The sequence below is a fragment of the Klebsiella sp. R390 genome, from assembly GCF_051131745.1.
Classification (GTDB): domain Bacteria; phylum Pseudomonadota; class Gammaproteobacteria; order Enterobacterales; family Enterobacteriaceae; genus Klebsiella.
The window spans coordinates 1375145-1432815 of sequence record NZ_CP180445.1 but is presented as its reverse complement, the minus strand read 5'-3'; the positions used below and the strand labels follow the sequence as shown (position 1 = coordinate 1432815).

Genomic DNA, 57671 nt, shown 5'->3' with positions numbered 1-57671 from the left:
GTAGCTTGCTCTGGCTTTCCATGTATAGCATGTACTTTTGACGTTATCTCTGTACAGATTTTCTCAGCATTTTCTCTACCCTCAACTGCACCTTCAATAGAGTCATAAACTACAACGATGTTTAGTTCGTATGGTTCTCCAATGTTTAATTCCTTGTGCCGGTCTTCGCCTAAGTCGAAAAATATACCGATGATGAATTTAGCGTTTCTTTCAACAACTTTCGCAATTGACTTAATTAGGTTGCCGTTCCCTGGTACGTTTTGTCTAAGTCGTTCTTCGAATTCATCAGGAAAAGCTGGTCGTCCATATCTTGCAGCAAGCCATAGCTTAAGTGCTTGTTTTTCAATGGCTGTTATTGAAAATTTTTCATCAGCTTCACTAGCTGTAAATTGTACTCTTTCAAACTTAATTTTTTCTTCGTGTTTAAGCTCTATAGCATTGCCAGAGTGGGTCCCTTCATTTAAAGCGAGGTGTAATGTCCTCGGATGTTTACCATTGGAAAAATTCCCATCAAGATCAACAAGTTTGCCTTTTATAAACTCAATTACGGAGTCTGCTTCATCATTTTGCAGGTCACAGTCATGAGTGATCATCAGTATTTTATGTGCAGTGTCCTCTACATCAAGTAGCCCTAGGGACACTGCATCTTCGTGTTTTAACACCTGGCCTTGACGCCAAGTAGATCCTGACTCAAGCATCCAACGTGTTCCTATTCCTTAGTAAATGAACCGGGAATTGATAATGATGATTGCCAGGTGTCTGTCGGAGCAGCCTTACTTTGAATTTCTGAAGCTGCTTGAGTCGCCTGATTCATAATCTTTGCCTCTCTTATCAAAAGGTCAACCGGACCCTGCCAGTCGGCACCTTCCTTGATAAGGCTCATTAGGGATTTTCCATCAAACGCTTTCATTTTAACTAAAATTTTTGAATTGGTGATATCGGCTTCTTTGAAGGCATCCGCAACTAAGCTGAGCGTTTTAACATAGTTCATCTTCATGTCGTCATCAGGTCTACTTTCACCAGCAAGCCATTTATAAACTGCTTGACGAGTCACCCCTAAGTCTTTTGCTAACTCTGACATCGATGGGTTGATTACTGACCGAATATTTTCCATATGGGATACTATCGATCTGATATCTATATCGTTTGATGCCGATGTATTTGTCATTACATCTAATATAAACGTCTCAAAACTCCTGCTTGGAGACGTTTTCGACTCAATAAATCGAATGCATTTAGCCATGTTCTCAACAAGATAACCTCTACCCGTACCTTGATAATGAGTAACAGAAGCCCCGTGAATTCCGATATTCATAAACGGGTGAAAATTCAATCGTTCAACATTGCTACCTGTAGCAGTTGCCAGCATGGATAACCTCCTTTACTTCTAAGCCCATTTTTTGAGTGCATAAGGGGAAACTATCTGATCGAAAGATTTCCTGACTACTTCGTACAAGGACAGTAGTTGCTTTTGCACATCTTCTAATGAAGGCTGGACCATGCCTTCGCTATAGTGGTCTGTATCTATAATACAATGCCACTGAAAAGGGGTGTTTTTAAATCGATCTTTTACTATTACCCAGCTAGGAACCATATCTGGCGGGAAAGAAAGATTCCCATGCATTTTATGAACACGAGTAACTATCACCCCGTTTGGTAACAAAGGACCAATTTCCGTTTGGAAAACTTGTTCATTTGATGATTGTAGCGGATTCAAATGGAGCTGGACACCATGCAACCCCTCACAGAGATAATTCTCTATATTTTCTCCTGGCTCAGGCAATACGGCATCCAAGTAACGCATTCCTAAGCGAGTTATCAGCGTTGGTTTAGCATGAGCCATGACTTGCTTCAGACCAAGCATAAAATCTCTAATGAATTCATTATGTGATTTGTAGTCGGTTGTCTGAAACGTTATTGAATCCGTAGACAAAATAAATCCCGAATTTGACTCTACATTAGTCATAAACCACTGCTTAACGCTTTCAATGTTAGGAGTCACGGGTTCATTCGGCGCGCCAGCTTCAAACCTGAATTGCTGCACTACGGTTTCTTGGTACATAGGATAACCTTGCAAACGCAAAGCATCCTGAATATCCTCAACATACCTGTTCATAGCGGTCACAGGAGTAAACTTAACCTGTATCAGTGCATAGTAAACGGGTGCATTGGTCATAATTCTTGCTTGTACCATGTCGCCCTCCTATTTTAAGTTCGTTATCATTAATCTAATACGTGTCAGTTTACACATTGGTTGACACTTTCTCTACACCATAGTTCACATCTCATGACTTAGATGCTTTAAAAAGGCACATAAAAACCAATTAAATCTCCCGATAGTGGTCTGTTGCCTCGTATCCCCGCCAAGCCTCCCCGCTTTCTGTAGCAGTTTTCATGCACCTGCATGGGTTATGCAAAAACTACCAGAAATGGATGCAAAGGCAGGTGATGAGGAGTGTTCAGCTCAATAGGGGGGGCTTTTTGTCTACCTGAATGCGAGCCTTGGGATGATAAAAGACTATCTGATTGTGGCCTACCTGACGACAGTTGCCGCCTGGGCAGTCACGCTGACGCTAATTGATCTCTCTGCAGGAGCGGCACTCTGTACGAAGTGCAGGATGCTGGGTGTTGCCCTTGTGGTTCTGTTCATGCTGGTGGTCATCGCATGGTAGTTTGAACATTACACCGAGAATCGAACCATCTTATAAATTGCCTATATCTTATTTATAGGCAAATGAGTTGTGTTTTGCCTATGTATGGCAGAAATGGTGTGCTCTGGCTATGTATAGGCATAAGTGACGTATTTTGCCCATGAGTGTTGATATCTCTTAGTGTTAACTTGCTGCGCTGGGAGGGATCGGGTATCTCAGGTCTATTTGTGGCGCATCACTTAGAAGCCGGCCAGATTTTGCCATCAGGTATCCGGCGATTTCTTCAGGCGTCAAATCTACATGAAGCATGTCTTCGTCCTGGAACCATTCATTAGGCCAGTAGATGAGATCGGACGGATTGGCGTTAAAGTTTTTCTCCAGCAACTATTGTCTGGAATAAAATCTTGTTGGGATAGGCTTTTAGTCCCATTAGTAACTTTTCTTAGAGAAGTTACTAATGGGACTAACGCATCATTAGTGACTTTTTTCAAAAAAAATACTAATGAGATCACTGCCCTCCCTATCCCTTCATTAGTAACTTTTTCATAAATAGTTACTTATGTATAAGGGTAACTAAAGCGCAGTTTGATGACAGATGCCAACGGGCTTCCTTTTTCGCTGGTCGTCGCAGCAGCGAACACGCATGACATCAAACTGGTTGGGATACACTCAAAACCCTCCAAACGGGTCGTACGGGACAAAAACCCAGGCTCTGCCCGGACAAAGACTACTAAGCAGGCAGGCTGAGCCGCCGCGACGAGCCGCATATCCAGTCCCGTAATGAGGGACACAAGGGTTTCAAAGCCCATCGTTAGGTCGTCGATAGGACTCATAGCTGGATGAATCGCTTTCGTCGGGTCCTGAACCAATGAGAAAAGAAGGTCGAAAATTACGAGGCCATGTTGCATTTTATCTGTGGTCTTATCGTCTGGGATAAAGTCCTATTGAGATAAGATCTAAGTTGAGGATCAGCAGCAAGTCATTACGCAATCTTCGTCAAACACTCGTCAAGATCCTATAAAACAATCAACTCCCCTTCTGGTAACGATCGAAATTATTCTTTCATTAATTGCAATATAAGCAATGATCATTTCAATATGTGAAATTATAATGACTGTATAAATATCAGGAGGTGGTCATGTCGAAACAGTCCGTCAAACCTGTCTTGCTCAGCGAGGCACAGATTCAGGCAATCAGAAAAATTCAGGAAAAGCAGCGCCAGCAATCAGGTATTGGCGTTGCGCCAACTATCCATGAAATCGCAAGGGGGCTGGTGGACAAAGCCTTGCAACAGCATTTGGGGTAAAGGCTCTAACTTGTTGATACAAAGAAAAATAACCAACTGCTTATTATTCATGCAGATGTTCAGTGTTTTGGGGCTAAAAAAGGTAACTATGAAATGAATATCACTGACGAAGAGTTGCTTCAGCAAGTTCAAACACAGGCTGATAAATTACCACCTGAAGAACGACAACTCATTTTAGAGTTACTTCACCGTTACAGCGCTGTCTACAGCGTTGCTCAATCATACATTCCGGATTATCCACGCGGTGTTTTGGATGCTTTATGTTTTATCCAAAGAAACAAACCATAAGGAGGTCTCGTTATGCCAACAGTGCCAACTGTACAAGGCCGCCAGGTTGAAAGTCGCGGCGTTTCATCTCCGGGATTCCAGACCTTCGAGCAGCCCAATATCAGCGATGCGCTGGTAAGTGTCGGCAGCCAGGCTCTGGATGTGTTCGGGCAGGCCAAACAGCAAGCGGACCTTGCACTGACCCAAGATGCGACTCAAAGGCTTTATGCTGTTGGGAGCGGATTGATGGATGATCCCAAGGAAGGTCTGATGACTCTCCAGGGGAAAAATGCAATTGGTCAGGCTCCTGGGTATATCCAGAAATTTGATAACGAGATGCAAACTATTGCTGGCACGTTGCCTGAGTCCGCACGAAATGTGTTCTTAAAGCATGCTCAACAGCAGCGAATGCAATTTGCCACCCAAGCAGAGCGGCATGAATTAGGGCAACGTAGGCAGTATGAGTCTGGTCAGCAGGACGGTTATTTATCCTTGCAAGCTCAGCAAGCTATATCTAATCCACAGTTGTTCAACCAATCAGCTTTGAATGCCAGAGCCTCAATTATGGCTTATGGCCAAGCGCATGGACAAAGCCCTGAAGAAATCGAGGCAAACTGGGGGCGGTGGCGCGAGCAGGCCGCGAACCGTGCTAGCGAGGCATGGTATAACCCGATCTACCAGCAGATGATGGGGCCGGAAGGGAAAATAGAGGTCACCAACACGCCGCAAGAGGCGCAGCTCTTTTCATCGATTATCTGGCAGGAGAGTGGTGGCAATCAGTTTGGTAAAGATGGTGCACCGCTGGTGTCACCGAAAGGTGCTGCTGGCGCCGCGCAGGTTATGGAAAGTACCGGCCCGGAGGCTGCTAGCCTCGCTGGTCTTCCGTGGGATCGCGACAGATGGCTGAACGACCCGCGATATAACGTGCAGCTTGGTAAAGCATATTTCGGAGCACAACTGAAAAAATACGACAACAATCCGGTTCTGGCGGTTGCGGCGTATAACGCCGGACCAGGAGCAGTTGATGGATGGATTAAGCAATTTGGTGATCCGCGAGACGGCACGGTTTCGAATGAGCAATTCGCCGCGGCGATCCCCTACGAGGAAACGCGCAACTACGTGGCGAAAGTTACCGGCAGCGCCGGCGCGATACCAGGCAATGCCACCATTGAGAACCTCGTAAACCAGCCATTCTGGAATGCGATGAGCCCGCAGAAAAAATCGGAGATGCTGAGCAAGCAGTCTGGCCTCTATGATATGCAGGCTGCAGCCGGACGCGTCTCTTTGCAGGCACGCATGCAGGATGATCTGGTTAAGCTGGAAGCGGGGCTGGAAGTCAACCCTATCACGGAACATGAATGGGCTGCGGTTATGCCACTGCAGGCCAGTCCTTCAGAGCGCATTCAGTTGCAGCAGTCCTTCGAGCAGTACCAGCAGGCGATGATGCTTCAGCCAGTCTACAAGACGATTGTTCAGGGTTCTGCTCAGCAGGGTATTGCTGCGGTACAGGCCATGATTCCGCAGGAATCAGACGCTGATTTCAAATTCAAGCAGGGGCTGTACGCGACAGCGCAGTCCAAGCTTAATGCCACGCTTAAGGCACGGGAGTCCGACCCGGGAACCTGGCTACAGACTCACTCACCGGTGGCAAAAAATGCCTTCGACCAGTACAGCAACGGTCAGGCATCTGGCGAATGGTTGGTGTCCCGTCTTCAGTCTGAGAAAGACCGCCTCGAGATCCGTAGCAAAAAGGTACTGCCTGATTCAATGGTCAACAGCCTGATCGCCCGCATTGACAACAACCAGGAATCGAGCGTCGCTGCCATTCAGCAGATGGCACAGTCCTTCGGGAAATACTCTGGTCAGGTTATGCAGCAGGTGCAGAAAAGCGCATACCCTGCGCTACAGGTCATTATGGCTGTCGACAACCCACGCGCAGCGAATGCCCTCTGGCAAAACAGAACGCTAAAAACTCCGGACTTGCGCAGCAGCTTCGAGAAGACCGCCGCCGACAGCGCAGATTCGACATGGAACGATCAGGCGAAAGACTTCGCCAGCACAATGGTCGTTCAGCCAGGAGGGTCTGCTGTGTGGAACAACTTCAACGAACAGGGAAAGCGTCTTACTTACATCAACATGCAGCGAGGCATGTCGCCCAACGTTGCCGCCAAGCAGGCCTATAAAGACATCCTAGGCGATCAGTATCAGACCAGCGGCACATGGCGTATGCCAGTCAACGCCGGGCAAGATATTCACGACGTCACCGATGGTGCAAATGAATACCTCAAATCTCTGTCACCCGAAAGCATCATGCCTCTTATCGGCGATCCGCGTCTGCCTGACAGCGTCAATCGTGAGCAGAGCCTCAGCCGTATCCGTGATAACGCGCAGTGGGTCACCAACAGTGATGAAAGCGGGCTGACACTGATGATGAACGGCCTACTGATAAACAACGCTCAGGGGCAGCCAATAACCGTGACGTTTGCTGATCTGGCGAAGATTGGCGCTGGTAACCGCACCACCTGGAACAGCCTGACCAAATTCGTACAGACGCCGGTTAAATATACGCCGGGCCAGTCGAAGAATTACACGGTGGAAAGTCAGCGTGAAAACTTGATCAACATTATCCAGAACGGACAGCAGGCGGGGCGATAACATGCCGATTTATACAGATGATCTAGGGCAGGGTATAAACCAGCCGCTGTCTAATGCCCCGTCAGGGCTTGGTGAATCCCTGCTTACTTCCCTCAAAGAGGGGTTCAAAGAGGGGCCGGTGATGTCGGGATATCGGTTCTCTCAGGCCGATCAGTTGGCAAATGACCCAAATTCGAGCATTGTCAGCAAATCAGATGCGGAAACACGTCTGAAAGAATACGGCGTGAAAAGCATTAACATACCGGACAGCGGCGTTACGCAAACATTCCTCGACCATGTGATCAGCGAACGCCGGGAAACGCTGGCGAAGCAGCAGATCGCCATGTCTGCGCCGTCAGGATGGGTTGCCACTCCTCTTAACTTTGCTGCAAACCTTGCTGGTTCAATGGCGGATCCCGGTAACGCGGCACTGGCGCTGGTCCCGTTTGGTGGAGAAGCGAAAGCGGCAACTATGCTCGGGCGCTTCGGTGAACGTCTGGCTATCGGCGCACGGCTTGGCGCCGGGCAGGCCATTGCCACCGTACCGCTGACGGCGCAGGCAGCCGCGGCAGAAGGCGGTGACTTCAACTACGGAAACGCGCTGGAGAGCACATTCTTTAACACGCTGGCTGGTGGGCTTATGCACGCTAGCGGAGGCCTGATAGCTGATGTAGTGCGATCCCGCAGAGCGGGGGCCAGTGAAAACTCTTTTACACCGCCGGATGTTCAGTCCGTTACTGACGCACAGCCTACGCCAGTGGCGACACCTGACAACATCCCGGCTGGAGTTAACATCCCAGATTCCGGCACTAATGCCGATCTGTCAGCGGCAATCGCGCGCGATGCAGAGGCATACGCCTACAGTCGCGCCTATGATGACGTCGTGCCTGAGTATCTTTCCCGCCAGCAGGAGTTACAGACGGGACGCATTGACAATGTTGCGGATCTGCGCATCGAGCTGGCGGCCAACAACCGGCAAAGTGATGTGCTTGACGCAACGTTAGCCCAGCGCACGGCCGAGTATCAAGCGCAACGCATGAACTTCAGAGCAGCCCGTGCTAGGGCACAGCGAGATATTCAGAGTGAGAAAGACGCCATCGCCGCGCACAACCAGGAGCTTACGCAACAGATTGAGCGCAACGCAGCCGCTGAACAGGCAAAAGGCAGAGAAACTCAACTATCGCGCAAAGAAATCCCAGACGACCTGGCGCCGGTAATCGCCATGCGCGCACAGCAGATCCGAGAAAGCATGCAGATGTCGCCGGTCGCTGGTGCTGTCCGTGCCGCATCGTCAGCAGTGCGGGAGGCCGACTGGAGCGTAAACCAGCAAGCGTACCGCAGCGCGTTAGCGCATATGATGGAAGGTCGGTCTCCGGACATTGAGCCATTCTATGATCTGCATAAGCCAGCCCTGCGTGAGCGGGCTATCCAGCGCATCCAGAATCCAATACACCAGGCTGATGAAGGTGGTCGTGCCGTCAGTGAAAGCGCTGATCTTGTGTGGCAGGATACACAGAAGACTGGCCATGAAATATCTGCGGCCACCGCCGACCTGGAAAACGAATTTAATATCAGCGACGCGCTGCTCAATGACATCGCCACGGACAACCCGGAACTCGCCACATCAATGCGTGAGAACATCGCCGCCATCCGGGCGGAGGCGAACGATGATTCACTCGGCAAAGCTTTCCGGGCTTTCGCCGCTTGTATGATTAACCGGGGGCTGTAATGGCTAACGAATTTCTTACTCAATGCGAAATGACCGTCAATACTGCTGCAGGGCGAAAGCTGTCTGAGGACGAAATGGAATCTCTGGTGCGCGACATGAACGATACTACCAACCGTATCCTAGCTGGTAACGAAGCCCTGTCACTGGAAGATGCGGCGATGCGAGCTGCGCAGGAGCTTGGCAATCGCGAGCAACTGGCGAAAGTTATTGAGGCCCGTAATAAGGCGATTAATACCCGCATTGCAGCGCAGCGCCTGGCCGAGCTTCGCCGGACGTGGGAAGACCGTCCTGACATCGGGCTGGAGGCCATGCTGGTGGGGCGCAACGACGCACGCACTGGCTCCCGTCGCTCGGTGTCTTCTGAGGTGGCGCAGTTGCGCGGGAAGTATCACGCTGGTATCAACTATGATTTTGACCAAGCAGGGCTGGTTAAGTTTATCGCCAGCGGCAGTAACGATCGGGAGATCGCCGACGCCATGTGGCGCATCGGGCGCGGTCAGAAAACGGACGATATGACACCTCAATCCGTCAGTGCTGCGAAGATCATCATGAAGTGGCAGGAAACTGCGCGCGTGGATGAAAATCGCGCTGGTGCATGGATCGGCAAGATGCCAGGCTACATCGTCCGGCAGTCACATGACATACTGGAAATACGCGCTGCCGGTTATGAGGCTTGGAGAAATTCCATTCTTCCACGTCTGGATGATGTCACCTTTGACGGGATAACAGACCGAGAAAGCTTTTTGAGTGACGTTTATGATGGACTGGCATCTGGAGTACACCTTACCTCTGAAAAACCTGACTGGATGAATGGTTTCAAGGGATCGGCAAACGCGGCGAAGCGGGTCAGTCAGGAGAGAGTTCTGCACTTCAAGGATGGTGTAGCGTGGCATGAATACAACGAGCAGTTCGGTACAGGAAGCCTGCGTGAGGCTGTATTCGGCGGCCTGAACAGCGCCGCGCGTACTACTGGAATGATGCGTGTACTCGGAACCAACCCGCAAAATATGTTCAATTATCTGGCTGACACCATTGAAAAAGATATCAAAAAGTCAGGAAATCCTGCTGCATTGGCTGACTTTAATACCAAAGTAAAACGTATTAACCGTACAGTAATGCCGCAGGTTGATGGTTCTCTAAACATACCCGGCAGTGTGGGATGGGCCAACGCTTCCGCTAACGTGCGCGGCTGGCTGCGTATGAGCCAGTTGGGTGGCGCGGTCATTTCGTCTTTCAACGATGTGCCGATCTCGGCTACCGAAATGCGGTACCAGGGTCAGAACTTTATGCAGGCGCTAACCGGCGCAATGAAAGGGCGTTTATCCCGTTACACAAGTGATGAACAAAAGGAGATCCTGTCGTCCATCGGTGTTTACTCTGACACGATGACACAGGAGATAATCCGGCGTATGTCCGGCGACGATAGCATGAGCGGAAAGATGGGGCGCGCGCAACAGCTTTTCTTCAAATACAATCTCATGAACTTCTGGACACAATCCGGGCGTAACAGCAACGCCATGATGATTACTAACTGGCTGGCGAAGAATGCAGACCATCAGTTTTCTGCACTTCAGGAAGATTTGCAGCGCGTGCTGGACCTGCATGGCATCGGGGACGCTGAGTGGAATATCTATCGCAACATGGATATGGCCGATAGCGAAGGAAGAAAGTTCATGACTAGCAGCGGTATCCGCGGCGTGCCAGAAGATGTGATCGCTTCCTATGTCGAAGGGAAAGGGATTAAACCAACCGAACGATCCATAGCTGATGCCAGAGATACACTGGAAGGTCAGTTGCGTGGATACGTTCTAGATCGGCTTAACATAGCGATGTCGGAGCCTGGCGACCGCACCCAATCACTTATGAAGATGGGTACAGTGCCAGGTACCGTCCCAGGGGAAGCAATTCGTTTCGCCGGGCAGTACAAATCTTTTACTGCCAGCTTCATGCAGAATGTTCTTGGCAGAGAGGTATTTGGTCGCGGATACACTCCCGCAGGCCTTGGTGAATCGAAAACCGGATCGCTGACCAATGCGCTTTTGCGTAATGGAAAAGGTGCCTTCATGGGGGCTGCAAACCTGTTTGTATGGTCCACGTTGTTCGGATACGTCTCACTGCAGACCAAGTTGATGCTGAAGGGGCAAACCCCGCGACCTGCAGATGCTAAAACATTCCTTGCGGCAGCGGCGCAGGGTGGTGGACTTGGTATCTTTGGTGATTTCATGTTTGGTGAAGTTAACCGGATGGGGGCAGGTCCGGTAACGTCGCTGATGGGGCCTGCAGCTTCTAATGCCGACAGCATCATCACGCTATTGCGACAGACAACGCGTGGTGAAGCAGACCTGGGTGACTGGTATCGCACCTCTCTGGACAATACACCGTTCCTGAACGTATTCTGGCTGCGAACAGCAATGAACGGTCTGATATTGAACCGTATACAGGATGCGCTTGACCCAGGCTCTTTGGAACGATATCAACGACGGGTTGAGCGTGAGCAGGGGAACGACTTCCTGATCCCACCCTCACAATTCATGTTAGGGAAATAATAATGAATGCCAAATATATTGCTTGCGCTCTTTTCTGCGCATTTTTAGCCCCTGCAGAAGCAAAGTTTTATGATGGCCAACAGCTATACCTATATGCTCAAGAGTATAAAAAAGCTGAACAAGGTGGACCCAGTACGCCTGATAATCAGCTTCAGGCTGGCGTATTCATGGGATATGTGGCATCAATGATTGATGCCTATGGTAATGAAGGGGCTCAGATTTTTTGTCAGCCTAATGGGCGGTTACAGACATATGCTGATGTTGTTTATAAATACTTAAACGATAACCCTGACAAGCGAGTTAACTCAGCTGAGAGCTTGGTCATAGCTGCTATGCAGGCATCGTTTCGTTGTAAAGAGCCACCAAAATGGATGAACAATAAATAGCGTGACATGTCACGAGGGGTGCTAATGCGCAATTTCATTATTTTGTTTTGCTTGGCCTTACCTTTATCAGCATCGGCAATCGTTATGGGAGGAAGCAATCTCGGATTCGGTGGATATCCTGAATTCACTGAGATAGCCCCCACACCGCCATACACTGATGACCAATATTCGTGGGAGAATTACCGGCGAGAAGTCGAGGATTACACAACGAAAGCAAAGCAATACCTGGAGGATGCTGATTCTGATATTCAGAGGATTCAGGAGGCTCAGCAGGATGCCATCCGCAAAGCTAATGAAGTAGTTCAAGAGTACAACCGGAATTCACACCAATAAAAAACCCGCATAGCGCTGATTTATGGGGAGCCCTCAGCGCTATACTGGCCTATCTGATTCGGATGGTAGAAAGTGGTTAACTCCGCTGCGGTGTCAGAGCTGTCAGGCTGTATTACTCACTGGCCGATATTTTCTCTTTGTGACGTCAGGCTTTGTGCCACCAAATTCTTTGGGGCTATTGGCCTTACGCTCGTCGAGCCACTGCTCGATCTCGTCACCATCCCAGGCGCAACGCTTATCAGTGATGTACCAGCGCTTCGGGAACTCGCCATTTTTTTCCAGTCTGTCGATAGTACTCATGCAAAGACAGACTTTTTCAACCAGTTGTTTTTTATTCAACGCATATCTCATCAATTTACACCAGTGAGTTAGAAGACGTGTTTTTTTACCAGCCATAACCCTTTGTATGCATTGGATTACTCCTGGTTGAGTGTCTGTGGATTCGATTGGACAAATATCATCCATTTGTTGTCCAAGGTTAACCCTTTGGCCTCTTCTGGAGATGGTCAACGCGGCACGTAAGCAGTGCTGGGAGCCTCCTGTACGCAATAACAAGTTCATTGAGAAAATCATTGATGAACTTGAGGGGGAGACCTACACAAAAAGTGTAGGTCTCAAAAATGGTGCTGAAATTGAAATCGCCGAAATGTCCATTAAGCAGAAACTGTGTTTAGGGGAGTTGTAACTGGGCTGAGCACGCCCTTTGTCATCAAGGTAATCTCCTAAAAATTTAGGAGATGATTCGCCAAGTATTTTCGCCACTTTTGGAAGAAATCTTTTATGTTGAAGCCGGCGATATTTCTTGCAGGAGAATTTAAGGCCCAGAGCCTCCGCAGATAGCCGTCATGACAGCGTTAAACGCACTATCGAAAGACTAGCCGCCGCTGGCGTAATATCCCAACCACCAATGGTGGATGGGAAAAATCGGCCAATGGTGTTGTGGCGAAGGTGTGTATTTTTGAAGGCGAAAAAGGAAAGCGCGACAGCATCATTGTTGTCACCCAGACCGGAATTTACGACGTTGATATCAATACTGATGAAGAAGGTCGCTTCAACCTGAATGCATTACACCGGGCAAGCGGTGGAGATAATAGCAAGCGCCCTTCATTATGGCTGGCTAACAAACAAGCACAGGAGCTGATTACAGAGCTAAGCAGGAATTCCGGCTTAGGTCAGGAAGTAATCAAAACCCAAAAAGGCGGCGCCTCTCCTGGAACTTTCGCCCACGAGTTGCTGGCTATCGAGTATGCCGGGTGGATCTCACCGAGATTCAGCACAAGCACATCCCCGGCTAAAACGCCGTTGGTATTAGGTGAAATGCACTCAGCAAAATTTTTCGCTCAGTACTCAGATAGCACGGGGAGAAAGCTGCCTTGTTACTTCTATCCAAAACGTGAAACCTTCCTGTACGCAACGTCATTTTCTCAGCTGATGTTGGTTCACTTCGTTAAATGTTGGTTCAAAATTAGGTGGTGTTGGTTCAATTTTTTGAAAAATATTCAAACAAAACAATGGTCTTTACGTTTTGAGGCAACTGAACCAACCGAACCAACACATTTTGCATGTATATAGAGAAATTTTCCGTGTGTAAATTATGATGCGGTTTTGGACGGGTGAATATTAGCGGTATAGCAGAAAGCACCTGGCACCCAATATTGCGCGATAAATAGTCAATGTTCGGCCATAGAAAAATATATGGGGGTATATTTGGGGGTATGTATGATTTTGATAACCTACATAGTTAAATAAAATCATGTTGTTATGCGTCTATATCGAATCCTGTAGGGTACCATTTAATCTCCATTGCTCATCATGTTTGTTCTGTCTTTATCGGGCATCTCCTTAAATAAAACCGCAAATATCGCCCCATTTTCCCTTACCTGCCCCCTTCAACGATCTGGTCTGATAACAACCATCGATGTTGCAGAAAAATCTTAATGAAACCCCCTCTCTGACATGACTTGCATCAACGTCTGTCTTTTTCAGATCGCGGATATTCGCTCGCGGATTAACAGGCCACCAGAGCCGACGTCCACAACTGAAAACACGTTAATGAGGGTTGCATGAAAAAGTTAATCATTATTGCATCAATGGTGTCGGCGCTGGCCGGCTGCTCAAGTGAAGCCTCCCGCATGGCAAATTGTGAGGCGAAAGGGGTCAGCCGCGATGCGTGCTATATCGCAGAACAGAATCGCCAGGCCGCCATCATGAACGCGGCGGAAAAACAGGCCTTAGAAAATGCCCAGGCCATGTATCCGCAGAAAGCGCAGGCGGCCAAAAAATCTGTTGCGTTCACCAGGCACTATGACGGAATGACGATTAAGCGTGACGCGACGGGCATCCTGACGGTAGATGGCAAGCCGGCCGCGCAGGATGAGGTGAATGCCAAAGCCACGACCTATTCCCAGGGGCTGTACACCATTATTGCCTACACGAACGGCAAAGTTGCGGTGATGAAAGAGGGGCAGTTTTTAGGCTACGCAAAATAGGGTCACCTTCTGGTTATTAAACCGCCTGCGGGCGGTTTTTCTCTGGCTGTTTGCGCGAGTTATCATCCATAAATCGTACCGTTTACTCTCCTTGTATTAGCTGTTTCCCGCCTGACCGCTGTTTTGTGTAAAACGATAAGCTTAAATCTCGTTTTTTGTGAACTCTATCAATTAATTACGGATAATTCATGCTCATGATAATAGTAAGAATTGTCTTGCCAGGGAGGGAACAAATGAACACACCTATTTCCATTATTCTGTTCATCTTGCTTGCTTTCGCGGCACTGATTGAATTAGGCATTCTTTAGCGTCTGCTCTCTGCTGGCTTTTAGGCGCACCATGCTAGCGAATGCACAGGGCAATCAGCGCCACCACCGCAGGCAGCGCCTGCACATACAGTATTTTCCGACTGGCGGTCATGGCACCGAAGATCCCGGCGATAATCACGCAGGTCAGAAAGAAAATTGTAATCTCGAATCCCTGTTCCCCGCGCCACAATCCCCACAGCAATCCGGCAGCTAAAAAACCGTTGTACAGCCCCTGATTGGCGGCCATTACCCGGGTATCGCGGGCAAAGTCGGCGCTAAGGTTGAAGGCCTTGCGGCCGGTTTTGCTCTGCCATAAAAACATCTCCAGAATCAGGATGTAGATATGAATGGCGGCGACGATAACAATGAGTGTATTGGCTAACACGGCGGTCCTTACTCAGTGATGATCATATTGATGGGCTAAAACCCGCTTTTATCACGCTTTTAACCGTTTATATCAAAGAATAGCCGCAGCACTCTGGCTATGTTGGAAATTCGGCCTGAAGAATGGCTTCAGGGCGCTCACGATATGCTGCAGAGGGGGAATTGAAAAGATGGGGACTACGCCAGTAACACTTTCTTTGGATGGGCAGCAGTCCATCCCCCTGAATACGGTGTCCGGAACGCTGGGTCAGGTCGGTCTCGATGCCCGCGCGCTCGCATCGTCAGGAATGTGCAGCTTTGATCCCGGCTTTAGCAATACCGCCGGGTGTGAGTCGGCTATTTCCTATATTGATACCGAAAACAGCGTCCTGCTGCACCGGGGTTATCCGGTCGATCAGCTAGCGCGACAGTGCGACTTCCTTGAGGTCGCCTGTATTATGCTGCAAGGGGAAGCGCCCGATGAGGCTAGCTATCAAGCCTTCCGGGAGAAAATCACCCGTCATACCCTGGTCCACGAGCAGATGTCGAAAATGTGCAGTGGATTCCGCCGCGATGCCCATCCGATGGCGCTAATGTGCGCCATGGTGGGGGCGCTGGCAGCGTTCTACCATGACGTGCTGGACGTCGAAAATCCAGACCATCGCGCGCTGGCTGCCACCCGTCTGCTGTCCAAAATGCCGACCATCGCGGCAATGAGCTATAAGTTTTCCATCGAACAGCCGTCGGTCTACCCAAAGAACGACCTGGCGTACGCCGGGAATTTCCTGCATATGCTGTTTGCCATCCCGGCGGAAAAATACGTTGTGAATCCGGTGATTGAGCAGGCGATGAACCAGATTCTGGTTCTCCATGCCGATCACGGGCAGTGTGCTTCCACCACGACGGTACGGGCGGCGGGTTCCTCCGGGGCTAACCTGTTTGCCTGCGTGGCGGCCGGTCTGGCCTCCATGTGGGGGCCGATGCACGGCGGCGCTAACGAGGCGAGCATGCAGATGCTGGACGCTATCGAGAGCGTAGACCAGGTACCGGCGTTTATGAGCAAAGCGAAACGGGACCCGCAGGCCTTCCGTCGCCTGGGCTTTGGCAACTCACGCTACAAACATCTCGATCCGCGGGCCGCGATCCTGCGTGAAACCTGCCATCGGGTACTGGCAGAACTCGGGATGTCCGATCAGCTGCTGCAGGTGGCGATGGCCCTTGAAGAGGTGGCGCTGAGCGATCCGTACTTTATCGAAAACGGCCTGTCGCCGAGCGTGGACTTCTACACGGCGGTGATCCTGAAAGCGATGGGTCTGCCTGCTTCGATGTTTGTGGTCATTACCGCCGTTGGACGTACCCTGGGCTGGGTCGCACACTGGAACGAAATGTATGAAGCGCCGCTGAATATCTACCGTCCGCGGCAGATTTACACCGGGGAAGCACCTCGGGACTACGTTTCACGCCGCGTGCAAAAGTAGCGTCGTTACGCCTCTGTCACAGGAGCAACGCCGGTGAGCCAGGTCGCCACCGGCGTCAGGGCCGGAAGGGAATTATCATGCATCGCGGTGATGAACTTCATCACAGCGCCTATAATTTATACGGGTATGTGGCTGGTTGGAGGTAAATCGCATGATTACGCACCCGGAAGTTCGGCGCTGGGCATCGGTGATGCTGATGTCGGCGCTGCGCGGAGAGATGTCCCAGGAGGAAATATTGACCCAGGTTCATCGGATTTGTGAGAACCATGGCTCAGCATGCCTTGAAGACGTTATCGATGAAATTTTAATTGAAGCAGGCCGGATTGGGTCTGGACACAGTGACGGCACCCTGTATCGGCACTGATATAACGCATTGATATTGAAGGGAACGGTCACCATTGTGCGACCGGCGTATGGCATGACCCCGCAAAAACGCCTTTTGATCGGAGATGGTACGCGTCTTTCGCCGTTCTCACCATCTCCTGATTTTTCTCTCCCTGAATCGCTGCGCCGTGGACGCTTTGCCATCGGCAGCATGATCTGTGTGTTTTTTAATCAGCCAATGCTATGATAAACCACACTCAACCAGCGGGTAAGGTCTATGTCATTCTTTGATAACGCAGTGAAGCGTTTTCGTTCCTCTGCAGGGACGACGGTAAGATGTCCGGAGTGCCGACATAAATCACGGCATCCGCTCAGCAAGGTTAAAAACGGTGCCGCCCTGATGTGTCCGCGTTGTAAATCGTTGTTTGTCGTCACACCCTGACGGATTGGCGCCTGACCATTCATGCCACCCGGGCAGCATGAATGGTTGAGTGGCATTCAGGCGTGTGCGAGGGTAGGGAACATCAGTTTACGGTCTTTGAAAATATTCTCTTTTGCCGAATAGATGAACAGAAAATCATCGATCTCTATCTTGTCATATTCACCGGCCCGGTCTTCCTTCGGGGTAAAACCTAAAATAACCTGCCGGGTCTGATCCGCGGCCAGTTCATTCACAATGGTGGACATCGAACTCGTACTGTCACAGAAAATATCAAAGCACAGTAGCGCATGTTCGCTCTGCATCGCTATTGCCACGGCTTTATTTTTCTCCGAGTAATAGATGCAGTGTTTCATAAACGCTGAACAATAAAACATCAACAACCCGAAGTTATTGTGCGCTGTGAGTTGAGAAAACGGATTGGATTTCTGGTAGTAAGATTTAAGCAATTCAACATCGCCCGCGTTATCCATATCGAGCTTGCGAAAATCCCCCGCGGTCGGCATAACCGGCAGGGTGTACTGGTATTCATCCGTGCGCTCAAAGCCAAATCGTGGATAAAAATCAACGGTGGTGGAGTTGGCAAACAGAAAAATCCCGTCGACGCGATCCTGCCAGTCCGCCAGAATCTGGTTAATCAACTGGCTGGCTAAGCCTTTTTCCCGATGGTCGGTGGCGGTCATAACGGTGCCAATCTGAATATAGCGCTTAGGCTGGCCTTGCCACTGCAGGTCGATGATATTGGCGGAGGCATTGGCAATGACTTTATTATTATTGTCGACGAAAGCATAAGGAATATAGGATTCAGTCCAGTAGCCTTGCTTGTACCATGACTTAAAAGAGAGCTCAAAGGTCTTAATGGCTAAGTTAATGAAGCTGTTTCTTAAGACATCATCATGGACCACTTGCTTAACTAATTTATATTTCATTGGTCTGTATTCCTTCTTATACATTTTGAGACCCGACATTACTACGGCCAAATTAATATCAAAACAATGGCTTATTTATGTCGTTGAGTATGGCCTTTTCCCGATGTTTGTACAATCTGGACCCCCCAGCGGTGTCTCAGGACGTTGACTCGGTCACAGTACGATGAGCCGGAGGGGGGCAACCGCAAGATGCCGGTGGCGAAAAGTGAATCGTAATGCCTCGTCCATCCCCCTCTCAATGGCCTTATCACCCGGTAAAAGTTTCACTGGTAAAACTTATTCAGGCGAAAAATTAAATTCTATTAACCCTCACGCATTCCACTTTAAGCATGCTTGACAATAAATTTTCTCGTTGCTAATAGTTAAGCCACATCTTAAATAATAAACAAAGTTTAATATATGAAACTCAGCGCCGGGAGTTATGACAACAGCACTACCGTAGATAATGAAGCGGAAATACTGGCTGATTTTCAGCGGCGGAGCCAGCAGGCTTATCAACGTTGTAAAAATATCATGACTTTTTCTTATGGTGAAAAGGTGCGGGAGGATATTGACTGGTTTATTTCCCCGGAAGAGAAAGTAGGAACAATAGTATTTATCCACGGTGGCTACTGGCAATCCTGCAATAAAGAGGATTTTGCCTTTATTACCGCAGGGCCGCTGGCGCTGGGGTTTGATGTAATGCTGGTGGAATATTCGTTAGCGCCGCAGGTCACGCTGACGACGATCCACCAGCAAATTGGCGCGGCGCTGGATGCGATTGCTCGCCAACCGGGCGTGGCGGGGCCGCTGTATCTCAGTGGACATTCTGCCGGAGGGCATCTGGCGGCCTGCTGGCAGGCTCATCCGGGCGTGGAGGCGGTCCTGGCGATCAGCGGTATTTTTGAGCTCGAACCGCTGCTGACCACCGCGGTGAATCAACAATTACAGCTGACGGCGCAGGAAGTGCGCGAGCTCAGTCCGCTGCGCCACGTGCCGGTACAAGCCGCGCCACTAACGCTGTTTTACGGCAGTCTCGAGCGACCAGAGCTGATTGCACAGAGTGAATACTATGCCCGGCAGCTGTGCCAGCAGGGACGAACGGTCGGGAAAATGGCGATAGAGAATGCCAATCACTACTCCATCCTTGATGCGCTGTTTGCCATTGATGGCGCACTTTTAAGCGTACTTTGCGAACACAGGAAGCCTTTATGCGAGACGTAATCCAGACCGACCTGCCGGATATCGGTCAGCCCTTTTCCTGGGCGACGCGTGGCGGTGGGATGCTTTTTACTGCACACGGCCCGGTCCGCACCGATGGCAGCATTGAAACCGGTGCGGCGGAAAAACAGATCACATTGACCTTTGATAATCTCGCCCGCACGCTTCAGGCGGCCGGGAGTCATAGCGATAATGTATTACAGGTCATTATTTATCTTACCGATGTTAACGATGTAGCGATGCTGGATAATATTTACCGACGCTACTTCAATGCACCTTATCCGAATCGTTCGACGGTTATCGTGGATAAATTAGTGGTGCCTGGCATGAAAATAGAGATTACCGTCAGCGCGACGGCTTGAAAACAACAATAAATATTCACCTGCTGGCCATAATTTATTATGGCTAAGGATACCTATGTTCTCAGAAATTAAACCATCGACTCCCGATCCTATTATGTCGCTGATGGAGGCGTATTTACAGGACCGCCATCCGCGAAAAGTGAATTTAGGCATTGGCTTATATTACGACGAGCGCGGGGCTATTCCGCTGCTGGATACCGTTCAGCAGGCAGAGCAGCAATTGCTGGCGTTGCAGCAACCGCACGGTTACCCGCCGATTGAAGGCAGTGCGCGTTTTGCCAGCCAGATCCAAACGTTGTTATTGGGGCCAACCGCTGCGCAGCACGCGCTGGCGACGGTGCAAACCGTGGGCGGTTCGGGGGCATTAAAGCTGGCGGCAGACCTGCTGGTGCACTTTTTACAGCGTAAAGAGATTTGGGTTTCCGACCCGACCTGGGCTAACCATCAGGCCATTTTTTCCGGCGCGGGACTTCAGGTCAACCATTACCCCTATTTCGACAACCTCAGCGGCGAATTGCGCTTTGCCGAGATGCTGGCGCTCCTGCAGACATTGCCCGCCGGGACCGCGGTGCTGTTACATCCGTGCTGCCATAACCCGACCGGCACTGACCTGAGCCACAGCCAGTGGCAGACCCTGCTGGCCATGATGCAGACGCAGCGGCTGTTGCCCTTCTTCGATATCGCCTATCAGGGCTTCGGTGCCGGCCTGGAAGAGGACTGCTATGCGCTGAGGCTGGCGCTGGAGAGCGATCTTGATTTTATCGTCGCCAACTCGTTTTCGAAAAATATTGCCCTGTATGGCCAGCGCGTTGGGGGACTGACGGTCCGCTGTGCCAGCGCCAGCGACGCTGCCAATGTTCAGGGGGCGCTCAAAACCCTGATTCGCCGGAGCTACTCCTGCCCGCCGACCCACGGTAGCCGCATAGTTGAGACGATATTAGCCGATACACAACTGTGCCAGCAGTGGCAGGCGGAGCTCGCCACCATGCGTGAGCGGATCCAACTGATGCGCCAGCGTCTGTCCGCCGGGCTGGAGCAGGGGGCCTCTGCGCTGGACTACCGGCGCATCCGCGATCAGCGAGGTATGTTCAGCTATACCGGCCTTAACGAGCGTCAGGTCAGCGAACTGCGTGAGCGCTATTCCATTTATCTGGTGGCCCCAGGGCGCATGTGTCTGCCCGGCCTTAATGGTGACAATATTGACTACGTCACCGCCGCGATCCTCGATGTCACCACCGCCCGTCGCTAAGGCAGGAACCGATGAAAGATCGTAAGCGTTTTGATGAGATTGCGCAGCGCCAGGACGGGCTGAAGAAGCAACTGACCGCCGGGCAGATGTCGATGCTGGCGATTGGCGGGGCGATTGGTACCGGGTTGTTCCTCGGCAGCGCCTATGCGATTCAGATGGCCGGGCCGTCGGTGTTGCTGAGCTATCTGATTGGCGGCGTGATCGCGCTGCTGTTGATGGGCTGTCTGGCAGAGATGACCTCAGAGCATCCCACTCCTGGCTCCTTCGGCGACTATGCCGAGTTTTACCTGAGCCCGCTGTGCGGATTTCTGGTGCGCTACTCCTACTGGTCCTGCGTGGTGCTGGCGGTGGGAACCGAAGTCACTGCGATCGGGATGTATATGCAGTTCTGGTTCCCGGATACGCCGGTCTGGCCGTGGGTGCTGCTGTTCTCCGCCGTGGTGATTGTGATTAATGTTATCGGTGTGAAATGGTTTGGTCAGGTGGAGTATGCGCTCTCGACGGTCAAGGTGCTGGCGATCGCGGCGTTTATCCTGATTGGCCTGGGGATCCTCGCCTTCTCTGCCAATCCTACCTACGGCCTGCATAATTTTACCGCCAGCGGTGGGTTTATGCCGTTTGGGGTGAGCGGTATGTGGTTTGCGACCATCGTCGCTATCTTCAGCTATCTCAGCATCGAAATGATTGCCGTGGCGGCAGGCGAGGCTAAAAACCCGGTGGTGGCGGTGAAGTCGGCGTTTAAAGGAACCATCCTGCGCCTGTTTATCTTCTATATGCTGTCGATTGCGCTGATGCTGGCGATTGTGCCGTGGCGTCAGTCCGGCACCAGCGAAAGCCCCTTCCTGGTGGCGATGAACGTAATTCATCTGCCGTATGCCGGCGGTATTTTTAACTTTATTGTCCTGATTGCGGCGCTCTCGGCGATGAACAGCCAGCTGTATATCACCACCCGCATGATGTTCTCATTGTCGCGGGCTCGCCAGGCACCGGCGGGATTTGGCCGGATCAGCACGCGCGGGATCCCGGTGAATGCGCTGGCCATCTCGTGCGTCGGGATTATGATCTCCATCGTGCTGAGCGTGCTCTACCCGCAGCAGGCATTTGCCGCCATGATGTCCATTTCGGTCTATGGCGCCTGTTTCACCTGGCTGATGATCTTTATCACCCATCTGTTCTTCCGCCGTCAGCACCGGCAAACGGCGTTGAAGTTTCGGCTGTGGGGCTATCCCTGGACTCCGTTGCTGGGGGCCAGTCTGATGCTGGCGCTGCTGATCTCAACGGCGTTCACCGATTTCTTCCGCATGACGTTATGGTTCGGCATTCCGTTTACCTTGCTGCTGATCGGCATATATTACTATAGCCACCGCTCACGAACGGTCCTGACGAGCTTGCCAACGCCGGACGCGGATCGGGTGCACTAACGCCAATTCGCCGTTCGCCTCATTCAGGGGCGAACGGCTGTTCACATGTTGAATGGCAGCCACAGCGAATAATTAAGATGTTATCCACTTAGCGCCTGTCCCATTAGGCTCTTATTCTCAAAGATATTTTTATGTGGGCTGGCGATATGCTATTTCATGGATGACTGAATAATTTAATTAATAATAAATTTGTTACACACAACAGAGTATCCTGCGCCCGGTTCAGCGATATAATTTTATTCTTATTCGCACGACAATATTGCCATCGATTAAATAAAACCGCCTCCGCTGCGCGATATTCCGCGTGTGCCATGCCATGTTGTCGAGTTTCCTATATTGAATAAACAGGATCCCCATGTCGCCTTTACCACAATTTTCGCGCTCTTTTTTTCACCCTAAATACTGGCTGATATGGCTGGGGGCGGGTTTGTTATGGCTGGCGGTGCAGCTACCTTATCCGCTCATCTATCGCCTTGGCACGGCGATGGGGCGCCTGGCGATGCGCTTTATGAAGCGTCGTGTCAGTATTGCCGAGCGCAATGTCGAACTGTGCTTTCCTGAAATGAACGATGTTCAGCGCCATGAGATGGTGCGACGAAACTTTGAATCCCTGGGAATGGGGTTGATGGAAACGGGTATGGCGTGGTTCTGGCCCGCGAGCCGAATTGCCCGCTGGAGCGAAACCAGCGGCGTGGAGGAAGTGATTAACCTGCAGCAACAAAAGCAGGGGGTGCTGCTGATTGGCGTGCATTTCCTCACCCTTGAGCTGGGGGCACGGATGTTCGGCATGCATACGCCGGGCGTTGGCGTATACCGTCCCAACGATAATCCGGTGCTGGACTGGCTACAGACCCGCGGGCGGTTACGTTCGAACAAGACCATGCTGGATCGCAAAAACCTGAAAGGGATGGTACGTGTCCTGAAAGAGGGGGAGATCCTCTGGTACGCGCCGGACCACGACTATGGCCCGGAAAGCAGCGTGTTTGCCCCTTTTTTTGGCGTCGAGCAGGCGGCTACAACGACCGGAACCTGGATTCTGGCTAAAATGTCGAAAGCGGCGATCGTGCCTTTTGTTCCTCGTCGCAAACCTAATGGTGGTGGTTATGAATTGATTTCGTTGACGCCGGAATCAACCCCGCCACTTGAGAGCGCAGAAAGTACGGCCAGCTGGATGAACAACATTATTGAACAGTGCATTCTGATGGCACCAGAGCAATATATGTGGCTCCATCGGCGTTTTAAAACCTGCCCTGATGGGGTCCCTTCCCGCTATTAAGTGGTTGTTCCTGCGCCGAAACTTTTAGCTTATGATGATTCACCTGCACGCAGTCATCATATAAAAAGCAAGAAGGAATGCCACGATGGCGGACAAACACTGGGCGATAACCGAACGCCTGCACCAGACGGTCAAGAACCCGAATATCATTATTCACGGCACCCATAGTTACTACAGCGATTTCTGGGATCGGGGCTTTGAACGTGGCGTTGTACGTCACCTGCATGACGATAGTGTCAGCGAGGAGTGGGGGCCGCTAGGCCATGTGGATAAGCTCATTATCGGCAATTTTGTCTGCATCGCCGCGGAAGCGGTCATTCTGATGGGCGGCAACAGTACCCACCGACTCGACTGGGTCAGCTTCTATCCATTTGCGGCTTCCGTCAAAGAAGCTTATCAACCGCGCGGCGATACCGTGCTGAAAGATGGCTGCTGGATTGGCATGCGGGCGATGATTATGCCCGGCGTCACAATTGGCGAAGGGGCGGTGGTGGCCGCAGGGGCGGTGGTGACCAAAGATGTCCCGCCTTATACCGTGGTGGGGGGCAATCCGGCCTGCATGATTAAGCGGCGTTTTCCCGAAGCGGATATCGCGCGACTGTTAAAGCTCAGGCTCTATGAATTAACGGAAGAGACGTTGCTGCACCTGCAACCGCTGTTATCCAGCCCGGATATTGGCGCCCTGGAGCGCGCGGTGGCACAGTATCGCTAACCTCACTTTCTGGAGCAATAACGGCGGTATCGATCGGTATTCCTGAACGATTTATTCATAAAGCAAGCAGGAGTTAATAGGTCATTGATTGGGATGTCTGGACATAAAAACTGGATAAGTTAAATAATTGTAGATTGATATAACGCGTTCAAGGTAATGACCCCTATCATAATTAGGTATGGGAAATGTGCTATCATCCCGCCTTTCCCTCTTCGTTTTGGGCGCTTTTTTATGCAACAACCTGTTGTACGCGTGGGAGAATGGCTGGTTACCCCTTCCGATAACCAAATTAGCCGGAAGGGGCGTCAGCTTACTCTTGAACCGCGTTTAATCGATCTTTTGGTCTTTTTTGCTCGCCATCCCGATGAAGTTCTCAGCAGGGACGAGCTGATTGATAATGTCTGGACTCGTAACGTGGTCACCAGCCACGTCGTGACACAGAGCATCTCTGAACTCCGTAAGTCACTGAAAGATGGGGATGATAGTAGCCCCGAATATATTGCGACCGTGCCCAAGCGCGGCTATAAGCTCACGGTGCCGGTGATCTGGTGTACGGAAGAGGGGGAAGCCCCCGCGCCGGTTATCCCTCCTTTGATGCCTGCTCCGGCGACGGCCGCAGCCACCGCTCCGGTGGCGGTGCCGGGCGAGCCGGCTACGCCAGAACTCTCTGACGAGGGGCTACAACGTCAGCCGGTGCCGGTAAAATCGGAAAAGCGCCGACGCATCACCACCTTCGGCGTCTGGATCCTGTTCCTGCTGGCACTCGGGACCTGCGTGGCATTGGTGGCGCTGTCGACGATGGAGTCGCGACCGCCGGTCACCAAAGCCCGTCTGCTGTTGAACCCGCGTGATATCGATATTCACCTGCTGAAAGGCGGCTCCTGTACTAACTGGGCGTCGCAGCACGCCTATGCGGTGGGGTTAGGTAGCCTGGTGGCGACTTCGCTCAACACCTTCTCGACGTTTATGGTGCATGACAAAACCGACTACAACATCAACGAACCCAGCAGTTCGGGAAAATCGTTGACTATTGAGTTCGTCAACCAGCGCCACTATCGCGCGCAGCAGTGCTTTATGTCCGTGCAGATGGTCGATAACGCCGACGGCTCGATGATGATGGACAAGCGTTATTTCATCACCAGTGATAACCAGCTGGCGATTCAAAACGATCTGCTGAGCAGCCTGTCGGAAGCGCTTAAGCAACCCTGGTCCGATCGCATGCAGGCGATGTTGAAACAATATCAGCCATCGCACAGCACGGCGCTCACTCAGTTCTACGAGTCACATCAGCTATTAATGAACGGCGATGTCGACTCATTAGGTAAGGCCAGTGCGCTGCTTGATGATGTGACGAAAGACTCACCGGAGTTTTGTTATGCCTATGCCGAAAAAACGCTGGTGGATGTTTTACGTCATTCGCAGCAACCGTTGAATAAAGAACAGCTCAACGCGCTGTATGCCGAAATTGCGCGAGTCGGCGAGATGCCGGGGATAAAAAACACGGCGGTGTTTTATCAAATTAAAACGGTGGATTTGTTAGGTCAGGGAAAAGTTGACGAGGCGTATGAAGCTATTAATACCGGGATCGATCTGGAAATGTCGTGGGTGAATTACGTGCTGTTAGGCAAAGTCTACGAAATGAAAGGAGAGAACCGGGAAGCTGCCGATGCCTATCTGACCGCATTTAATTTACGTCCTGGTGAAAACACATTGTACTGGATTGAAAATGCGGTATTCCAGACCTCAGTGACCCGCGTCGTGCCATATCTTGATAACTTCCTCTCTGCAGAATAGGAGCAGATCCCGTAAGGCATCTATTGTTGCAGTCAGTTTGGGCACGGACAGCGTGGAACCACCGAAGCGTACACGAAGTACGAGCGAATAGTATTCGCTTCGCTCACCCTTCGGGTCGCCCTGAAGGGCGTTCAAAGATAAATCTTGTGAGCACTGCCCAGGGCCAAAATGGCAAATAAAATAGTCTAATGGGATAAGCGCTAAGTAAACCCTCATCATGTTCAATATTATGAGCATGATGAGGTTAAATTTATGTTTCTTCTGAGCGCTTGAGTTGTTATATTTATTGAGCAATAAAACCCTCGCCAATAACACAATTCCAACATTAAATTACCCATCTAAGCTGTTGTTTTTAATCAATGTTTATCTTTTTATGATATCAACATGTCATCCTGATATGTTGCCATAAAAATGTCAAAATATCATTTGTCTGATGTTTGTGGTTATTTCACTTTATCTTTAGGACTTTTTACCTATGAATCCTTAATCTGGTTGGCAGTTGGTCGGGTCAATTAAAGGTTCTATATCATGATCTGTACCTCCAAAATAAACTTAGGAGAAAAGCAAACATGAGTTCTGCCAAGAAGATAGGGCTATTTGCCTGTACCGGCGTGGTCGCTGGTAATATGATGGGGAGCGGTATTGCACTATTACCTGCGAACCTTGCCAGCATCGGTGGTATTGCTATCTGGGGTTGGGTTATTTCTATTATTGGGGCAATGTCGCTGGCTTATGTATATGCCCGACTGGCAACCAAAAACCCACAGCAGGGTGGCCCAATTGCATATGCCGGGGAAATATCTCCCGCGTTCGGTTTCCAGACCGGTGTCCTTTATTATCATGCAAACTGGATTGGTAACCTGGCAATCGGTATTACCGCCGTCTCTTATCTTTCGACCTTCTTCCCGATTCTGAATAACCCGATTCCAGCCGGTATTGCGTGTATTGCGATCGTCTGGATATTTACCTTCGTGAATATGCTCGGCGGTACCTGGGTCAGCCGTCTGACCACCATCGGTCTGGTACTGGTATTGATTCCGGTCGTAATGACTGCGGTTATCGGCTGGCACTGGTTTGATGCAGCCACCTATCAGGCGAACTGGAACACATCCAGTACCCCGGACAGCCACGCGGTTATCAAAAGTATTCTGCTCTGCCTGTGGGCCTTCGTGGGTGTTGAATCCGCGGCCGTCAGTACCGGTATGGTGAAAAACCCGAAACGCACCGTTCCGCTGGCAACCATGCTCGGTACCGCAATGGCTGGTGTGGTTTATATCGCGGCAACTCAGGTTATCGCCGGTATGTACCCTGCCGCTCAGATGGCGGCTTCCGGTGCACCGTTCGCCATCAGTGCTTCGACTATTCTCGGTGGCTGGGCTGCGCCAGTGGTTTCCGCTTTCACCGCCTTCGCCTGTCTGACATCTCTCGGTTCCTGGATGATGCTGGTGGGCCAGGCCGGTGTACGTGCCGCTAACGACGGTAACTTCCCGAAAGTGTATGGCGAAGTTGATAACAACGGTATCCCGAAAAAAGGCCTGCTGCTGGCCGCGGTGAAAATGACCGCGCTGATGGTGCTGATCACGCTGATGAACTCCAGCGGTGGTAAAGCGTCTGACCTGTTCGGTGAGCTGACCGGTATCGCGGTACTGCTGACCATGCTGCCTTACTTCTACTCCTGCGTTGACCTGATTCGCTTCGAAGGCATTAACATTCGCAACCTTGTCAGCCTGATTTGTTCCGTACTGGGCTGTGCGTTCTGCTTCATCGCCCTGATGGGGGCAAGCTCCTTCGAACTGGCCGGTACCTTTATCGTCAGCCTGATCATCCTGATGTTCTACGGTCGCAAAATGCACCAGCGTCAGCACGAAAATGACAACACTGACAGCTCTACCGCCAGCGCACATTAATCAGTAACCCCTTTTCCTGGAGCTCCTTCCTGCACCTGTCACCACGTGACGGGAGGGGCTCTCCATATCTGGAGATTCGACTATGAACGTTATCGCAATCATGAATCACATGGGCGTCTACTTTAAAGAAGAGCCTATCCGTGAACTGCATCGCGCCCTTGAACGCCTGGACTTCCGTATTGTCTATCCGAACGACCGCGAAGATTTACTGAAGCTGATCGAAAACAACGCCCGCCTGTGCGGCGTGATCTTCGACTGGGATAAGTACAATCTCGAACTGTGCGAAGAAATCAGCAAACTGAACGAATATATGCCGCTGTATGCTTTCGCCAACACCTATTCAACGCTGGACGTCAGCCTTAACGATCTGCGGATGCAGGTGCGCTTCTTCGAATATGCACTGGGCGCCGCTGACGATATCGCCGATAAAATCAAACAGAATACCGATGAATACATCGATACTATTCTGCCGCCGCTGACCAAAGCGCTGTTCAAATATGTCCGTGAAGGCAAATATACCTTCTGTACCCCTGGCCACATGGGCGGTACTGCCTTCCAGAAAAGCCCGGTAGGTAGCATCTTCTATGACTTCTTTGGTTCTAACACCATGAAGTCTGATATCTCGATTTCCGTCTCTGAACTGGGTTCACTGCTGGATCACAGCGGCCCGCACAAAGAAGCGGAAGAGTATATTGCGCGTGTCTTCAACGCGGAACGCAGCTACATGGTGACCAACGGTACTTCAACCGCGAACAAAATCGTCGGTATGTACTCTGCTCCGGCCGGCAGCACCGTGCTGATTGACCGTAACTGCCACAAATCGCTGACGCATCTGATGATGATGAGCGACATTACGCCGATTTACTTCCGCCCGACCCGTAACGCTTACGGGATCCTCGGTGGTATTCCGCAGAGCGAATTCCAGCACGCGACCATCGCCAAACGTGTGAAAGAGACGCCGAATGCCACCTGGCCGGTGCACGCGGTTATCACCAACTCCACCTATGATGGTCTGCTGTACAACACTGACTTCATCAAGAAAACGCTGGATGTGAAATCCATCCACTTTGACTCCGCCTGGGTGCCTTACACCAACTTCTCGCCAATCTATGCCGGGAAATGCGGGATGAGCGGTGGCCGTGTTGAAGGGAAAGTGATTTACGAAACCCAGTCTACGCACAAACTGCTGGCGGCATTCTCTCAGGCTTCGATGATTCACGTAAAAGGTGATGTCAACGAAGAGACCTTCAACGAAGCCTATATGATGCACACCACCACCTCTCCGCATTACGGTGTAGTGGCATCAACGGAAACCGCTGCCGCAATGATGAAGGGCAACGCCGGTAAACGTCTGATTGATGGCTCTATCGAACGTTCTATCAAGTTCCGTAAAGAGATCAAACGTCTGAAAGGCGAGTCTGAAGGCTGGTTCTTCGATGTCTGGCAGCCGGAACATATCGATGGCCCGGAATGCTGGCCGCTGCGCTCCGATAGCGCATGGCACGGTTTCAAAAACATCGATAACGAACACATGTACCTCGACCCGATCAAAGTCACTCTGCTGACTCCGGGGATGAAGAAAGACGGCACCATGGATGAGTTCGGTATTCCGGCGAGCATCGTGGCGAAATACCTCGACGAACACGGCATCGTGGTTGAGAAAACCGGTCCGTACAACCTGCTGTTCCTGTTCAGCATCGGGATCGACAAAACCAAAGCACTGAGTCTGCTGCGTGCGCTGACCGACTTCAAACGTGCCTTCGACCTGAACCTGCGTGTGAAAAACATGCTGCCGTCACTGTATCGTGAAGATCCAGAGTTCTATGAAAACATGCGTGTTCAGGAACTGGCGCAGAACATTCACAAACTGATCTCGCACCACAACCTGCCGGACCTGATGTTCCGCGCATTCGAAGTGCTACCGGCCATGGTGGTCACGCCATACGCTGCGTTCCAGAAAGAGCTGCACGGTAAAACTGAAGAAGTGTATCTCGAAGAGATGGTTGGCCGTGTCAATGCCAACATGATCCTGCCGTATCCTCCGGGAGTACCGCTGGTTATGCCGGGTGAAATGATCACCGAAGAGAGCCGTCCGGTCCTGGAATTCCTGCAGATGCTGTGCGAAATCGGCGCCCACTACCCGGGCTTCGAAACCGACATCCACGGAGCCTATCGTCAGGCGGATGGTCGTTACACCGTTAAAGTGCTGCAAGAAGAAAACAATAAGTAATTGAAGCTCCAGGGGAAGTGGCTTGCCACTTCCCTTTTTTCACGCTGCAGGAGACCTCATGAAAACACCCTCACAACCGCGCGCGATCTATTACATCGTAGCGATCCAAATCTGGGAATACTTCAGCTTTTACGGCATGCGTGCCTTACTCATCCTCTATCTCACCCATCAACTTGGCTTTGATGACAGCCACGCCATCAGTCTGTTCAGTGCTTACGCTTCTCTGGTTTACGTGACCCCCATTCTCGGCGGCTGGCTTGCCGACCGCCTGCTCGGCAATCGCACGGCAGTTATTGCCGGCGCGCTCTTGATGACGCTCGGCCATGTGGTGCTGGGCGTTGAATCCGATGCCACCTGGAGCTTGTACCTCGCGCTGGCGATCATTATCTGCGGCTATGGTCTGTTCAAATCCAACATCAGCTGTTTGCTTGGCGAGATGTACGCCACCGACGATCGTCGACGTGACGGCGGTTTTTCACTGCTGTACGCGGCGGGGAACGTGGGCTCCATCGCGGCGCCGATTGCCTGCGGCCTGACGGCGCAATGGTACGGCTGGCATATCGGTTTTGCGCTGGCGGGGATTGGTATGTTTATCGGGCTACTGATTTTCCTGAGCGGCCATCGGCATTTCAGCCACACCCGCGGCGTCGACAAACAGGCGCTGTGCGCGGTGAAATTTGTGTTGCCGACCTGGGGCTGGCTGGTGGTGATGCTGTGCGTCGCGCCGGTTTTCTTCACGCTGCTGCTGGAAAATAACTGGTCTGGCTATCTGCTGGCTATCGTCTGCGTGTTCGCCGCCCAGATGGTGGCGCGGATTATGATCTCCTCCCCGCAGCACCGCCGCGCGCTGTGGCAAATCGTACTGTTGATGCTGACCGGCACCCTGTTCTGGGTTCTGGCGCAGCAGGGCGGCAGTTCGATCAGCCTGTTTATCGATCGTTTTGTCGATCGCCATCTGCTGAATATTGAAGTGCCGACGGCGCTGTTCCAGTCGGTGAATGCGGTGGCGGTGATGGCTGCAGGGGTGGTGCTGGCGTGGCTGATGCGCCCGGAAGGCAGCACCCGCTCGGCGCTTCGCGTCTGGCTGAAGTTTGCCTTTGGGCTGGTGCTGATGGGCTGCGGGTTTATGGTGCTGGCCCTCAACGCCCGTCACGGTGCCGCCGATGGTCAGGCCTCAATGGGGCTGATGGTCACCGGACTGGCGCTGATGGGGTTTGCCGAACTGTTTATCGATCCGGTGGCGATGGCGCAGATCACCCGCCTGAATATGCCTGGGGTGACCGGCGTGCTGACCGGGATTTATATGCTGGCGACCGGGGCCGTTGCTAACTGGCTGGCAGGGATCGTCGCGCAACAGACCACCGAATCACAGCTCAGCGAGACGGCAATTACCGCCTGGCAGCATTTCTTCTCGCAAATCGGGGAATGGACGCTGGGGTGTGTCGCGATCATTGTCATCCTGGCCTTCGGCGCGGTCTTCAGCGTGGGTAAACGCCGGGTCACCGACGGCGCAAGCCTGTAGCCCGGTCAGCGTAGCGCCACCGGGGGAATCCTTGGGGGCAAACAGGTGGTTGTCCCGGAGGCGGCGCGTTGCGCCTTGTCCGGGCTACCAATAGTGCAAGCCCGTAGCCCGGTCAGCGTAGCGCCACCGGGGGAATCCTGGGGGGCAAACTGGCCGCTGTCCCGGAGGCGGCGCGTAGCGCCTTGTCCGGGCTACCAATAGTGCAAGCCCGTAGCCCGGTCAGCGTAGCGCAACCGGGAGAATCCAGGGGCAAACTGGCCGCTGTCCCGGAGGCGGCACGTAGCGCCTTGTCCGGGCTACCAATAGTGCAAGCCTGTAGCCCGGTCAGCGTAGCGCCACCGGGGGAATCCTGGGGGCAAACAGGTGGTTGTCCCGGAGGCGGCGCGTAGCGCCTTGTCCGGGCTACCAATAGTGCAAGCCCGTAGCCCGGTCAGCGTAGCGCCACCGGGAGAACCCTGGGGGCAAACAGGTGGTTGTCCCGGAGGCGGCGCGTTGCGCCTTGTCCGGGCTACCAATAGTGCCCGGTCATGCCGTTGCAAGGCGCACGCCGATCTGCGCCTTGCATCATTCATCTGTTAGGAGGAGGATATTCTGGCGGTACGGTTAGCCAGTGAATGAAAAAGCTTTAATTCTTTAATTGCTGAGTGATATCAGCCTTAAGTAAAGCCAGGATCGTAAATATTCTATCGTTCGCTCTTTGGCGATAACGTCTGAGAGTGGCGGCGTACTGGTGCAGAGACCCGCACGCACCAGGCTGAGCCGGATAGTGGCCTGGTTCAATTTATCGAAGCAAGATTGAAAGCAGGGTTATGAGGAACCAACATGTCTGAACAACAAGCACAAAGTGCCGATGAGGCAATTGACCTTAATAATGAACTGAAAACCCGCCGTGAAAAGCTGGCTGCGCTGCGTGAGCAGGGCATCCCGTTCCCGAACGATTTTCGTCGTGACCATACGTCTGACCAACTGCATGCTGAATTCGATGGCAAGGATAACGACGCGCTCACCTCGTTGGATATTGAAGTCTCGGTAGCGGGTCGTATGATGACGCGCCGCATCATGGGGAAAGCCTCCTTTGTCACCTTGCAGGACGTTGGCGGCCGCATCCAGCTGTACGTGGCGCGCGACGATCTGCCGGAAGGCATCTACAACGAACAGTTTAAAAAGTGGGACCTCGGCGACATCATCGCCGCACGCGGTAAGCTGTTTAAAACCCAGACCGGCGAACTCTCGATCCACTGCACCGAACTGCGCCTGCTGACCAAAGCCCTGCGCCCGCTGCCGGACAAATTCCACGGCCTGCAGGATCAGGAAGTTCGCTACCGTCAGCGCTACCTGGATCTGATCGCCAACGACGAATCGCGTCACACCTTTAAAGTCCGTTCGCAGATCCTCGCGACGATGCGCCAGTTCATGGTCGCCCGTGGCTTTATGGAAGTCGAAACCCCGATGATGCAGGTGATCCCCGGCGGCGCGTCTGCCCGTCCGTTCATCACCCATCACAACGCGCTGGATATGGACATGTACCTGCGTATCGCGCCGGAACTGTACCTGAAGCGTCTGGTGGTAGGTGGTTTTGAGCGCGTGTTCGAAATCAACCGTAACTTCCGTAACGAAGGGATCTCCGTTCGCCATAATCCAGAATTCACCATGATGGAACTGTACATGGCGTATGCGGATTACAAAGATCTGATCGAGCTGACCGAATCGCTGTTCCGTACTCTGGCACAAACCGTGTTGGGTAAAACGCAGGTGCCTTATGGCGAGCAGACCTTCGATTTCGGCAAGCCGTTTGAAAAACTGACCATGCGCGAGGCTATCAAGAAATACCGTCCGGAAACCGAAATGGCGGATCTGGATAACTTCGACGCGGCGAAAGCCATCGCCGAATCCATCGGCATTAATGTTGAGAAGAGCTGGGGCCTGGGCCGTATCGTCACCGAGATCTTTGACGAAGTGGCGGAAGCGCACCTGATTCAACCCACCTTTATTACCGAATATCCGGCAGAAGTTTCTCCGCTGGCGCGTCGTAATGACGAGAACCCGGAGATCACCGACCGCTTTGAGTTCTTTATCGGCGGGCGTGAAATCGGTAACGGCTTTAGCGAGCTGAACGATGCGGAAGACCAGGCGCAGCGTTTCCAGGATCAGGTCAACGCGAAAGCGGCCGGTGACGACGAAGCGATGTTCTACGACGAAGACTACGTGACGGCGCTGGAATATGGCCTGCCGCCGACTGCGGGTCTGGGGATTGGTATTGACCGGATGGTGATGCTGTTCACCAACAGCCATACCATCCGCGACGTGATCCTGTTCCCGGCGATGCGTCCGCAGAAATAAACGGCTCTGAAAGACCACGCCCCTTGCGTATTTATGGCGAGGGGCGTTTGTGAACATCCCCCACGCCTAACCCTACCAACCTGCACGACCTTAACCAGCGTAGGCAACGCCCTGGGCCCAGCGGGATTGCCAGTGGGCGATAAACTGTCGGGTCAGCGCCTTCTGATGATGGATAACCACGACGTTTTCGCTGTTCTCCGTTTCGGCGGACGGGGCATAGTTAAATGACCCGGTTTCCACGGTGTCGCCATCGGCAATCATCATCTTGTCGTGCTGAATGTGATAGTGGCCGTCCACCCGCAGCGCCACGCCGCCCTCAACAACATATTTCATCATGGCCTGGCTGGCCTTTACGCGATTACGTTTTTTATCGACCACGATCTGCACATTCACTCCGCGGGCCGCGGCGGCTACCAGCGCGCGGGCGATATCGGGTGCCTGAAACGCGTAGGCGATCATCTGGATCGAGGTGTGGGCCTGGTTGATAGTGTGCAGCACCAGCGTCCGGGCCGAGCCTTCCGGTGAAAAACCCACTTCAATATCTGGCGCAGCCTGCGCCAGCGCGGGCAGGGTGAGCGCCACGGTCAACAGGGTGAGCTTAAGCGAAAATCGACGGGACATGGCAGGTTGCCTGCACCAAATGATGACGGAAGCGAGCAGTCTATGCCTCTGCGCCGGCTTTGGGAACCTCACCGTCACGGCTGGGTAAAAATGGCGCATGGCGTTTCAATTAACCTTGTAGTGAGTGTGTGAAATCTTCTTTGGTTAAATGCCACCTGCCGGGCGCTGACTTGTGCGCAATCTGTAACCTGCCTCTCATTTTTTGCTCGTTTATGCAGCAATGTTAGATATCTGTCAAAGTTCTGTTACCAGGCGGTTTTAAAATTTTCATTTCAGTTATTTAATTATAAAAGTTTCATATTTGATGTTAATGAAACAAAACAACTGAATTGAGGCTGTCGACAAATCGCATGGTTAATGAACTACTGTTTTAATAATTCATTAAAAATCAACTGAATTTAGCAGTATTCATAAACATGAACAAAAACAGGGTCCTCAGAGGCCGTCCCTCTGTTCCTGGCGTCGATCGGCATCAGAAAGCGACATGACGAAATGAATTTTTCATTTTATCTCAATGCACCGGCAAATCACCGAACCCCAAGGATCAACTATGAACATCAAGAAAACGATTGTTGCCTCTTTGTTAATCTGTATGTTGCCCGCCGCCGTGATGGCCAAAGACCTTTCCGTGGGCGTCTCGATGGCGCTTTTCGATGATAACTTCCTGACTATTCTGCGTACCGCGATGCAGAAAGAGATGCAAAAAGAGGGCGTGAAATCGCAGGTTGAAGATGCCAAGGGCGATGTCGCGCAGCAGCTTCAGCAGGTGCAGAACTTCATAGGCCAGGGTGTCGATGCGATCATTGTCAATCCGGTCGATACCAACGCGGTGAAACCGATTATTGACCAGGCGACTAAAGCCGGTATTCCGCTGGTGTTCGTTAACCGTCGTCCGCAGGTGCCGCTGACCGACAAAATGGCCTACGTCGGCTCCGATTCTGTGCTGGCCGGCCGTCTGCAAATGGAAGCGCTGGCGAAAGCAATGAACGGCAAAGGCAACGTGGCGATTCTGCTGGGCGACCTGGCTAACGAATCTACCCGTGACCGCACCAAAGGGGTGGAAGAGGTTGTCGCAAAATACCCGGATATCAAAATCGTCCAGAAACAGACGGCCAAGTTTATGCGCAACGATGCCGTGGACGTGGTGAGTAACTGGATGACCAGCGGGGAAGATATTCAGGCCATCGCCTCCAACAACGATGAGATGGCGATCGGCGCGCTGCAGGCGTTGGGCAGCAACCCGAACCACATCCTGATTGCCGGCGTCGATGGCACCCCAGATGCGTTACAGATGCTGAAAAACGGCAAGATGATCGCCACCATTTTCCAGGACGCGAAAGGGCAGGGCGAAGGCGCGGTGGATGCGGCGGTGAAACTGGCCAACGGCGAGAAGGTCGAAAAAATCATCGATGTGCCTTACCAGCTGATTACCAAAGAGAATATGTCTGACTTCGTCAGCCGTAACCAAAAATAATCAGGCCGGGAACGGCGGTACGGAGGGTGAGATATGAACGCTTTTGCACTTGAAGCCGAAGGTATCAGCAAGTTCTTTCCCGGCGTGAAGGCGCTCGACAATGTCTCATTACGCGTGCGTCCGGGAACGGTGCACGCGCTGATGGGGGAAAATGGCGCTGGAAAATCCACGTTGATGAAGTGCCTGATTGGGATTTACCGTCCCGATAAAGGCGCGATTCGGGTGAAGGGGGAGCCGGTGCAGTTCCAGGATACGATGGATGCGCTGCGCTCGGGGATCTCCATGATCCACCAGGAGCTGAATCTGGTGCCGCATATGACCGTGGCAGAGAATATCTGGCTGGGTCGGGAGCCGATGAAATACGGCTTTGTCGACCATCGTCAGCTGACCCGTCAGACGCAGGCGTTGCTCAATAAACTGAACATCCGCCTCTCCGCCGAGGCGCTGGTGGGCGACCTGAGCATTGCCGCCCAGCAGATGGTGGAGATTGCCAAAGCGGTGTCGTGGAATGCCGATATCGTGATTATGGATGAACCGACTTCTGCGCTGACCGAAGGGGAAGTGGCCCACCTGTTCACGATCATTCGTGATTTACGCGAGCAGGGCAAAGCCATTATCTACATCAGCCATAAGATGGACGAGATTTTCACCATTACCGATGAAATTAGCGTCTTTCGTGATGGCGCCTGGGTCAGCAGTAAACAGACGGCGGAATTTACCCGCCAGTCGTTGATTACCCAGATGGTGGGCCGCGAATTAACCCAGCTGTTCCCGAAATTCAATAACACCATTGGCGAGGATGTTTTAACGGTTCGGCATCTGTCGCGCAAAGGGTATTTCGATGACATTAACTTCAGCGTCCGGCGGGGGGAGATCCTCGGGGTCGCGGGGCTGGTCGGCGCCGGACGAAGCGAGGTGATGGAAAGCCTGTTTGGTATGACCCACTTTGACAGCGGCGATGTGCTGATTGATGGCCTGCCGGTCACGATTAGCTCGCCTTCCGTGGCGATCGAAAACGGGATGGCGCTACTGACCGAAGACCGCAAAAAATCCGGGCTGTTCCTGGTGCTCTCGGTGATGGAGAACATGAGCATCGTCAATATGCCGGAATATGTTGGCAAGAGCGGGTTCGTCAAACATATGAAGATGGCGGAAGACTGCATGGAACAGATCCGTCGGCTGAATATTAAAACCCCGACCATGGATCAGATTATTAATAACCTCAGCGGCGGCAACCAGCAAAAGGTCTTAATTGCCCGCTGGCTGTTAGCGCAGCCGAAAATATTAATACTCGATGAACCCACCCGCGGCATTGACGTGGGGGCGAAAGCTGAAATTTATCATTTGATTAGCGAGCTGGCGAACCGCGGTGTCGCCGTCATTATGGTCTCTTCAGAACTCCCGGAAATTCTTGGCATGAGTGACCGCGTGATGGTCATGCACGAAGGGCGGATCACCGGCATCCTCAATAAAGACGAGGCCGATCAGGAAACCATTTTGTCGTTGGCATCCCATTGAGGCGTAGAGAATGAGCAATATGAAATTGACCGCAGCACCGGCAACTGAGCGTCCCTCTTTTCTGGGCAATTTGCGCCATAAACTGCCGAAAGATACCGGAATATTTATCGTCATGGTGGCGATTGCCCTGACCTTTGAAATTGCCGGCTGGTTTGTCCGGGATCAGTCTTTCCTGATGAACACCAACCGACTGATCCTGATTGTCCTGCAGGTGGCGATTATCGGGATTATTGCCGTGGGGGTAACCCAGGTCATTATTACCACCGGGATAGACCTTTCCTCCGGCTCGGTGATTGCCCTCGCGGCCGTGGTGGCGGCCAGCCTGGCGCAAACCTCGGACAGCCTGTCACCGATGTTTCCTGCGCTGGTGAATCTCCCTGCGGTGATCCCGATTTGCGCCGGGATTGGCGTGGGGCTGCTGTGCGGGCTGACCAACGGTTTTCTGGTTACCCGCACCGGTATTCCGCCGTTTATCGCCACCCTCGGGATGATGGTCTCTGCACGTGGTCTGGCACAGTATTACACCCAGGGAAACCCGATTAGCTTCCTGTCCGACAGCTTTACCTCGATTGGTCAGGGCGCGATGCCGGTAATTATCTTCTTCGTGATTGCCGCCCTGTTTCACATTGCGCTGAAGCATACCCGCTACGGTAAATATGTGTACGCCATCGGCGGAAACATGACCTCGGCAAAAGTGTCCGGCATCAACGTAAATAAGTACCTGGTGATCGTCTATACCATCGCCGGGGCGCTGTCTGGCCTTGCCGGTGTGGTGCTGGCGGCGCGCGTTAGCAGCGGCCAGTCGAGCATGGGGATGTCCTATGAACTGGATGCCATCGCCGCGGCGGTGATCGGCGGCAGCAGCCTGATGGGCGGGGTCGGGCGAATTACCGGCACCCTGATTGGCGCGATGATCCTCGGCTTAATTAAAAGCGGCTTCACCTTTGTCGGCGTGGATGCTTACGTTCAGGATATTATCAAAGGGGTTATTATCGTCGCCGCGGTGACGATTGATATGCGCCGTAACCGTAAGAAGCATTGATCGACCGGGCCGCAGATCCTGGCGTGATGCCGGGTTCTGCGGCTCTGGCGGCACTCAGGGGAGGCCGCAAATCCGGTCGCGGCCGCTGTTTTTGGCTTTATACAACTCGCTGTCGGCCTGCGACAGCAGCTCGGTCAACGGGCACTGCCAGCCCCGGGATACGCCAAAACTGGCGGTGACTTTAAAGGTGTGATTCCCGGTAGTATGGAACGTCAGCTTGCGGATTTCCTGCTGAATGGTAGTGGCGTAACGGGCAACCTCATCCGCGGTTTTGGCTAGCAGCAGCACCGCAAACTCTTCTCCCCCCAGACGTCCCACCACGTCCTCCGGGCGGCTGCACTTCTGCAAGGTATTCGCGAGAGCAACCAGAACCTCATCACCCATCGGGTGTCCCCAGTTATCGTTAATCGACTTAAAGCGATCGACATCCAGCATGATTAACCACGCCGGAAGCGCTTTGCTGGACTGGCTGATGCGGGCATTGGCCTGGTTGGTAAAGGCCCGACGATTATACAGGTGGGTCAGCGGGTCTTCTTCCGACTCACGCTGGTACTGACGGCTGCGCAGGGCATCTTCATGCAGTTTTTCCCCTAAAGTACCCAGGGATGAAAACAGTTCCTGTACCTCTTCGGCGGTATCGTCATCGATCTGCACATGCAGCTGTTTGCCGGCAATCAACGCCGCGGCGATATCGTTTAAACGCAGAATCGGGCGCAAGACTCGCGAACGAATATAGAAAATCATCGCGATAGTCAGGGCATAGATCAGCCCCAGCACCACCAGACGCAGGAGGAAATTCCGCAATGCCTGATGCTCGGCGGCGGTGTAGTGATCCTTAACGCCGGTCATATAGGTATCGAGTAAATTGTCGAAAGAGCTGAGGCTGGCGTGGTAGAGAGTGGCAAAACCTTCGGCATCCACGCTGTAGGGTATGCCCTTATCACTCTCCGTTTTTAGCTGGTTAATTAAGGCAATACCCTCCTTTTCGAAAGCGCGGCGTGTCGTATCCAGCTTACTCTGGAACATCGGCAGGTAGGTGGATTCATCGCCCTGGGTTTGCAGTATCCACCAGGCGGTATTGATTCTCTCGATACCACGGATCAGCGCTTCCCGGTTGGCCTGGGGGATTGGGGTATGGGTGGCGAGCGGAATTAACACCTGTGAGCCCAGCCGGCCCGTGGCGTCACGCAACTCTCCCAGGGCCTGAGCGCGCAGAATCGGGCCGAGGGCGCTGGGCTCCAGCAGGAGAAACTCAGAGGTTCGCTCAAACAGCGCCCTATGGTAAAAGTCGGTGGCCACGACCATATCGAGAATCGTGTGGTTGGCGGTATCCGGGTCGCTCAGTACCTGGGTACGGAAGGCGCTGGCAAGGAGACGGGAATGCTCCAGCTGTTTTACCATATCCACCATCAGGGCCGGTGAGAGCAGGTCTTTTGGGATCGTCTGCAGGTCGCGGTCGGTGATTTTTTGGTGTTCGATAAGCGCCTGCCAGCGCTGTTCTTTTTCTGCCGCCGGGCTAAGCACCAGCTCATTGACAAAAGCACGCTCGCCGGCCAGGTCATTGGAGACCTGCAGCACACGGTAAAAAACATCAAACTGGATGACGTTGTTATGGGCGCTTTTCCACATCGACCATGAACCGGAAAGGAGCCAGAAGGACGTTATGGTGGTTAAAAAAATTGTCGCCAGCGCGGAGCCCCAGATATAGCGCAGGACATTGGACGATGTTGTGGATTTCTTTTTAGTTTTCACACGTACCCGAAGCGTCAGCAGTAAAAAAGAACAAATTGAGCGTGGTTACACGAGATCACAATGACGAGCTGTGGCGTTATCTACGCTCAGTGACTCTACTATATGTTATCTATTGCCTGATCTTAGCAGAAAATACAGAAATAAATGTGTTTTAGGCGATAGGGTTAAACAATATAACTTATTGTTTTGATTTAGTTATGCTTGATGTTGTCGATCCCTGAACGCAGGTAGCGAACATCGTGGCGCAACTGAGGGTCGTCATGGCACCGGGTGGCGCCATGACGACCAAGAGACAGGATGGTTACTTTTGCGACGCGGCGAGCACCAGGCTGTGCAGCAGCACGTTGGCCCCTTTCTCTGCCCAGGCGGGCTGAATGTTCTCCGCTTCGTTATGACTCACCCCCTTCTCGCAAGGGATAAAAATCATGCTGGCGGGCGCAACCTTGCTGATATAGCAGGTATCGTGGCCGGCGCCGGAGACCATCGGTCTGGCGCTGTAGCCCAGCGCCGCGACCGCCTGCTCGCTACGTGCGAGGCACCCGGCATCAAAGGAAATGGGGGCGTAATCGAAAATCCGCTCGACGTTTGCCGCCACGCCGCGCGCTGCCAGCGCTTCAGCGGCACGATGCAGCGCCAGCTCCATAGCTTCCAGCGCCGGGGTCTGCGGATGGCGAAACTCGACGCTGCACTCCACGCGTCCCGGCACTACATTGCGCGAGCCTGGGATCACCTGCACCATCCCGATGGTCGCCCGGCCGTCGGGGTGGTGAGCGATGCCGATTTGCTCAACCGCCAGCGCCAGTTCGGCGAAGGCGGTCAACGCATCGCGACGGCTGCCCATCGGCGTGGTTCCGGCGTGGGCGGAAAAACCCTCCAGCGAGACGTTGAACCAACGCTGGCCCATCGCCGCGTGGACGAGGCCGATATCAATACCTTCCTCTTCCAGAATCGGTCCCTGTTCGATATGCACTTCGTAGCAGGCGTGCAGCGGGAAGGCGGCGGTCGGGCGGTCGCCGCGATAGCCGATAGCCTCCAGCGCCGCGCCGACGCTGATGCCATCGCGATCTTCTCGGGCCAGCGCGAAGGCTTCGCTGAACTGCCCGGCCCAGACGCCGGAGGCGAGCATCGCCGGGGCAAAGCGCGCGCCTTCCTCGTTCGTCCAGTTGACCAGCAGAATATCGCGTTCGGTCTCAACGCCGCGATCGTTAAGCGTGCGCAGCGCTTCCAGTCCGGCCAGCACGCCGTAAATACCGTCATAGCGGCCGCCGAGCGGTTGAGAATCGACGTGTGAGCCGGTCAACACCGGGGCCAGCTGCGAATTTTTACCGGCGCGGCGGATAAACATATTGCCCATGCTATCGACTTCGCAGGGAAAACCGGCCTCACGCGCCCACTCGCGCAGCAGGTCGCGCGCCCGGCGATCCTCGTCGCTGAGCGTCAGTCGGGTCACGCCACCGGCCGGCGTGGCACCAATCCTCGCCATATCGTTAAGCGTTGACCACAGGCGCTCGCCGTTGACGGTTATCATGGTTTGTCCTTTTTCACGCGATAGCGAAAGTCGCAGCACGAGCCGCCCTGCATAATGGTGGTGGTGCGGGTCAACTCCACCTCCGGCGCGTAGCCGACGATAAATTTGTCATCGCGGGCGCAGGAGAGCAGGTGGCCAATCTCCCCCAGCCCCATCTCGTGATACATCTCGGCGTAACGGCAGCGGTTGACGTTGTAGTTATACTGCTGGTCGTCGGCGTCCAGCACCTTGACCTCCAGGGCGTTGTCTTTCTCCCACAGATATTGCAGGGCGACAAAGCTCTGGATATTCGCGCCGTCAGGTTCCTGACTGGCAAAGGTTTTTCCCGCCTCAATGGCGGCGTTTTCAATGGCTTCGCCGATGACGGCCTGGGCGCGCGCTTTACCTATCTCGCGCACCAGGATGTCGTAAATCGGCTTGATTATTTCTGCTTCAATTTTGCGGCGGGCGAGAATGCCCAGCTCATTATTATCACTCATCACATTGCCTCACTGCGTTACTGCGTTTTTGCGCCGCCGAGTACGGTTTGCGGCTGCCATTTACCGTCGACGACTTTGTAAACGGTAAAGGTTGGCGCTTTCAGGTTGCCCTCTTTATCAAAGGCGATTTGTCCGGTGACGCCGGAATAGCTAATGGCGCGTAGCGCGGGCAGATAGTCGGCCGGGTCGACGGAGTCGGCTTTTTCCATCGCTGCGACCAGCACGCGGGTGGCGTCGTAGGCGAACGGGGCATGTAGTTCGATGTGGGTGTGGTAGCGTGCCTGATAGGCTTGTTCGAACGCTTTGCCGCCGGGCATCTGGTCGACCGGCAGTCCCGGCTCCAGTGCGACCACGCCGTCGCCCTCTTTCTGCGCCAGCTGGAGGAAGGTCTGGCTGACAAAACCGCCCGCGCCCATCAGAGTGGCGTTCATGCCCAACTGTTTGATGCGGCGCGCCAGCGGTGCGGCCTGGCTATCGACGCCGCCGAAGAAAATCAGGTCGGCATTTTTGCTGCGAATGGCGGTCAGTACGGCGCTGAAGTCCACGGTTTTGTCGTCAACGTACTGGCGATCGACGATTTTTATTCCCTGCGCTTCCAGCGACTTAATAAACTCATCCGCCAGTCCCTGACCGAAGGCGGTACGGTCATCGATGACCGCAATGCGTTTAGCTTTCAGGGTTTGTACCGCGTACTGTCCGGCAAACTGGCCGCCGTCATCGTCGTGGCCCATGACGCGGAAGCTGGTGTCGAATCTTTGTTTAGTATAGGCGTGCCCGGTGGCGACCGGCGCCACCTGGGCAATCCCGGCATCATGATAGACGCGCGCGGCGGGAATGCTGGTGCCGGTGTTCCAGTGACCGACTACGCCAGCGACGCCGCTGTCGACCAGGCGCTGGGCGACGGCAACGGCAGTACGCGGGTCGGACTGATCGTCTTCGGATTGCAGCTTGAAGGTTACCGCTTTGCCGCCGATGGTCGGGTGCTGCTTGTTGATGTCGTCAATGGCGAGCTGCGCGCCGTTTTCCAGGTCCTTACCGATACGTGCGGAAGGGCCGGTCAGCGGACCCGCCAGGCCAATGATGACGGTTTCTTGTGCCTGCGCCCACGCGGCGGATGAGGCAAAACCACTGAGCAGAATAGCGGCACTGAGCGCACTGATTTTTACTGTTTTCATTGTTTTTCCCTGAGGCTGGTTGGTGTGTTAAGCGGGCATTTCGCCCAAATAAATTTGCGCAATCCGGTCATCGGCAAGCAGCGTCTGCGACGGACCGCGCTCGACAATGCTGCCGCTGTCCATGACCCAGGCGCTGTCGGTCGCCTCCAGCGCCAGACGGGCGTTCTGCTCAATCAACAGCAGGGCCACGCCACGCTGGCGCAGGGTGGCAATCACCCGAAAAATGTTCTCTATCATCAACGGCGCCAGACCCATCGACGGTTCGTCGAGGATCAGCAGACGCGGCTGGCTGAGCAGGGCGCGGTTAAGCGCCAGCAGCTGTTGTTCACCGCCGGACAGCAGTCCGGCCAGCTGATGTTGACGCTCGGCAAGACGCGGGAAGGCGGCGAAAATGTCGCTCATTTCCTGACGGACCGCGGCGCTATCGCGACGTAGCCAGGCGCCCATTTGCAGGTTTTCCAGCACCGTCATACGGGCAAAGATGCCGCGTCCTTCCGGCACCATCACCAACCCTTCGCGCAGCAGGGCCTCGGCCCGACGCTTTCGTATCGGCTTGCCGTTGAACAGGATGTCGCCGCTAAAGGGCTCCAGCCCGGTAATGGCGCGAACGGTTGAGCTTTTGCCTGCACCGTTGGCGCCGATCAGCGTGGTCTGCTCACCCTCTTTAACGCTGAAGGAGACGTCGCGTACCGCCTGGATGCCGCCGTAATGGACGCCAAGCTGGCTAACGGTTAATAAATCAGACATGGATATTGCCTCCCAGCCAGGCGGCGATCACGGCCGGATCGCGGCGAACGGTATCCGGCGTGCCGCTGGTTAACGTTTTGCCGTAATCCAGCACCATCAGGCGATCGCAGATCCCCATCACCAGCTTGACGTCATGCTCAATCATCAGCAGCGTTTTGCCGTCGTCGCGAATGCGCAGCAGCAGTTCGCCAAGGGCCATCTTCTCGGCGGCGTTCATGCCGGCGGCGGGTTCATCCAGCGCCAGCAGGCGCGGATCGGTGGCCAGCGCACGGGCAATCTCCAGCCGACGCTGGTGGCCATAGGCGAGGTCGCAGGCGCGGTAGTGGGCGAACTGCACGATGCCGGTATACTCCAGCCAGTGCCACGCCAGTTCACGGGTCTGCGCCTCTTCGGCACGGGCGCGTTTATGGCGGGAGAGGGCGGCCCACAGACCGTTGCGGGTACGCACGTGACGGCCAACCATCACGTTTTCCAGCACCGACATTTCGTTGAACAGCCGCACATTCTGAAAGGTACGGGCGATACCGGCGGCGGTGACCTTCTCAATATTTTTCGGCGAATAGGGCTCTCCGGCGATGGCAAATTCGCCGCTGTCCGCCGGGTACAGTCCGGTAATCAGGTTAAAGCAGGTGGTTTTTCCCGCGCCGTTAGGGCCAATCAGGCCATAGATTTCGCCATCATCGATCGTCAGCGACACGTTATCGACGGCCGTCAGGCCACCGAAGCGCTTGGACATATGGCGTACGCTTAACAGGCTCATGCTTTGGCTCCTTGATGACGCGCAGGCCAGATGCCCTGCGGGCGGAGCAGCATCACCAGCACCAGCGCCAGGCCATAAAAGAGCTGGCGCAGAATTTCCGGGTCGATCAGCACTTCGCCAAATAGCGCCTGTTGTAGCGGGGCGGCCTGGCTACGCAGCAGCTCCGGTAGCGCAGTGAGCAACACCGCGCCAAGGATCACCCCCGGAATGTGGCCCATTCCGCCCAGCACCACCATCGCCAGCACCGCAATCGACTCTTGTAGGGTGAAGGACTCCGGCGAAACAAAGCCCTGAAATGCGCCGAACAGTGCCCCGGCGATGCCGCCAAAAGAAGCACCGATGGCGAAGGCCAGCAGCTTGTAGTTGCGCAGATTAATACCCATGGCGCGGGCGACGTCTTCGTCTTCACGAATGGCGTGCCAGGCGCGGCCGATACGCGAATGCTGCAGGCGCAGGCAGACGAAAATAATCACCACGATGACCAGCATCAGCAGGTAGTACCACAGCCACAGCGCCGGGATTTTAAAACCGAACCAGTGATAGACGCCGCTAAACTTCAGGCCGAACAGATTCAGCGTATCGACCCCGGAAATACCTTTGGCGCCGTTGGTAATGTTGACCGGGCGGTCGAGGTTGCGCATCAGGATACGGATAATTTCACCGAACCCGAGGGTGACGATAGCCAGGTAGTCGCCGCGCAGCTTCAGCGTTGGCGCACCCAGCACGATACCGCAGCCCGCCGCCACCAGCGCGGCGAGCGGAATAATCACCAGCCACGAGGTGTGCAGGCCGTCCGGGAACCACTGATTTAAGACTGGGAACACGTCCAGCAGATGCGGCGAGGCCAGCAGTGCTGCCAGATAGGCGCCGACGGCGTAAAAGGCGATAAAGCCCATATCCAGCAGGCCGGTGTAGCCGACCACGATGTTCAGCCCCAGCGCCAGCATGATGTACAGCAGGGCGAAGTCGATGACCCGCACCCAGTAGTTACCGCCAAGCTGGCTGGCGACGACGGGGGCGATCAGCAGCGCGCAGATGAACAGGGTCATACCGGACCACAGGCGGCAGGAGGTGTCTGGTGTAGCGAGTTGTGCTGTTGTCATTATTCTCTCCTAAGCCCGGTGCGCGACGCGTTCGCCGAGCAAACCGGCAGGGCGGAAGACCAGCACCAGAATCAGCACCATAAAGGCGAAGATATCCTGATAGTTGCTGCCGAAGACGCCGTTGGTCAGATCGCCGAGATAACCGGCGCCCAGGGATTCGATCAGGCCCAGCAGCAGGCCGCCGACCATAGCTCCACGAATGTTGCCGATGCCACCGAGTACCGCAGCGGTAAATGCTTTAATGCCGGGCAGAAAGCCCATCGAGAAGCTGGCATTGCCGTAGTTGCTGGCCATCATGACGCCGGCCAGGGCCGCAAACGCGCCGCCAATGGCAAAGGTCAGGGCAATAATGGCGTTCGGGTTAACCCCCATTAACGTGGCGATACGCGGGTTTTCCGCGACCGCGCGCATGCCGCGACCTAAGCGGGTGAATTCCACCAGCAGCCACAGGCCCAACATCACCGCCAGCGCCAGTACAACGGTGACGATGCCGGTCACGGTGACGATCGCCGGCGGATGTCCAACGCTGCCCTGGGTTACGGCAATGGGATCCATCGGCAGGATCTGCGGAAACATCAGGGGATTACGGGACCAGACGATCATCGCCACGGTTTGCAGCAGCACCGAAACGCCGATCCCGGAGATCAGCGGCGCCAGGCGCGGAGCGTTGCGCAGTCGACGGTAGGCAAAGCGCTCCACCGCCATTGCCAGCAGGCCGCAAACGATCATGGCCAGCATCAATGCCAGAATCAGCTGCGCCAGCGGCGACAGGCCGGGGAAATGGGCATTCAGGGCATTCATCCCGGAAAGCGTGGTCAACGCCCCCACCATCAGGATATCGCCGTGGGCGAAGTTAATAATGCGCAGAATGCCATACACCATGGTATAGCCCAGCGCGATCAGGGCATAGATGCTGCCGAGCATGACCCCGTTGATAAGTTGTTGTATGAGAGTGTCCAACTGAATAACCCGACAATGAGCTCAAATTACGGCTACCATCTAATAAATGAATTAAATTGTAAAATACGGATATATTCTTTCTTATGAAGTTTGTGATTATTTGTATCTTTATGATTTTTAATCATATTAAATGAATGGCAAAAACCTGTACTGCACTAAGAAAATCAATATATGAAAAAAGCAGAATCATTGACGGGGCCGGAACTCACTACGGAAAGCACGTTGACCAACGATCCGCCGCTGCGTGCGGTGCGCGCGTTTGAGGCTATCGCCCGCCTGGGCAGCGTGACGCAGGCCGCTCGGGAGCTGGCTATCTCGCCTTCGGCGGTGAGCCATCAGCTGAAAGTGCTGGAGGAGTACCTGAAAATTTCGCTGACTGAAAGACAGGGCCGGCGGCTGACCCTGAGCCAGCAGGGCAGGGAGTATTATCGCTCGATCCGCGCGGCGTTTAATGTACTGCGCCAGGCCACCGAGCATCTGGTGGATCAGGTACAAACTCAGCAGGTCACGATCAGCCTGATCCCACTGTTCGGGATGGGCTGGTTTATTCCTCGCCTGCCGTCTTTTGTCCACGCCAATCCCCAAACCGAAATCAACGTGGTGTATGCCAACCATCGCAACTATTTGAGCGATGCATCGGACATGTCGATTCGTTTTGGCGACGGGCAGTGGGCCGGATATCAGAGCGAAAAGTTGATATCCGGCAGAATGGTGCCGGTATGTAGCCGGGCGTTTATTCGCCTGCACGGACATATTGATACGCCGGAACAGCTGCTGCAGATGCCGTTGCTCCATGACGAGGAGCGCACGACGTGGAATCAGTGGTTTGTTCAGCAAGGGGTAAAACGCCCGCCGCGCTCGACGGGACCGCTGTTTGAAGATGGTCTGTTGACCCTGGCGGGCGTTCAGGCGGGCCTCGGCTGCGCCCTGATGCGGGAGCCGCTAATCGCCCCCTACCTGAACAGCGGAGAGCTGGTGAAAATCATCGATGCCACGATCGACGATGGCCGGGATTACTACCTTTGCGTTCGTCAGGACAGTGATATGACGGCGAATGCGAAGCGCTTACAGAGCTGGTTACGCCAGCAGGCCCTGGGGTAGCTGGCTACTCATCCAGCGTGGAAGTTTGCGCATAGAGGATAACGATGCCCAGCGCGTTGCTGCGTTTTATAACCGTAATCCGGTTGTCATCGGGATAGTAGCCAAAGGGATAGCAGATGCGGATCTCTTTTTGCAGCTGCGGATCTTCAACGTAGGCTCCGGAGCAGCTGCGCGACCCGCCGGAGGTATACTGGTAGGGTACGGTATAGGTGGACTCCTCGCCGGGCAGCAGCCAGGTCAGGGTGGTCAGTATCACATGTTGGATCAGCATCGCCAGGCCAAAGGCCAACAACACACTGCCGCCCGCGACGGTCAACCACTGGCGAGGAGAGGTGTTACGCGTGTCGCCCTTGCGGATGATAAACCAGATAAACAACGCGCTGCCCAACAGCGCCAGCCCCAGGGCAACATACAGCATATCGCGGATCATGGCCGGATAGAGAAACGTGACCCGATCGATTTCGACTCGCCATGTCACGCTGAAAAAAATCACCAGCAGGGTCACGACGGTGACGGATATTAACCATGGGTAGCTGTATTTTTTCATTGATTAGCCTCCTTGCTGGAAGATGTATTCGCTTAAGAATTTACTTAATCCAGTTCACACTTTTGTTCGGTCATCATTGAAATCGGCAAAGGCCACTTAGATAATCCGCCGAAATAACCCATTTTTATGATGGCGTGCTACTGCGAAAGCAGGCAAGACCAAAATAGGAATGCTCTCCCGTACAGTGGGGAGCGTCTCTGTTTTGGTCTTTTTTTTTGCCCCAACACCAGGGAATACTATGAACTATAACGAAACAGCAGAAAAAATCCTTCACTCGGTGGGCGGTGCGGAAAATATCCGTATGCTCACCCACTGCGCGACCCGGCTGCGCATGGAGTTTAACGACCGCGCGCAGGTCAACGATGCCCAGATTGGCTCGATTCCCGGCGTGATCAGCGTGGTGGAGAAAGGCGGCCAGTTCCAGATAGTCATCGGCAATGAAGTGCAGCAGGTGTACCGCTTGCTTAATAAAGCGCTGCCGGAGAAGAAAAACCCGGCAGGCGCTGATAAAAACGGCAAACCGGCGGGTATCGTCGCGCGCATTATCAGCGTCATTTCCACCACTTTCACCCCGGTCATTCCGGCAATAACCGGCGCGGGGATGATCAAAGCGCTGCTGGCCATTCTCAAGCTAACGGGACTGATTAGCGAAACCAGCTCGACATACCAGCTGCTGAATATTATCGCCGATGCCGCTTTTTTCTTCCTGCCGGTACTGCTGGCCTACGGAGCGTCGCTGAAGTTTGAATGCAACCCGATTCTGGCGATGACCCTCGCCGGCGTGCTGCTGCATCCGGGCATCGGCCAGATGCTGGCGGCCGGTAAAGCGGTTGATTTTGTCGGCATTAACGTGCTGCTTTCTGATTATGCCGGGTCGGTGCTGCCGATAATCCTGACGGTGTGGTTGATGTCGTGGGTGGAGCGCTTTGCCGAAAAAGTGTCGCCCTCGATTATCAAGTTTTTCATTAAGCCGATGCTGATCCTGTTGATCACCGCGCCGCTGGCGCTGGTGGTGGTGGGGCCGGCGGGCATTTTACTTAACGATCTGGTTGCCGCCGGGGCAGGCGCTATCGACCGCCACGCCAGTTGGTTAATTCCGATGCTGATGGGCACCCTGCAACCCTTCCTGATTATTACCGGCACCGCCTGGGCGATGACGCCGATTGCCACCGGGCAGCTCAGCAAAAATGGCTTCGAAATGATTAACGGCCCGGGGATGCTGGCGTCAAACGTGGCGATGGGCGCTGCGACGCTGTGCGTGGCGCTGAAAACCAAAAATAGCAACCTGCGCCAGCTGGCCTCTTCATCGGGCTTTACCGCGCTGCTGGGCATCACCGAACCGGCGCTGTACGGGGTCTTGCTCAAGTTCCGCCGCGTGATGATCGCCGCGATGATCGGCGGCGGTTGCGCCGGGATGTACGCGGGCTTTAGCGGGCTGGTGCGCTATGCCTTTGTTTCTCCAGGTCTGGCGGCGCTGCCGGCGTTTATCGGTGAAAATCCGATGAACATCGTCCATGCGCTGGTGACCTGTGCGATTTCCATTGTCGTGACCTTTACCCTGACCTGGTTTATCGCCTTTAAAGATGCGCCCGAGGAGCAAGAAGTGGCTGACGTGACGCCACCACCTGCCGTCAGCCCGAAAGGCGAAAGTGACATTGCGGTGCTCAGCCCGCTGTGTGGTCAGGTCGTGCCGTTAAGCGAGGTGAACGATGATGTCTTCGCCAGCGGTCTGCTGGGGCAAGGGGTGGCGATTCGTCCGCAAGAGGGGTGCCTGAAAGCGCCGTTTAATGGCAAGGTGATGATGTTCCTGCCGTCATGCCATGCGGTTGGTTTACAACATGAAAGTGGACTTGAACTGCTGGTGCATATCGGGATTGATACCGTCAACCTCAACGGCCAGCACTTCAGCTCTTCGCTGAAGGTCGGGGATGTGGTGGAGGCCGGGCAGGAACTGATCCGCTTTGATATCGCCGCTATCGAGCGTGCCGGATACGATATGATCACCCCGGTGGTTGTGGTCAATGGCGACGAACATAGCCAGCTCAGCGTGACCGCCGCCGCGCAGGTGAATTATGGTGAGCCGCTGATGGTGCAATCCACGAAGGAGGCTCAGGCATGATCTATCAACAGCAGGCCCGGTTCCCGGAGGGTTTTTTGTGGGGGGCATCGACCTCAGCCTATCAGGTTGAGGGGGCGTGGAACGAAGACGGTAAAGGGCCGTCGGTTGTTGATATGCTCAGCCACCCGCCGGGAACGGCAGATTTTCGTGTCGCCAGCGACCACTATCATCGCGTGGAGGAGGATGTTGCTCTGATGGCGCAGATGGGGCTGAAGGCCTACCGCTTCTCGGTGGCCTGGTCGCGGGTGATCCCGGACGGCGACGGCCCGGTAAATCCTGCCGGGCTGGCATTTTACCACCGTCTGATTGATGCACTGGTCCGCCACCAGATCACGCCGATCGTCACGCTGTACCACTTTGACCTGCCGTGGGCGCTGGAACTCAAAGGGGGCTGGATGCGGCGTGAGACCGGAGAGGCATTTGTCCGCTATGCCCGGCTGCTGTTCAACGAGTTTGCTGACAAGGTCCCGCTGTGGCTGACGATTAACGAACAGAACACCATGATTCTCCACCCGGGTGCAATTGGCGTGCCCGCCGATCGCGCGCTGCCGGACAAAAAGGCGCTGTACCAACACAACCACCATATGATGCTGGCCCAGGCGCAGATTTTTGCCCTGTGCCACCGTGAATTCCCTGGGCTGCGCATCGGCCCGGCTATCAATACCACCTCGATGTACGCCGGCAGCTGTAAACCGGAAGATGCCATCGCCGCGCATAACTGGGAAACGTTGCGTTGCTGGAGCTTTCTGGATGTTGCGGTGCACGGGCGCTACAACGCCCTGGCGTGGGCCTATCTAAAGGACCGCGGTCTCGCGCCGGAAGTGCAGCCGGAGGATGCCTTGATCTTACAGCAGGGGCGCCCTGATTTTATCGCCATCAACTACTACTCGACGGCCACTATCGTGGCCAGCCGGGGAGACGGCAATGATGTCGCGCCCCGCGCCGGCGATCAGCAAATTATGCTGGGGGAAACCGGGGTCTACCGACCGGCCGAAAATCCGTGGGTTGATAAAACACCTTACGGCTGGGTGGTTGACCCGGTCGGCCTGCGCCTGACGCTGCGTAAAGTGTGCGAGCGCTACGGTCTGCCGATTCTGATCAGTGAAAACGGCATGGGGGCGCCGGATAAGCTGGAGCATGACGGGACGGTGAATGATGATTACCGCATCGCTTTCCTTGCGGCGCATATCGAGCAAATGCGCCTCGCGATTGCCGACGGGGTCGAACTGATGGGCTACTGCCCGTGGGCGGCAATTGATGTCGTCAGCACGCACCAGGGCTACGCCAAGCGCTACGGTTTTATTTATGTCGACCGCGGCGAGGACGCGCTGAAGAGTCTGCAAAGGATCCGCAAGCGCAGCTTCTGGTGGTATAAGGATGTCATTCGTCAAAACGGCAACCACCACGAGTCTCAACCATGATTGTTCAGAAGGTGCTTAATAATAGCCTGGTGCTCTCTTCCGACGACGATAACCGGGAGGTTATCGTCATGGGAAAAGGCATTGGCTTTAACAGCCGACCGGGAGATGAGATAGCGGCGGAGAAGATCGAGAAGCTGTTCGTGACCCAGACGCTGGGCACACGCAGTGGCTATCTGGAGGCGCTCTCCGCGATCCCGGATGAGGTTATCGAAATGGCGGCGATGATCATTTCCCGCGCCAATATGCAGCTGGCCAACAAGGTTCGCGAGCAGATTTTCTTTACCCTCGCCGATCACCTGACGTTTGCCATCGAGCGTAGCCGCAAGGGGATCGCCATTCAAAACCGCCTGCTGCCGGAAGTCAGGCGCTTTTACCCGCAGCAGTTCCGCGTCGCCAGCGAGGCGGTGACGATTATTCGCCAGCAGTACGCCATTGAACTGCCGGAAGAGGAAGCCGGCAATATCGCTTTTCATCTGGTCAACGGCCAGAGCGAGGGGGACGACGTGGCGCAGACCATGCAGTCGGTGAAAATGCTGAAGGATATTTTTAATCTCGTGCAGTACCACTTTAAGCAGGAGATAGACACCGAATCGATTAACTACTCGCGCTTTCTGGTCCATATGCAGTTCTTTCTGCAGCGTTTACAGGAGGGGGAACTGGACGGCGCGCGAGACAGTTTTCTGCTGGTGCAGGTGATTAAGGAGTACCCGGAAGCCTACCGCTGCGCGCTGCGGATCCGCGATTACGTCAAGGCCCAGCTCGATATGACCCTCGGCGGGAACGAGCTGCTGTGGCTCACCGTCCACCTGGTGCGGATCACCGGCCTTGATGCATAAATCAACGATGGCGAATTTGCAGCGTCGCCGGCAGGTAGCGCTGTAGCGGCTCGGGTGTGTTGCCCTCAATCAGCTGGCTTATCAGGTCGTAGCAGTGCCAGGCCAACTGGCGGTTGTCCTGCTGCACGGTATCGATACGCAGCGACAGCGAGTCGTACAGATAGTGGTCGTCAAAGCTCGCCAGATGGATCCCGGAATCCAGTAAATGGTGCTGGCTCATATAGCGCAGCACTCCTTCCAGAAGGCCGCAGGCCGCGGTAAATAGCGCCTTTGGCGGTCGTCCGAGACGCGCGCAGAGTGAGGCAAACATCTCGTAGCCGGAGCTGGGATGATAGTTGCCGTTAATCACCCACTCGGGGCGTAGCTCCACCCCGGCGTTCGCCAGCCCTTGCGTAAAACCGGCCAGGCGATCGCGCGATGGCGACAGCCGCGGCTGCCCGCCGAGGAACCAGAACTCGTCGCGGTGCTGTGGCGCAATGCGGGAAATCAGTTCCGCCGTCGGGCTGACCGAGTCGGTCATCACCAGCGGCAGCGTGCTTTCACTGGGGCAGCGGTCGAACAGCACCACCGGCAGCTGCTCGCTGAGCTTAAGGTAATCGGCATCATTGTGCATGCACGAGGCGACAATCAACCCGTCAACCTGGCGGGCAATCATGTTGTTGACCACCATGCTCTCCTGGGCGGGATTTTCATCAGTACAGGAGATGAGCAGCTGAACGCCAGCCTCACGACAGAGCATTTCCAGTTCGTGGGAGAAGACGGCAAACCCGTAGTTGGTGATTTCAGGAACCACGAGGCCGATGGTATGGCTACGGTTATCCCGTAGCGAGCGGGCGTGAATACTGGGCTGGTAATGTTGTTCGCGGGCGATCGCCAGCACGCGGTCGCGGGTTTCCTGCGCCACGCGGAGCTCTTTACCGCGACCGTTCAGCACCAGGCTGGCGGTCGCCTTTGAGACACCCGCCAGCTCGGCGATATCTTTAATAGTAACGCGTTTGGTTTTCATCACGACAACATGCGCCTGAAAGTAAAACGCTTATACTACCATGCATGACCTCAGCGACCAGTAGCAGAATGTCGCCGGCGTCGCACCGTTGAACACGACTTCCCCTGGATAGCGTGGGAAGAAGCGGCTGCTCATTACCCCTGCACCGTCATTAATGAAGATTTCCACGCTTGAACGGTCGATGAAAATCCGCAGCGTCTGAATATCACCGCGCCAGTAGCGATAGAGCATCTCGTCGCTGACGAGGCTGCGCCGCGCGAGACGAATGCCGTGGGCATCGCGCTCCAGCGTTAATGCGCCGCCGAAATCGATGCTGAACGCCGCGTCGTCGGCGGTTGCCAGTTCGATTTCCATCGGCTCCAACGGTAGGGGCTGCGGCTGCCAGCCGTGGGCCTCGCCGCGCAGGGCGGTCAGCTCGCGCAGCGGGCGTTGATACAGCGTGCCGTTGTGCCACTCCAGTTCGCGCAGGCAGGTCATCTGATGGATCCAGCCGTTGGCCAGCGTCGGCTGGTGCATCTCTTCACCATCCGGAACGCCCATCCAGCCGACCAGCACCCGACGGCCGTCGGGAGTCTGCATGGTTTGCGGGGCGTAAAACTCGAACCCGGCATCCAGCTCGTGCAGTTCACCGTGGCTGAAGCGGGCGCTGGCATAGTCGACATCGCCGGCCATCCACACCGCCGGGTAGCTGTTGAGAAAACGTTCCGCCTCGCGGGTCACGCCCTGTGGGCAGCAAATCAGGATCTGCTGGTCGCCGAGGGGAAACAGATCCGGACATTCCCACATATAGCCCGCGTCGTCGAGATGGTTAATCCCGTAGCCCGCGATTTCACCTTCGTGGGTCCACTGGTGCAGATCGGGGGAGCTGAACAGCAGCACTTTGCCGTGCTTTTGCCGATCCTGGGCGCCCAGCACCATGTACCATCGCCCCTCGTGCTGCCACACTTTAGGGTCGCGCACGTGCCCGGTGTAGCCTTCCGGCAGCGGCAGCACCGGACCCAGTTTGCTGAAGGTGCCGTCGGCATTTTCCGTCGCCAGGCACTGCCAGGCGGTCCGGCTGCCGTCGCTGAATTTGACGTTACCGGTGTAACACAGGGTCAGCGTCCCGTTGTTATCCACCGCGCTACCGGAGTAGCAGCCGTTGCGGTCATACTCTTCGTCGGGCATCAGGGCGATAGGTTCATGCTGCCATTGCAGCAGATCGGCAGAACTCCAGTGCGCCCAGCACTTGAATTTATGATCGCAGGCGAGCGGGTTCCACTGATAAAACAGGTGGTAGCGACCGTCGAAGGCCACAAAGCCGTTGGGATCGTTCATCAGTCCGGTCACCGGCGCATGGTGCCAGCGAGGATAGTGCTCGTCGGCCAGCGCGCGCGGCTGGCCTTGCATAACGGCCTGCAAAATCGCAGGCAGCCGTGAGGGAAGTGACATTATTCAGCGTCCGTTTTGTATTTCAGCAGCAGAGAGACGGTAAAGGCAACGCCGAAGGCGATAACCATCCCAATAATGTAGTTCAGCAGCGAGCTGGCCTGCACGATCGCCATGCCGGGGATCGCCGTCAGGCCGACCGCCGTCATATAGACATGCATCGATACCACCCAGGCGCCGCCCGCCGCGCCGCCGATTAACGCGGCGATAAACGGCTTCACAAAGCGCAGGTTAATCCCGAAAATCGCCGCCTCGGTGATCCCCAGCATCGCAGAAAATGCCGACGGCAGGGTAATGGCTTTGATTTTGGCATCTTTGGTTTTAAACCACACCGCCAGGCAGGCGCCCCCTTGAGCGACGTTAGCCATGGCCCAAATTGGCAGCAGGAAGTTCACGCCAATGGCCGGGTTGCCCAACAGCCCGGCCTCGATGGCGTGGAAGCTGTGGTGGATCCCGGTAATGACGATCACCGAATAGAGACCGCCAAACAGCAGTCCTGCCAGCCAGCCGGCATGGGTAATCAGCGTGCTGAGGACAAACGAAATGCCGTCACCCAGCGCGCGCCCTGCCGGGCCGATAATCAGCAGGGCAATAAAGCCAGAAATAATCACCGTCAGGAACGGCGTGAGGATAAGATCCAGCGCGTCTGGGATCACCCGGCGCAGCTGCTTCTCGACGATGCTCATAAACCACACCGCCAGCAGTACCGGGAACACGGTCCCCTGGTAGCCGATCATCGCGACTTCCAGACCAAAAAAGTTCATGGTATGGAAGCCCGCCGCGACGCCCCAGGCGTTGGTCAGCGCCGGGTGGGTCAGAATGCCGCCGAGCGTTGCTCCCAGATAGGGGTTACCGCCAAACTCCCGGGCGGCGGTAAAACCAATCAATATTGGCAGAATAATAAACGCCGCCGAGCTGCACATATCGAGAATAATGTAGATAGCGTTGCTCGGGTCGACCCAGCCGTAGGTTTTGACCATTCCCAGAAGGCCCATCAGCAGGCCGGAGGCGACGATCGCCGGAATGATCGGCACGAAGATGTTCGACAGCAGGCGGGCGATACGCTGGAACGGATTCAGTTTTTTCGCCGCTATATCGGCAGCTTCCGATTTACTGGATTCGCCCACCCCTGCCACCTGGATAAAGGCGGCGTAAACCTTATTCACCACCCCGGTGCCGAAAATAATCTGCATCTGTCCGGCGTTACGAAAACAACCTTTTACCCCTTCGATTTTGCCGATAGCCTGCTGGTCGGCGAGTGAGTCATCGACCAGCACCAGACGCAGGCGCGTGGCACAGTGCGCGGCGCTGGCGATGTTTTCCTTACCTCCCAACAGGGGAAGCAGCGAGCGGGAAATCTGTTCAAAATCCATAGTACCCTCTGAATGTACGCCTACTGGGATAGGCTCTTAGCTATTGATCCCGTCTTCACGGGGGCGCAGTGTCTGCGTCATTATTGTTCCGGGGCGGCACAAGGTGCGTGCGGCCCCGGGTTTCTCTGGTGTCAGGCGTGGTTCATCAGAACCAGGTTTCCATCTGCATACCGAACGACCATTCGCCGCCGGATTTAAAGCCGCTGCTGCCCAGCGAGTCGTCGCTGGCGTAATTATCCAGTTTTTTGCTCCAGTCCATCCACGAGGTATAGAAACGGATCTCCGGGCGGGTGAAGAAGTCACCGATGTTACCGACCTTGAAGGTCGGGGCGAAGGTGAGTTTATAGAAGCTGCCGTTCACCGCATTGCGGTCGTTATAGCCTTCCGGTTTGAGATCCATGTACTGATAGGTACCTTCGTAAGCAAGCGCGAAGTTCGGGTTGATCTCCTGAATCAGGCGCATGTTGACGGTTGCCCACTGGTAGC

General features: G+C 54.2%; 51 protein-coding genes and 3 pseudogenes (2 of these 54 running past the window's edge). 33 read left to right on the top strand and 21 right to left on the bottom strand.

Translation table 11 applies throughout. The annotated features are described in order from the left end of the window. The 4 genes and pseudogenes from ACMYSP_RS06680 to ACMYSP_RS06665 all read right to left on the bottom strand — a co-directional run. Positions 1-698, bottom strand: partial view of a hypothetical protein gene (locus tag ACMYSP_RS06680; protein WP_434586082.1) — the 5' portion only. Its footprint begins 142 nt before the window's first position; only the first 698 of its 840 coding nucleotides appear in the window; the start codon lies at positions 696-698; its stop codon lies beyond the left edge, outside the window. A gap of 11 nt (positions 699-709) precedes the next feature. Then, positions 710-1369, bottom strand: a complete 660-nt coding sequence (locus ACMYSP_RS06675; RefSeq protein WP_434586081.1) for a helix-turn-helix domain-containing protein — start codon at positions 1367-1369, stop codon at positions 710-712. An 18-nt stretch (positions 1370-1387) separates the two neighbouring features. Then, positions 1388-2194: a TIGR04255 family protein gene (locus tag ACMYSP_RS06670; protein WP_434586080.1), complete on the bottom strand. Its 807-nt coding sequence runs from the start codon at positions 2192-2194 to the stop codon at positions 1388-1390. Positions 2195-2834: 640 nt separating this feature from the next. Next, positions 2835-3035: pseudogene (locus ACMYSP_RS06665) on the bottom strand (hypothetical protein); the annotation flags it as partial. Positions 3036-3224: 189 nt separating this feature from the next. Between ACMYSP_RS06665 and ACMYSP_RS06660 the strand changes: the two are divergent. The 8 genes and pseudogenes from ACMYSP_RS06660 to ACMYSP_RS06625 form a co-directional block, all read left to right on the top strand. Then, positions 3225-3604 (top strand): annotated as a pseudogene (locus ACMYSP_RS06660) (IS5/IS1182 family transposase); the annotation flags it as partial. 185 nt (positions 3605-3789) lie between these two features. Next, entirely contained in the window at positions 3790-3957 is a 168-nt protein-coding gene (locus ACMYSP_RS06655; protein WP_040224012.1) for a hypothetical protein, read from the top strand. A gap of 93 nt (positions 3958-4050) precedes the next feature. Further along, complete coding sequence (locus tag ACMYSP_RS06650) at positions 4051-4245, top strand: hypothetical protein (RefSeq protein WP_434586079.1); 195 nt, start codon at positions 4051-4053, stop codon at positions 4243-4245. A gap of 12 nt (positions 4246-4257) precedes the next feature. Continuing rightward, complete coding sequence (locus tag ACMYSP_RS06645; protein WP_434586078.1) at positions 4258-6879, top strand: transglycosylase SLT domain-containing protein; 2622 nt, start codon at positions 4258-4260, stop codon at positions 6877-6879. 1 nt (position 6880) lies between these two features. After that, on the top strand, positions 6881-8587 hold the full coding sequence (locus tag ACMYSP_RS06640) for a hypothetical protein (protein WP_434586077.1): 1707 nt from the start codon (positions 6881-6883) through the stop codon (positions 8585-8587). Then, entirely contained in the window at positions 8587-11133 is a 2547-nt protein-coding gene (locus ACMYSP_RS06635; protein WP_434586076.1) for a hypothetical protein, read from the top strand. Before ACMYSP_RS06640 ends, ACMYSP_RS06635 begins: the two co-directional genes overlap by 1 nt. A gap of 2 nt (positions 11134-11135) precedes the next feature. After that, a complete protein-coding gene (locus tag ACMYSP_RS06630; protein ID WP_434586075.1) occupies positions 11136-11519 on the top strand; it encodes a Rap1a/Tai family immunity protein in 384 nt (127 codons plus the stop codon). Between the two features lie 24 nt (positions 11520-11543). Beyond that, on the top strand, positions 11544-11852 hold the full coding sequence (locus tag ACMYSP_RS06625) for a hypothetical protein (protein ID WP_434586074.1): 309 nt from the start codon (positions 11544-11546) through the stop codon (positions 11850-11852). A 102-nt stretch (positions 11853-11954) separates the two neighbouring features. On the opposite strand, the gene ACMYSP_RS06620 is transcribed toward ACMYSP_RS06625, so the two are convergent. Further along, positions 11955-12203 carry a helix-turn-helix transcriptional regulator gene (locus tag ACMYSP_RS06620; protein ID WP_434586073.1) on the bottom strand — a complete coding sequence of 83 codons (249 nt, stop codon included), beginning with the start codon at positions 12201-12203 and terminating at the stop codon, positions 11955-11957. An 85-nt stretch (positions 12204-12288) separates the two neighbouring features. Here ACMYSP_RS06620 and ACMYSP_RS06615 point away from each other — a divergent pair. From ACMYSP_RS06615 to ACMYSP_RS06605, 3 genes and pseudogenes are all read left to right on the top strand, one after another. Continuing rightward, positions 12289-12519: pseudogene (locus ACMYSP_RS06615) on the top strand (hypothetical protein); the annotation flags it as partial. A 272-nt stretch (positions 12520-12791) separates the two neighbouring features. Further along, entirely contained in the window at positions 12792-13424 is a 633-nt protein-coding gene (locus tag ACMYSP_RS06610) for a KilA-N domain-containing protein (protein ID WP_434586072.1), read from the top strand. A gap of 491 nt (positions 13425-13915) precedes the next feature. Further along, positions 13916-14341: a hypothetical protein gene (locus ACMYSP_RS06605; protein WP_434586071.1), complete on the top strand. Its 426-nt coding sequence runs from the start codon at positions 13916-13918 to the stop codon at positions 14339-14341. A gap of 342 nt (positions 14342-14683) precedes the next feature. Here ACMYSP_RS06605 and ACMYSP_RS06600 read toward each other — a convergent pair whose 3' ends face one another. Then, positions 14684-15034, bottom strand: coding sequence for a DUF1304 domain-containing protein (locus tag ACMYSP_RS06600; protein ID WP_434586070.1), 351 nt, complete (start codon positions 15032-15034; stop codon positions 14684-14686). Positions 15035-15203: 169 nt separating this feature from the next. On the opposite strand from ACMYSP_RS06600, the gene ACMYSP_RS06595 reads away from it, so the two are divergent. From ACMYSP_RS06595 to ACMYSP_RS06580, 4 genes are all read left to right on the top strand, one after another. Further along, positions 15204-16490 (top strand): citrate synthase, encoded by a 1287-nt coding sequence (locus tag ACMYSP_RS06595; protein WP_434586069.1) that lies wholly within the window; start codon positions 15204-15206, stop codon positions 16488-16490. 151 nt (positions 16491-16641) lie between these two features. Continuing rightward, positions 16642-16854, top strand: coding sequence for a hypothetical protein (locus ACMYSP_RS06590; protein WP_123755780.1), 213 nt, complete (start codon positions 16642-16644; stop codon positions 16852-16854). Between the two features lie 54 nt (positions 16855-16908). Continuing rightward, complete coding sequence (locus ACMYSP_RS06585) at positions 16909-17061, top strand: hypothetical protein (protein WP_434586068.1); 153 nt, start codon at positions 16909-16911, stop codon at positions 17059-17061. Between the two features lie 30 nt (positions 17062-17091). After that, positions 17092-17256: a YnfU family zinc-binding protein gene (locus tag ACMYSP_RS06580; protein ID WP_217426878.1), complete on the top strand. Its 165-nt coding sequence runs from the start codon at positions 17092-17094 to the stop codon at positions 17254-17256. Positions 17257-17312: 56 nt separating this feature from the next. Here the strand turns inward: ACMYSP_RS06580 and ACMYSP_RS06575 are convergent, their stop codons facing one another. Further along, a complete protein-coding gene (locus ACMYSP_RS06575) occupies positions 17313-18182 on the bottom strand; it encodes a GNAT family N-acetyltransferase (protein ID WP_434586067.1) in 870 nt (289 codons plus the stop codon). 399 nt (positions 18183-18581) lie between these two features. Here ACMYSP_RS06575 and ACMYSP_RS06570 point away from each other — a divergent pair, with 399 nt between their 5' ends. From ACMYSP_RS06570 to lysS, 11 genes are all read left to right on the top strand, one after another. Then, positions 18582-19385, top strand: a complete 804-nt coding sequence (locus ACMYSP_RS06570; RefSeq protein WP_434586066.1) for an alpha/beta hydrolase — start codon at positions 18582-18584, stop codon at positions 19383-19385. Then, complete coding sequence (locus ACMYSP_RS06565; protein WP_434586065.1) at positions 19373-19744, top strand: RidA family protein; 372 nt, start codon at positions 19373-19375, stop codon at positions 19742-19744. The genes ACMYSP_RS06570 and ACMYSP_RS06565 overlap by 13 nt, the downstream gene beginning before the upstream one ends. Before the next feature lie 55 nt (positions 19745-19799). Next, on the top strand, positions 19800-20993 hold the full coding sequence (locus tag ACMYSP_RS06560) for an aromatic amino acid transaminase (protein ID WP_434586064.1): 1194 nt from the start codon (positions 19800-19802) through the stop codon (positions 20991-20993). An 11-nt stretch (positions 20994-21004) separates the two neighbouring features. Further along, the gene (locus ACMYSP_RS06555; RefSeq protein WP_434586063.1) at positions 21005-22414 is read left to right on the top strand and encodes an amino acid permease; all 1410 of its coding nucleotides are present in this window, start codon (positions 21005-21007) and stop codon (positions 22412-22414) included. Positions 22415-22769: 355 nt separating this feature from the next. Then, entirely contained in the window at positions 22770-23690 is a 921-nt protein-coding gene (locus ACMYSP_RS06550; protein WP_434586062.1) for a Kdo(2)-lipid IV(A) acyltransferase, read from the top strand. An 85-nt stretch (positions 23691-23775) separates the two neighbouring features. Then, positions 23776-24402: a CatB-related O-acetyltransferase gene (locus ACMYSP_RS06545; protein WP_434586061.1), complete on the top strand. Its 627-nt coding sequence runs from the start codon at positions 23776-23778 to the stop codon at positions 24400-24402. Positions 24403-24633: 231 nt separating this feature from the next. Continuing rightward, positions 24634-26196 (top strand): lysine decarboxylation/transport transcriptional activator CadC, encoded by a 1563-nt coding sequence (cadC, locus tag ACMYSP_RS06540; protein ID WP_434586060.1) that lies wholly within the window; start codon positions 24634-24636, stop codon positions 26194-26196. A gap of 569 nt (positions 26197-26765) precedes the next feature. Further along, positions 26766-28103 carry a cadaverine/lysine antiporter gene (gene cadB / locus ACMYSP_RS06535; RefSeq protein WP_434586059.1) on the top strand — a complete coding sequence of 446 codons (1338 nt, stop codon included), beginning with the start codon at positions 26766-26768 and terminating at the stop codon, positions 28101-28103. A gap of 82 nt (positions 28104-28185) precedes the next feature. Continuing rightward, entirely contained in the window at positions 28186-30333 is a 2148-nt protein-coding gene (gene cadA, locus ACMYSP_RS06530) for a lysine decarboxylase CadA (protein ID WP_434586058.1), read from the top strand. Positions 30334-30391: 58 nt separating this feature from the next. Beyond that, the gene (gene dtpD / locus ACMYSP_RS06525; RefSeq protein WP_434586057.1) at positions 30392-31855 is read left to right on the top strand and encodes a dipeptide permease DtpD; all 1464 of its coding nucleotides are present in this window, start codon (positions 30392-30394) and stop codon (positions 31853-31855) included. 822 nt (positions 31856-32677) lie between these two features. Continuing rightward, positions 32678-34195 carry a lysine--tRNA ligase gene (lysS, locus tag ACMYSP_RS06520; protein ID WP_434586056.1) on the top strand — a complete coding sequence of 506 codons (1518 nt, stop codon included), beginning with the start codon at positions 32678-32680 and terminating at the stop codon, positions 34193-34195. Between the two features lie 90 nt (positions 34196-34285). On the opposite strand, the gene ACMYSP_RS06515 is transcribed toward lysS, so the two are convergent. Next, a complete protein-coding gene (locus ACMYSP_RS06515) occupies positions 34286-34816 on the bottom strand; it encodes a phospholipase D family protein (RefSeq protein WP_434586055.1) in 531 nt (176 codons plus the stop codon). Positions 34817-35366: 550 nt separating this feature from the next. Here ACMYSP_RS06515 and ACMYSP_RS06510 point away from each other — a divergent pair. Genes ACMYSP_RS06510 through ACMYSP_RS06500 form a run of 3 tightly spaced genes read left to right on the top strand, consistent with a single transcriptional unit; the run spans position 35367 to position 38850 of the window. Beyond that, complete coding sequence (locus ACMYSP_RS06510; RefSeq protein ID WP_123755794.1) at positions 35367-36290, top strand: sugar ABC transporter substrate-binding protein; 924 nt, start codon at positions 35367-35369, stop codon at positions 36288-36290. Positions 36291-36323: 33 nt separating this feature from the next. Beyond that, positions 36324-37808: a sugar ABC transporter ATP-binding protein gene (locus tag ACMYSP_RS06505; RefSeq protein WP_434586054.1), complete on the top strand. Its 1485-nt coding sequence runs from the start codon at positions 36324-36326 to the stop codon at positions 37806-37808. Between the two features lie 19 nt (positions 37809-37827). Beyond that, positions 37828-38850, top strand: a complete 1023-nt coding sequence (locus ACMYSP_RS06500) for an ABC transporter permease (protein ID WP_434587031.1) — start codon at positions 37828-37830, stop codon at positions 38848-38850. A gap of 54 nt (positions 38851-38904) precedes the next feature. Here ACMYSP_RS06500 and ACMYSP_RS06495 read toward each other — a convergent pair whose 3' ends face one another. The 8 genes from ACMYSP_RS06495 to ACMYSP_RS06460 form a co-directional block, all read right to left on the bottom strand. Continuing rightward, positions 38905-40602 (bottom strand): diguanylate cyclase domain-containing protein, encoded by a 1698-nt coding sequence (locus tag ACMYSP_RS06495; RefSeq protein ID WP_434586053.1) that lies wholly within the window; start codon positions 40600-40602, stop codon positions 38905-38907. A gap of 301 nt (positions 40603-40903) precedes the next feature. Beyond that, the gene (locus ACMYSP_RS06490; protein ID WP_434586052.1) at positions 40904-42130 is read right to left on the bottom strand and encodes a Zn-dependent hydrolase; all 1227 of its coding nucleotides are present in this window, start codon (positions 42128-42130) and stop codon (positions 40904-40906) included. Further along, the gene (locus tag ACMYSP_RS06485) at positions 42127-42609 is read right to left on the bottom strand and encodes an L-2-amino-thiazoline-4-carboxylic acid hydrolase (RefSeq protein ID WP_434586051.1); all 483 of its coding nucleotides are present in this window, start codon (positions 42607-42609) and stop codon (positions 42127-42129) included. The genes ACMYSP_RS06490 and ACMYSP_RS06485 overlap by 4 nt, the downstream gene beginning before the upstream one ends. A gap of 17 nt (positions 42610-42626) precedes the next feature. Beyond that, complete coding sequence (locus ACMYSP_RS06480) at positions 42627-43784, bottom strand: branched-chain amino acid ABC transporter substrate-binding protein (RefSeq protein ID WP_434586050.1); 1158 nt, start codon at positions 43782-43784, stop codon at positions 42627-42629. Positions 43785-43811: 27 nt separating this feature from the next. Then, on the bottom strand, positions 43812-44531 hold the full coding sequence (locus ACMYSP_RS06475; RefSeq protein WP_434586049.1) for an ABC transporter ATP-binding protein: 720 nt from the start codon (positions 44529-44531) through the stop codon (positions 43812-43814). Then, complete coding sequence (locus ACMYSP_RS06470; protein ID WP_434586048.1) at positions 44524-45291, bottom strand: ABC transporter ATP-binding protein; 768 nt, start codon at positions 45289-45291, stop codon at positions 44524-44526. The genes ACMYSP_RS06475 and ACMYSP_RS06470 overlap by 8 nt, the downstream gene beginning before the upstream one ends. Next, complete coding sequence (locus ACMYSP_RS06465; protein ID WP_434586047.1) at positions 45288-46394, bottom strand: branched-chain amino acid ABC transporter permease; 1107 nt, start codon at positions 46392-46394, stop codon at positions 45288-45290. Before ACMYSP_RS06465 ends, ACMYSP_RS06470 begins: the two co-directional genes overlap by 4 nt. Positions 46395-46403: 9 nt before the next feature. Continuing rightward, complete coding sequence (locus tag ACMYSP_RS06460) at positions 46404-47318, bottom strand: branched-chain amino acid ABC transporter permease (RefSeq protein ID WP_434587030.1); 915 nt, start codon at positions 47316-47318, stop codon at positions 46404-46406. Between the two features lie 207 nt (positions 47319-47525). Between ACMYSP_RS06460 and ACMYSP_RS06455 the strand changes: the two genes are divergently transcribed. After that, positions 47526-48455, top strand: a complete 930-nt coding sequence (locus tag ACMYSP_RS06455; protein ID WP_434586046.1) for a LysR substrate-binding domain-containing protein — start codon at positions 47526-47528, stop codon at positions 48453-48455. Between the two features lie 4 nt (positions 48456-48459). Here ACMYSP_RS06455 and ACMYSP_RS06450 read toward each other — a convergent pair whose 3' ends face one another. Beyond that, on the bottom strand, positions 48460-49002 hold the full coding sequence (locus tag ACMYSP_RS06450) for a hypothetical protein (RefSeq protein WP_434586045.1): 543 nt from the start codon (positions 49000-49002) through the stop codon (positions 48460-48462). 238 nt (positions 49003-49240) lie between these two features. Between ACMYSP_RS06450 and ACMYSP_RS06445 the strand changes: the two genes are divergently transcribed. From ACMYSP_RS06445 to licT, 3 genes are read left to right on the top strand one after another with little or no spacing between them, the layout of a single operon-like run. Next, positions 49241-51121, top strand: coding sequence for a beta-glucoside-specific PTS transporter subunit IIABC (locus ACMYSP_RS06445; protein ID WP_434586044.1), 1881 nt, complete (start codon positions 49241-49243; stop codon positions 51119-51121). Further along, complete coding sequence (locus ACMYSP_RS06440) at positions 51118-52542, top strand: glycoside hydrolase family 1 protein (RefSeq protein WP_434586043.1); 1425 nt, start codon at positions 51118-51120, stop codon at positions 52540-52542. The genes ACMYSP_RS06445 and ACMYSP_RS06440 overlap by 4 nt, the downstream gene beginning before the upstream one ends. After that, a complete protein-coding gene (licT, locus tag ACMYSP_RS06435) occupies positions 52539-53378 on the top strand; it encodes a BglG family transcription antiterminator LicT (RefSeq protein WP_434586042.1) in 840 nt (279 codons plus the stop codon). The genes ACMYSP_RS06440 and licT overlap by 4 nt, the downstream gene beginning before the upstream one ends. Before the next feature lies 1 nt (position 53379). Here the strand turns inward: licT and ACMYSP_RS06430 are convergent, their stop codons facing one another. The 4 genes from ACMYSP_RS06430 to ACMYSP_RS06415 form a co-directional block, all read right to left on the bottom strand. Further along, positions 53380-54384 (bottom strand): LacI family DNA-binding transcriptional regulator, encoded by a 1005-nt coding sequence (locus ACMYSP_RS06430; RefSeq protein ID WP_434587029.1) that lies wholly within the window; start codon positions 54382-54384, stop codon positions 53380-53382. Between the two features lie 30 nt (positions 54385-54414). Continuing rightward, positions 54415-55815: a sucrose-6-phosphate hydrolase gene (locus ACMYSP_RS06425; RefSeq protein ID WP_434586041.1), complete on the bottom strand. Its 1401-nt coding sequence runs from the start codon at positions 55813-55815 to the stop codon at positions 54415-54417. After that, positions 55815-57185 (bottom strand): sucrose-specific PTS transporter subunit IIBC, encoded by a 1371-nt coding sequence (locus ACMYSP_RS06420; RefSeq protein ID WP_434586040.1) that lies wholly within the window; start codon positions 57183-57185, stop codon positions 55815-55817. Before ACMYSP_RS06420 ends, ACMYSP_RS06425 begins: the two co-directional genes overlap by 1 nt. A 145-nt stretch (positions 57186-57330) precedes the next feature. Next, a protein-coding gene (locus ACMYSP_RS06415; RefSeq protein ID WP_434586039.1) for a carbohydrate porin crosses the window boundary here: on the bottom strand, positions 57331-57671 show its 3' end. It continues 1177 nt past the right edge of the window; only the last 341 of its 1518 coding nucleotides appear in the window; its start codon lies beyond the right edge, outside the window; the stop codon is at positions 57331-57333.

Bases quoted from the DNA above. Each gene is read 5' to 3' on its own strand.
- ACMYSP_RS06675 (WP_434586081.1), bottom strand. From the start codon at position 1,369: ATGCTGGCAACTGCTACAGGTAGCAATGTTGAACGATTGAATTTTCAC.
- ACMYSP_RS06670 (WP_434586080.1), bottom strand. From the start codon at position 2,194: ATGGTACAAGCAAGAATTATGACCAATGCACCCGTTTACTATGCACTG.
- ACMYSP_RS06655 (WP_040224012.1), top strand. From the start codon at position 3,790: ATGTCGAAACAGTCCGTCAAACCTGTCTTGCTCAGCGAGGCACAGATT.
- ACMYSP_RS06650 (WP_434586079.1), top strand. From the start codon at position 4,051: ATGAATATCACTGACGAAGAGTTGCTTCAGCAAGTTCAAACACAGGCT.
- ACMYSP_RS06645 (WP_434586078.1), top strand. From the start codon at position 4,258: ATGCCAACAGTGCCAACTGTACAAGGCCGCCAGGTTGAAAGTCGCGGC.
- ACMYSP_RS06640 (WP_434586077.1), top strand. From the start codon at position 6,881: ATGCCGATTTATACAGATGATCTAGGGCAGGGTATAAACCAGCCGCTG.
- ACMYSP_RS06635 (WP_434586076.1), top strand. From the start codon at position 8,587: ATGGCTAACGAATTTCTTACTCAATGCGAAATGACCGTCAATACTGCT.
- ACMYSP_RS06630 (WP_434586075.1), top strand. From the start codon at position 11,136: ATGAATGCCAAATATATTGCTTGCGCTCTTTTCTGCGCATTTTTAGCC.
- ACMYSP_RS06625 (WP_434586074.1), top strand. From the start codon at position 11,544: ATGCGCAATTTCATTATTTTGTTTTGCTTGGCCTTACCTTTATCAGCA.
- ACMYSP_RS06620 (WP_434586073.1), bottom strand. From the start codon at position 12,203: ATGAGATATGCGTTGAATAAAAAACAACTGGTTGAAAAAGTCTGTCTT.
- ACMYSP_RS06605 (WP_434586071.1), top strand. From the start codon at position 13,916: ATGAAAAAGTTAATCATTATTGCATCAATGGTGTCGGCGCTGGCCGGC.
- ACMYSP_RS06595 (WP_434586069.1), top strand. From the start codon at position 15,204: ATGGGGACTACGCCAGTAACACTTTCTTTGGATGGGCAGCAGTCCATC.
- ACMYSP_RS06590 (WP_123755780.1), top strand. From the start codon at position 16,642: ATGATTACGCACCCGGAAGTTCGGCGCTGGGCATCGGTGATGCTGATG.
- ACMYSP_RS06585 (WP_434586068.1), top strand. From the start codon at position 16,909: ATGACCCCGCAAAAACGCCTTTTGATCGGAGATGGTACGCGTCTTTCG.
- ACMYSP_RS06580 (WP_217426878.1), top strand. From the start codon at position 17,092: ATGTCATTCTTTGATAACGCAGTGAAGCGTTTTCGTTCCTCTGCAGGG.
- ACMYSP_RS06575 (WP_434586067.1), bottom strand. From the start codon at position 18,182: ATGAAATATAAATTAGTTAAGCAAGTGGTCCATGATGATGTCTTAAGA.
- ACMYSP_RS06570 (WP_434586066.1), top strand. From the start codon at position 18,582: ATGAAACTCAGCGCCGGGAGTTATGACAACAGCACTACCGTAGATAAT.
- ACMYSP_RS06565 (WP_434586065.1), top strand. From the start codon at position 19,373: ATGCGAGACGTAATCCAGACCGACCTGCCGGATATCGGTCAGCCCTTT.
- ACMYSP_RS06560 (WP_434586064.1), top strand. From the start codon at position 19,800: ATGTTCTCAGAAATTAAACCATCGACTCCCGATCCTATTATGTCGCTG.
- ACMYSP_RS06555 (WP_434586063.1), top strand. From the start codon at position 21,005: ATGAAAGATCGTAAGCGTTTTGATGAGATTGCGCAGCGCCAGGACGGG.
- ACMYSP_RS06550 (WP_434586062.1), top strand. From the start codon at position 22,770: ATGTCGCCTTTACCACAATTTTCGCGCTCTTTTTTTCACCCTAAATAC.
- ACMYSP_RS06545 (WP_434586061.1), top strand. From the start codon at position 23,776: ATGGCGGACAAACACTGGGCGATAACCGAACGCCTGCACCAGACGGTC.
- cadC (WP_434586060.1), top strand. From the start codon at position 24,634: ATGCAACAACCTGTTGTACGCGTGGGAGAATGGCTGGTTACCCCTTCC.
- cadB (WP_434586059.1), top strand. From the start codon at position 26,766: ATGAGTTCTGCCAAGAAGATAGGGCTATTTGCCTGTACCGGCGTGGTC.
- cadA (WP_434586058.1), top strand. From the start codon at position 28,186: ATGAACGTTATCGCAATCATGAATCACATGGGCGTCTACTTTAAAGAA.
- dtpD (WP_434586057.1), top strand. From the start codon at position 30,392: ATGAAAACACCCTCACAACCGCGCGCGATCTATTACATCGTAGCGATC.
- lysS (WP_434586056.1), top strand. From the start codon at position 32,678: ATGTCTGAACAACAAGCACAAAGTGCCGATGAGGCAATTGACCTTAAT.
- ACMYSP_RS06515 (WP_434586055.1), bottom strand. From the start codon at position 34,816: ATGTCCCGTCGATTTTCGCTTAAGCTCACCCTGTTGACCGTGGCGCTC.
- ACMYSP_RS06510 (WP_123755794.1), top strand. From the start codon at position 35,367: ATGAACATCAAGAAAACGATTGTTGCCTCTTTGTTAATCTGTATGTTG.
- ACMYSP_RS06505 (WP_434586054.1), top strand. From the start codon at position 36,324: ATGAACGCTTTTGCACTTGAAGCCGAAGGTATCAGCAAGTTCTTTCCC.
- ACMYSP_RS06500 (WP_434587031.1), top strand. From the start codon at position 37,828: ATGAAATTGACCGCAGCACCGGCAACTGAGCGTCCCTCTTTTCTGGGC.
- ACMYSP_RS06490 (WP_434586052.1), bottom strand. From the start codon at position 42,130: ATGATAACCGTCAACGGCGAGCGCCTGTGGTCAACGCTTAACGATATG.
- ACMYSP_RS06485 (WP_434586051.1), bottom strand. From the start codon at position 42,609: ATGAGTGATAATAATGAGCTGGGCATTCTCGCCCGCCGCAAAATTGAA.
- ACMYSP_RS06480 (WP_434586050.1), bottom strand. From the start codon at position 43,784: ATGAAAACAGTAAAAATCAGTGCGCTCAGTGCCGCTATTCTGCTCAGT.
- ACMYSP_RS06475 (WP_434586049.1), bottom strand. From the start codon at position 44,531: ATGTCTGATTTATTAACCGTTAGCCAGCTTGGCGTCCATTACGGCGGC.
- ACMYSP_RS06470 (WP_434586048.1), bottom strand. From the start codon at position 45,291: ATGAGCCTGTTAAGCGTACGCCATATGTCCAAGCGCTTCGGTGGCCTG.
- ACMYSP_RS06465 (WP_434586047.1), bottom strand. From the start codon at position 46,394: ATGACAACAGCACAACTCGCTACACCAGACACCTCCTGCCGCCTGTGG.
- ACMYSP_RS06460 (WP_434587030.1), bottom strand. From the start codon at position 47,318: ATGCTCGGCAGCATCTATGCCCTGATCGCGCTGGGCTATACCATGGTG.
- ACMYSP_RS06455 (WP_434586046.1), top strand. From the start codon at position 47,526: ATGAAAAAAGCAGAATCATTGACGGGGCCGGAACTCACTACGGAAAGC.
- ACMYSP_RS06450 (WP_434586045.1), bottom strand. From the start codon at position 49,002: ATGAAAAAATACAGCTACCCATGGTTAATATCCGTCACCGTCGTGACC.
- ACMYSP_RS06445 (WP_434586044.1), top strand. From the start codon at position 49,241: ATGAACTATAACGAAACAGCAGAAAAAATCCTTCACTCGGTGGGCGGT.
- ACMYSP_RS06440 (WP_434586043.1), top strand. From the start codon at position 51,118: ATGATCTATCAACAGCAGGCCCGGTTCCCGGAGGGTTTTTTGTGGGGG.
- licT (WP_434586042.1), top strand. From the start codon at position 52,539: ATGATTGTTCAGAAGGTGCTTAATAATAGCCTGGTGCTCTCTTCCGAC.
- ACMYSP_RS06430 (WP_434587029.1), bottom strand. From the start codon at position 54,384: ATGAAAACCAAACGCGTTACTATTAAAGATATCGCCGAGCTGGCGGGT.
- ACMYSP_RS06425 (WP_434586041.1), bottom strand. From the start codon at position 55,815: ATGTCACTTCCCTCACGGCTGCCTGCGATTTTGCAGGCCGTTATGCAA.
- ACMYSP_RS06420 (WP_434586040.1), bottom strand. From the start codon at position 57,185: ATGGATTTTGAACAGATTTCCCGCTCGCTGCTTCCCCTGTTGGGAGGT.